Source organism: Pseudoalteromonas aurantia (genome assembly GCF_005886875.1).
Lineage (GTDB): Bacteria > Pseudomonadota > Gammaproteobacteria > Enterobacterales > Alteromonadaceae > Pseudoalteromonas > Pseudoalteromonas aurantia_A.
The window spans coordinates 57,672-99,931 of sequence record NZ_PNBY01000012.1; the positions used below are offsets into that span (position 1 = coordinate 57,672).

Annotated in this window: 38 protein-coding genes (1 of these 38 only partly in view); 21 read left to right on the plus strand and 17 right to left on the minus strand. The window is 39.4% G+C overall.

Translation table 11 applies throughout. The features are described from left to right. The 3 genes in view from CWC18_RS02695 to CWC18_RS02705 are tightly spaced (at most 60 nt apart) and all read right to left on the minus strand, a layout consistent with a single transcriptional unit that may run on beyond the window. A protein-coding gene (locus CWC18_RS02695) for an N-acyl-D-amino-acid deacylase family protein (protein ID WP_138674646.1) crosses the window boundary here: on the minus strand, positions 1-146 show its beginning. 1,417 nt of this gene lie to the left of the window's left edge; the window shows 146 of its 1,563 coding nt (coding positions 1-146); its start codon is at positions 144-146; the stop codon falls past the left edge of the window. 1 nt (position 147) lies between these two features. Further along, the gene (locus tag CWC18_RS02700) at positions 148-1,338 is read right to left on the minus strand and encodes a M14 family metallopeptidase (RefSeq protein WP_138674647.1); all 1,191 of its coding nucleotides are present in this window, start codon (positions 1,336-1,338) and stop codon (positions 148-150) included. A 60-nt stretch (positions 1,339-1,398) separates the two neighbouring features. Beyond that, complete coding sequence (locus CWC18_RS02705) at positions 1,399-4,236, minus strand: TonB-dependent receptor domain-containing protein (RefSeq protein ID WP_138674648.1); 2,838 nt, start codon at positions 4,234-4,236, stop codon at positions 1,399-1,401. 215 nt (positions 4,237-4,451) lie between these two features. Here CWC18_RS02705 and CWC18_RS02710 point away from each other — a divergent pair, with 215 nt between their 5' ends. The 6 genes from CWC18_RS02710 (at position 4,452) to CWC18_RS02735 (ending at position 11,012) form a co-directional block, all read left to right on the plus strand. Further along, positions 4,452-6,185 carry a Na+/H+ antiporter NhaC family protein gene (locus tag CWC18_RS02710; protein ID WP_138674649.1) on the plus strand — a complete coding sequence of 578 codons (1,734 nt, stop codon included), beginning with the start codon at positions 4,452-4,454 and terminating at the stop codon, positions 6,183-6,185. A 9-nt stretch (positions 6,186-6,194) separates the two neighbouring features. Then, entirely contained in the window at positions 6,195-7,079 is an 885-nt protein-coding gene (locus tag CWC18_RS02715; protein WP_138674650.1) for a LysR family transcriptional regulator, read from the plus strand. Between the two features lie 110 nt (positions 7,080-7,189). Next, complete coding sequence (gene dgcN, locus CWC18_RS02720; RefSeq protein ID WP_138674651.1) at positions 7,190-8,191, plus strand: N-acetyltransferase DgcN; 1,002 nt, start codon at positions 7,190-7,192, stop codon at positions 8,189-8,191. Then, positions 8,188-9,267, plus strand: a complete 1,080-nt coding sequence (gene dgcA / locus CWC18_RS02725) for an N-acetyl-D-Glu racemase DgcA (RefSeq protein WP_249930074.1) — start codon at positions 8,188-8,190, stop codon at positions 9,265-9,267. Before dgcN ends, dgcA begins: the two co-directional genes overlap by 4 nt. Positions 9,268-9,734: 467 nt before the next feature. Next, positions 9,735-10,715: an alpha/beta hydrolase family protein gene (locus tag CWC18_RS02730; RefSeq protein WP_249930075.1), complete on the plus strand. Its 981-nt coding sequence runs from the start codon at positions 9,735-9,737 to the stop codon at positions 10,713-10,715. An 81-nt stretch (positions 10,716-10,796) separates the two neighbouring features. Then, positions 10,797-11,012, plus strand: coding sequence for a TIGR02450 family Trp-rich protein (locus tag CWC18_RS02735; RefSeq protein ID WP_138674653.1), 216 nt, complete (start codon positions 10,797-10,799; stop codon positions 11,010-11,012). Positions 11,013-11,135: 123 nt separating this feature from the next. On the opposite strand, the gene CWC18_RS02740 is transcribed toward CWC18_RS02735, so the two are convergent. Then, complete coding sequence (locus CWC18_RS02740; RefSeq protein ID WP_138591292.1) at positions 11,136-11,759, minus strand: LysE family translocator; 624 nt, start codon at positions 11,757-11,759, stop codon at positions 11,136-11,138. Positions 11,760-12,650: 891 nt separating this feature from the next. Here CWC18_RS02740 and CWC18_RS02745 point away from each other — a divergent pair. Next, positions 12,651-13,382 carry an abortive infection system antitoxin AbiGi family protein gene (locus CWC18_RS02745; protein WP_138674654.1) on the plus strand — a complete coding sequence of 244 codons (732 nt, stop codon included), beginning with the start codon at positions 12,651-12,653 and terminating at the stop codon, positions 13,380-13,382. Between the two features lie 391 nt (positions 13,383-13,773). On the opposite strand, the gene CWC18_RS02750 is transcribed toward CWC18_RS02745, so the two are convergent. After that, positions 13,774-14,637 (minus strand): helix-turn-helix domain-containing protein, encoded by an 864-nt coding sequence (locus CWC18_RS02750; RefSeq protein WP_138674655.1) that lies wholly within the window; start codon positions 14,635-14,637, stop codon positions 13,774-13,776. Positions 14,638-14,848: 211 nt separating this feature from the next. Here CWC18_RS02750 and CWC18_RS02755 point away from each other — a divergent pair, with 211 nt between their 5' ends. From CWC18_RS02755 to CWC18_RS02765, 3 genes are all read left to right on the plus strand, one after another. Continuing rightward, the gene (locus tag CWC18_RS02755; protein WP_138674656.1) at positions 14,849-16,909 is read left to right on the plus strand and encodes a TonB-dependent receptor; all 2,061 of its coding nucleotides are present in this window, start codon (positions 14,849-14,851) and stop codon (positions 16,907-16,909) included. A 431-nt stretch (positions 16,910-17,340) separates the two neighbouring features. Beyond that, a complete protein-coding gene (locus CWC18_RS02760) occupies positions 17,341-17,646 on the plus strand; it encodes a hypothetical protein (RefSeq protein ID WP_138674657.1) in 306 nt (101 codons plus the stop codon). Further along, entirely contained in the window at positions 17,646-19,220 is a 1,575-nt protein-coding gene (locus CWC18_RS02765; protein WP_138674658.1) for a PepSY-associated TM helix domain-containing protein, read from the plus strand. The genes CWC18_RS02760 and CWC18_RS02765 overlap by 1 nt, the downstream gene beginning before the upstream one ends. Positions 19,221-19,578: 358 nt before the next feature. Here CWC18_RS02765 and CWC18_RS02770 read toward each other — a convergent pair whose 3' ends face one another. Continuing rightward, entirely contained in the window at positions 19,579-21,597 is a 2,019-nt protein-coding gene (locus CWC18_RS02770) for a CapA family protein (protein ID WP_138674659.1), read from the minus strand. Positions 21,598-22,187: 590 nt separating this feature from the next. Between CWC18_RS02770 and CWC18_RS20945 the strand changes: the two genes are divergently transcribed. Both CWC18_RS20945 and CWC18_RS02775 read left to right on the plus strand, forming a co-directional pair. After that, positions 22,188-22,358 (plus strand): hypothetical protein, encoded by a 171-nt coding sequence (locus tag CWC18_RS20945; protein WP_171041019.1) that lies wholly within the window; start codon positions 22,188-22,190, stop codon positions 22,356-22,358. 488 nt (positions 22,359-22,846) lie between these two features. Next, positions 22,847-23,602: a ribonuclease H1 domain-containing protein gene (locus CWC18_RS02775; RefSeq protein ID WP_138674660.1), complete on the plus strand. Its 756-nt coding sequence runs from the start codon at positions 22,847-22,849 to the stop codon at positions 23,600-23,602. A gap of 97 nt (positions 23,603-23,699) precedes the next feature. On the opposite strand, the gene CWC18_RS02780 is transcribed toward CWC18_RS02775, so the two are convergent. Then, a complete protein-coding gene (locus tag CWC18_RS02780) occupies positions 23,700-24,179 on the minus strand; it encodes an acyl-CoA thioesterase (RefSeq protein ID WP_119860235.1) in 480 nt (159 codons plus the stop codon). Positions 24,180-24,313: 134 nt separating this feature from the next. Next, complete coding sequence (locus CWC18_RS02785; RefSeq protein ID WP_138674661.1) at positions 24,314-25,963, minus strand: electron transfer flavoprotein-ubiquinone oxidoreductase; 1,650 nt, start codon at positions 25,961-25,963, stop codon at positions 24,314-24,316. Between the two features lie 175 nt (positions 25,964-26,138). On the opposite strand from CWC18_RS02785, the gene CWC18_RS02790 reads away from it, so the two are divergent. The 4 genes from CWC18_RS02790 to rmf all read left to right on the plus strand — a co-directional run bounded on the left by CWC18_RS02790 (position 26,139) and on the right by rmf (position 29,287). Beyond that, positions 26,139-26,891 carry an electron transfer flavoprotein subunit beta/FixA family protein gene (locus CWC18_RS02790; protein ID WP_138591298.1) on the plus strand — a complete coding sequence of 251 codons (753 nt, stop codon included), beginning with the start codon at positions 26,139-26,141 and terminating at the stop codon, positions 26,889-26,891. Continuing rightward, positions 26,888-27,814 (plus strand): electron transfer flavoprotein subunit alpha/FixB family protein, encoded by a 927-nt coding sequence (locus CWC18_RS02795; protein WP_138674662.1) that lies wholly within the window; start codon positions 26,888-26,890, stop codon positions 27,812-27,814. Before CWC18_RS02790 ends, CWC18_RS02795 begins: the two co-directional genes overlap by 4 nt. Positions 27,815-28,070: 256 nt before the next feature. Then, a complete protein-coding gene (locus tag CWC18_RS20950; protein ID WP_171041017.1) occupies positions 28,071-28,247 on the plus strand; it encodes a hypothetical protein in 177 nt (58 codons plus the stop codon). A gap of 869 nt (positions 28,248-29,116) precedes the next feature. Further along, positions 29,117-29,287, plus strand: a complete 171-nt coding sequence (gene rmf / locus CWC18_RS02800; RefSeq protein ID WP_119860230.1) for a ribosome modulation factor — start codon at positions 29,117-29,119, stop codon at positions 29,285-29,287. Between the two features lie 64 nt (positions 29,288-29,351). On the opposite strand, the gene fabA is transcribed toward rmf, so the two are convergent. Beyond that, a complete protein-coding gene (fabA, locus tag CWC18_RS02805) occupies positions 29,352-29,867 on the minus strand; it encodes a bifunctional 3-hydroxydecanoyl-ACP dehydratase/trans-2-decenoyl-ACP isomerase (RefSeq protein WP_119860229.1) in 516 nt (171 codons plus the stop codon). Positions 29,868-30,062: 195 nt separating this feature from the next. On the opposite strand from fabA, the gene CWC18_RS02810 reads away from it, so the two are divergent. The 4 genes from CWC18_RS02810 to CWC18_RS02825 all read left to right on the plus strand — a co-directional run bounded on the left by CWC18_RS02810 (position 30,063) and on the right by CWC18_RS02825 (position 32,902). Further along, positions 30,063-30,920 carry a 6-carboxytetrahydropterin synthase gene (locus CWC18_RS02810; RefSeq protein WP_138591300.1) on the plus strand — a complete coding sequence of 286 codons (858 nt, stop codon included), beginning with the start codon at positions 30,063-30,065 and terminating at the stop codon, positions 30,918-30,920. Next, positions 30,913-31,740, plus strand: a complete 828-nt coding sequence (locus CWC18_RS02815; protein WP_138674663.1) for a M23 family metallopeptidase — start codon at positions 30,913-30,915, stop codon at positions 31,738-31,740. Before CWC18_RS02810 ends, CWC18_RS02815 begins: the two co-directional genes overlap by 8 nt. Then, a complete protein-coding gene (locus CWC18_RS02820) occupies positions 31,737-32,168 on the plus strand; it encodes an acyl-CoA thioesterase (RefSeq protein ID WP_138674664.1) in 432 nt (143 codons plus the stop codon). The genes CWC18_RS02815 and CWC18_RS02820 overlap by 4 nt, the downstream gene beginning before the upstream one ends. A gap of 137 nt (positions 32,169-32,305) precedes the next feature. Then, positions 32,306-32,902: a hypothetical protein gene (locus CWC18_RS02825; RefSeq protein WP_138591303.1), complete on the plus strand. Its 597-nt coding sequence runs from the start codon at positions 32,306-32,308 to the stop codon at positions 32,900-32,902. Here the strand turns inward: CWC18_RS02825 and CWC18_RS02830 are convergent. Beyond that, the gene (locus CWC18_RS02830; RefSeq protein ID WP_138591304.1) at positions 32,891-33,298 is read right to left on the minus strand and encodes a response regulator; all 408 of its coding nucleotides are present in this window, start codon (positions 33,296-33,298) and stop codon (positions 32,891-32,893) included. The genes CWC18_RS02825 and CWC18_RS02830 overlap by 12 nt on opposite strands. A gap of 425 nt (positions 33,299-33,723) precedes the next feature. On the opposite strand from CWC18_RS02830, the gene CWC18_RS02835 reads away from it, so the two are divergent. Beyond that, entirely contained in the window at positions 33,724-34,014 is a 291-nt protein-coding gene (locus tag CWC18_RS02835; RefSeq protein WP_249348272.1) for a LysR substrate-binding domain-containing protein, read from the plus strand. Positions 34,015-34,037: 23 nt separating this feature from the next. Here the strand turns inward: CWC18_RS02835 and CWC18_RS02840 are convergent, their stop codons facing one another. The 7 genes from CWC18_RS02840 to CWC18_RS02870 form a co-directional block, all read right to left on the minus strand. Next, a complete protein-coding gene (locus tag CWC18_RS02840; RefSeq protein WP_138674665.1) occupies positions 34,038-35,192 on the minus strand; it encodes a nucleotide sugar dehydrogenase in 1,155 nt (384 codons plus the stop codon). A 186-nt stretch (positions 35,193-35,378) separates the two neighbouring features. Then, a complete protein-coding gene (locus CWC18_RS02845; protein WP_138674666.1) occupies positions 35,379-36,701 on the minus strand; it encodes a Na+/H+ antiporter family protein in 1,323 nt (440 codons plus the stop codon). Next, positions 36,698-38,635 carry a transglutaminaseTgpA domain-containing protein gene (locus tag CWC18_RS02850; protein ID WP_138591308.1) on the minus strand — a complete coding sequence of 646 codons (1,938 nt, stop codon included), beginning with the start codon at positions 38,633-38,635 and terminating at the stop codon, positions 36,698-36,700. The genes CWC18_RS02845 and CWC18_RS02850 overlap by 4 nt, the downstream gene beginning before the upstream one ends. Beyond that, positions 38,625-39,557: a DUF58 domain-containing protein gene (locus CWC18_RS02855; RefSeq protein ID WP_138591309.1), complete on the minus strand. Its 933-nt coding sequence runs from the start codon at positions 39,555-39,557 to the stop codon at positions 38,625-38,627. Before CWC18_RS02855 ends, CWC18_RS02850 begins: the two co-directional genes overlap by 11 nt. Further along, positions 39,557-40,462, minus strand: coding sequence for an AAA family ATPase (locus CWC18_RS02860; RefSeq protein WP_138591310.1), 906 nt, complete (start codon positions 40,460-40,462; stop codon positions 39,557-39,559). Before CWC18_RS02860 ends, CWC18_RS02855 begins: the two co-directional genes overlap by 1 nt. Then, complete coding sequence (locus CWC18_RS02865; RefSeq protein WP_138591311.1) at positions 40,459-40,842, minus strand: response regulator; 384 nt, start codon at positions 40,840-40,842, stop codon at positions 40,459-40,461. Before CWC18_RS02865 ends, CWC18_RS02860 begins: the two co-directional genes overlap by 4 nt. Before the next feature lie 452 nt (positions 40,843-41,294). Further along, positions 41,295-41,684: a hypothetical protein gene (locus CWC18_RS02870; protein ID WP_138674667.1), complete on the minus strand. Its 390-nt coding sequence runs from the start codon at positions 41,682-41,684 to the stop codon at positions 41,295-41,297. Between the last annotated feature and the right edge of the window lie 576 nt (positions 41,685-42,260).

Here is a 42,260-nt window from a genome sequence, read left to right on the forward strand (position 1 = left end):
TTTAGACGTTTCAGACTGCTATCATTCCCGGTAAATACCTGACCAGAGTGGATTAAAATATCAACTTCAGGCTGGACTTGATGTTCGATGTGCTTACAGCTACTGAGTAAGATCACACATACATAAACTAACAAGCGTGTTTTCATACTAAGGCGCCTCAGTTGTTTGTAGCAATGTATTCATCAATGTATTTGCAGCCGTATGGGCGATTGTTTTAATTTTTTCTCTATTCGTGTTGTCTCCCATCTCATAAGTGACGGCGTGAACTCGGTAGGTGTCAGATATGTATTGTTTAAATACCCCTTTGTTTGGGTTATTCCCTGGTTTTTGTATAACCTGGAATGAAGGCATTTGTTGGTCTAGCTGTTCAAGCCATAGTGTGGTGAGCATTGGGTTTTTGATAGGGTATGTATGTGGCATAGTGTAAAATATATCTTTACGTGTTGAGTGAAAGTCCACGGCATACGCAATACTATGGCCTTCCTTAACCAATTGGGTTAAATACTGATGTACAGCTTGTGTTTCAGGCTGTTTAAATGCCTTCCAATCCCTATTTAAATCAACACCATTGGCATTATGTCGCCAATTACCTAGCTGTACGCCATCAGGGTTTAAATTAGGGATCACTAACACATTATACTGTGTTCGAAAATGGCGCGCTTGCGGTGTATCGGCAAGCAAGGTTTCTGTAAATGGGAACAGTGCCAAAGCGCCTGTGATTTCTGGGGGATGCTGTCGACCAAGTACCACCAACCATTGCTTGGCATTATGACGTTGAATAATGGCTTTAATAGGGCGTTTATTGACAGATTGGCCTAAAGTAATGATATCAAGTTGGCCATTATTTTTTAGTGCTGTATACCAATTATCATAGTCATCATTAGTAATGATTTCTTGACCTGCAATTAAGGTAGGCTGTTGATTGATGTCTAAGTCGAATGTCATGACTTCACCATGACGTTTAAATGGGATTTTCTGCCAATTTGATTGCTTACTCTCTTGATCGACACGTATTTTAGGATGGTAGCGATTGCTACCTCCCTCAACATGCATATCAATATGAATGGTATGAGAAAACTTACCCGACACACTAAATGCATACCAAGGACTGTCATTGATCGGCATGTTTTCGGGTTGTAGGGTTAATTTGTAGCGATTTTTACCAGTTTGTTCGCACTTATCCAACCGCGCCGCGGGGAACTGCGTGTCAAAGTTTACGTCATTAAAGTGGCATGTGGACGATACAGCGTCTGTTTGGGTACTTTTGGCATAATGTTGGCAGCCAACTATAGAGAGAGTGGTTATTAGTAATGTGCTGAGCAGAAATGTGTTTTTCATGAGAAACCTGTTGCTGTTCGGTGGGCGGCTATTATTTAGCCGCCGGGGAATTAAAACTAATTAAAATGATGTGCTTACGCTTGCATAGATGTATCTACCTCGGTTGGAATGAAGACTACCAAAATAACCATGTGCGAGTTCGTCAGCAATAGGTGGGTGTGCTTCAAAAATATTTCTAATACCCACCTGGATTTTTGTGCCATCGAGCTGAGAATCTTCAGCGAACTGATAGCTTGCATGCGTATTCCAAGTTTTAAAGCTACTAACAGGCAGCGTTAACATTTGTTCATTCACTTCGGCTGTTGTACTTGTGTCCGTTACTGGGCCTGTATAGTTATAATTTATTCCGGCACTAAACTGTTCCTTCTGCCAGTTTAATTGTACCTTAGCTCTGAGTTTGGGTCGGCCATTTTGCTCAATCAGGTCACCAGCACCAGTGACATTTCTATCACTTGGGACTGCGCTATTACCAGCCTGTTGTGCTGCGATAATTTGCGCTGAAATTGGATCTGGTACTTGCTCAAACTTAAGCAGCTTTGCAGTATTACCTAATAGCTCCCATTTACCCCATTTAGTATCTAGGGTATAAACAAATGAAAGGTCGACGCCCTCTATTTGTCGAATATTCAGGTTCATGTAGGTATTATTTATATGTATGACTTCTTGAGTTTGCGGATCACGTATTACCGCATCGTTTTTACTGCCTTGACTACGCAGTAAGCCGTCATACAGTAAGTGTGAAGAACCGGGTAAAATACCGACCAAATTTTCTTGCTTGATGCGCCAGATATCCGCAGTGAATGTGAGTGAATCCGTGGGCTCTAATACAAAACCGAATGAAGTATTGGTTGATTCTTCTGGTTTTAGATCACTTGAACCGCTGCGGATGTCGCTGATCCCATAGCTGTCATCAAGAATGGGGTCGTAAATTGAGTTACTACGCGGTACCGCTTCGGCTGTGACCTGAGGTAATCCGGGTGCTCTAAAACCGCCAGCATACGACGCGCGTACACTGATCCAATCTGCTGGCTCCCAAAATAACGCCACCTTTGGCTTGAGTGCATCTCCGACATCTGAAAAGTGTTCATACCTGGCTGCAATCTGTAATTCCAACATTTGATCAGCGGTGTCAATTAAAGGTAATAATAGTTCACCGTATGCTGAAAAGACTTTTCTTGACCCATTTGAATCGGGCGTTGGACTACTGCCTAATACATCACTACCAGATAGTTCTTTACCAGTAATTTGGTCGATAAATGGTACGCTGCCATCAAGTAATTGATCTCTATCATCAGCAAATGTTTCACGTCTATACTCAATGCCCATCGCAATGCCGGCGTCTCCGTCAGGCAGAGAAAAAAGTTGGCCATTACTTATTTTAAAATCAAATGACGTCAAACTGGTTTTTGAATCACGCGATACGTCGGTCATAAAAGACGAAATAACAGATGCACTATTCAGTGTATTGTCTGCTGTATTTGGGTTACTTGGATCTGCGCCTGTAAATAAGTTATACGCTTGTTCTTCGTTGAGACTATTGATTGCCTGTTGAAATTTACTCGCTTGGACTCTGTTTGCCATATCATTCGTTTCAGCTTCACTATAGAAAACAGCCGTTTCCCAATCCCAATCAGTCATTTGCCCTTGTAAGCCAACAAGGATCCGATAGCTTGTATCATCGACTGTAATATGCCTGGGCCCTGCGTCTAACGGGCGGTATCTATTTAATTTAATCTCTTCATTGAACGGGTTAAATGCCGCATCTTTACTAATCACAAAACGTTGTGCTGTAAGGTTATGAGTTTGTTCTCTTGTACGTTTAGCTTGTGCTTTGTAATAGATGGCTTCTGAAAATAGAGAAAGCTCATCAGAAAATTCATGCGTTAGGTGGCCATAAAGGTTTAAGCGTTCTACATCTGACACCAAAGATCGATGAGGAGCTCTATCAAAACGAAGCGATCTAGGTGTTCCCCCAGAGTTGGCGCAAACGGATTCAGTTATTTTTTGCTCGCAGTCTTGGCCGTTAGCAGGGCTTAAGTGAAATAAACCCAAAGAGTCAGAACGAAAATCTCCCCAAGGTGTCGAAGTTGTACGGTTATCTAATTGAGTGTCACCAATAAATGCCTCGGGTAACGTTGAGAAATTACGTAGATCATGGCTTTTTGAATAATCACGTTCACTTGCCATCATACCTTCTCGGTCATACAACGTCATTGACCCTGTAAAGTGAGAGGCGTTATCGTTAAAATTAAATCCAGTGAGGAGGTTCACTGTTGATTCATTCAATGTGGTTCCTTGCGAGCTACCATGCTTTACTGTGATTTTGTTACCTTCAAAGTCACTTTTAAGCTGGTAGTTAACCACGCCCGCGACCGCGTCAGAGCCATAGATAGCGGCCGCGCCATCACGAAGTATTTGTAATGATCTGAGTCCGGCGACAGGTAAGGTGTTGGAGTTGACGGTGCTGACAGGTACAAAGTTTTCAGACTGTGTGCCGGGGTGGGTTACAAGCCTACGCCCATTGAGTAAAGTCAATGTATTACCGGTTCCCAAGCCACGTAAATTAATAGAAGAAACATCACCTCTAGCATCGTTTACACCACCATTACCCGTTGATGCTCCAAAGTTGACCTGTCCCATTTGCGGAATAGACCGGATCAAATCATCACCTGTCATTGCGCCACTATTTTGTATATCGACATCGGTCAAGGTGGTCACAGGCAGCGCGCCCACATCTGCGGTACGCTTGATGTTTGATCCAATCACCGAGATTTTCTCAATGTCCGCTTCGTTATTGTTATTAGCGAAAGAAGTGTGTGGCAAAATAGCTGTTAGAAGACAGATACTCATATAGCTTAAGCGAGGTGTCGAGTTTTGCTGGGTTTTGTTTCTTATCATGATAGCCCCTGTGCGCTTTATGTCATTGTTGTTGTTTCTTGACTACTAACATTGGCGAATTAATTAAGAACTTACAATTGACACTTAGTTTACATGTCATAACCTTTGGTTATGACCTCAAATAATAATATAAGAACAAGTGTACGTATCGGCGTGTTAACTTAATTTTAGACAACATTGACAGTATCGATCGTAACAACCATAAGGCAAAACTTATGAATAAAATAATAAATAAGGGGATGCTTTCGGGCTTGGTGTTTTTGATGGCTATTATCGTGGGCCTTTACATTAATGCATGGGTGCCTAAACAGTGGGTAGAGCAAATTTATCATTACGATGTATCAAAAAATGAACATGGACAATTGAGCTATGTATTTAAAGGAGAAACTCAAATTATTGAACACGTTACCGATTATGCTAACTCTGTATTAAACCAAACGCATCTTGATCAGCTAGGAGATGTGGATCCAGCAATAAAAAGCCAATGGGTTAGGTTAAATAATGGCGATATTGCACAGCTTAAACCTGCTTTTCATTTTGGTTTTTGGTCATTAATGCCAGCCATCGTAACCATATCGCTTTGTTTATTGACGAGAGAACCGTTGAGTGCGTTATTCTCAGGCATTATTACTGGCGCATTTAGTTTGGGTTTATTTGATATTACAGATGGGGTGATCATCCCTTATTTGGCTAATCAAAGTAGTGTGGGTTTATTAATATTGTATTTATGGTTACTTGGTGGGCTGTTAGGAGTATGGTCAAAAACGGGGGCGGCACAAGCTTTTGCCGATTTTATGACACACCATTGTGTGAAGGGACCTCGCTCAGCGAAAGTCATTACTTGGTTGCTCGGCGTTCTCTTTTTTCAGGGCGGTACAATGAGTACAGTGCTCGTTGGGACAACGGTAAAGCCTTTTGCAGATAAAGCAAAAGTTAGTCATGAAGAAATGAGCTATATTGTTGATTCAACTGCCTCGCCAATTGCTGCCGTACTGGCTTTTAACGCTTGGCCTGCTTATGTTCAGGCTTTGATTTTTGTGCCTGGAGTGGCGTTTTTAGCCACCGAATCACAGCGAATTGAGTTTTTCTTTTCCAGCATACCCTTTAGTTTTTATGGGGTGTTAGCGGTGTTAGGGACCTTGCTCTTGAGTCTAAATATTACACGGTTTTCTGGGGAACGGATAAGGCAAGCTCAACAGCGTGCCGCGAAGACAGGTAAACTGGATGCTGATGGTGCAACACCTCTGAGTGCAAAAGAACTACATACCACGGATGTACCAAAAGGTTATTTACCCAATGCGATGGAGTTTTTATGCCCATTATTGGTTTTAGTCACTATCGCAGTAGGTACTTTTATTGTGCTTGGAACACCGGAAGTTAACTGGGCCTTTTCGGCGGCTTTATTATTGAGTATTGCGGTGGCGCTTGGCAAAGGGATGGCGCTAGTGGATGTGATAGATGGATTAGGAAATGGTCTTAAAGGGGTTGTTTTGGCCTCGGTTATTCTCATGTTGGCAGTGGTTGTTGGAACATTAAGTAAAGAGCTTGGAGGTGGCTTATACTTAGTTAATTTACTTGGCGATAGCATTGCATATTGGTTGTTGCCGCTGTTGTTATTGTTACTGAGTATGGTGATTGCTTTTTCGACCGGAACCAGTTGGGGAACGTATGCGATTGCTTTTCCGCTCGCTATGCCATTGGCTTGGTCGATCGGTCATATCCACGAATTACAAAACATAGAACTGTATATGATGATCTGCTTTACGACAGTACTTAATGGGAGCATATACGGTGATCAATGTTCGCCGATCTCAGATACCACCATTTTAAGTGCTATGACTACTGGGTGCGATTTAATGGACCATGTTAAGTCACAAATTGTGCCCGCCACATGGGCTATGGCTGCGGCCGCATCAATGTGGACTGCCAGTGTCATTATTTTTACTTAGGGAGATGAAATGCGCTTACGTCATATAGAGGTATTTTATGCTGTTTATACGACAGGCTCGATTACGAACGCGGCGAAGATATTACATGTATCTCAGCCGTCTGTCAGTAAGGTTTTGGGCCATGCAGAAATGCAACTAGGTTTTCAGCTTTTTAAGCGTTTAAAAGGGCGGCTGTTACCAACCAAAGAAGCAGATATGCTCTTTTCAGAAGTAGATAAAATTTACCATCAGTTACGCTCAGTAAAAAATACGTCTGAAAATATTAAAAAACACGAATATGGAAACATTAACCTTGGGATCACACCTGCACTTGGTTTCCAATATGTGCCTAAAGCGATTGCCGCATTTGGGCAAGAAAGTCCGCATGTCAATTTTCAATTACAAACGGTACATAATGAGGCCATTTTACAAACTTTGCTTGAGAGAAAGTGTGATTTGGCCTGTTTATTCTCTCCAGATATTAGACCTGGGCTTTCGTCGATCACGCTAACAGACTCTGAGCTGATGATTGTTTACCCAAAATCAATGTTTGAGGATGAGCCCGATGTGATGTCGCTTGAACAACTTATTGGAAAACCGTTTATTGATATTGCTGATAGTGGGCCATTAGGAGACCTATTGTGGGCACGTTTAATGGAAGAGAACGTGTCTTTGAGTTCGACGATCCGTGTTCAAACCTATTTTTTTGCAGTTCGGCTGGTGGCACAAGGGGTAGGCTTATGTGTCGTCGATAAATTTACCGCACTTGGCAACATGGATGACACAATGGGGATGGCATCTTTTTACCCTCCATTAACGTTCAATGTAGACGCAGTTTATTTAGAAAACCATACAATATCTAATGTGGCTAGGCAATTTATAGACTTATTAAGTTCAACACTTTCAGATGGTTAATACTTGGTATGCGTTAAGGTTATGACCTGTTTAAACCTTCTAACTTCAAAAAGTTAACAGATTGGATATGCTCAATGAGTGATTAGTTTTAAACCATTGGGAAGAGAATAATGATAATTCAAGCACCATATCTGGTCTTTTTAGGTGACGCAACCGACAAACTGTCAATCAAAATGGCACAGGGAGTTGCAGACTGGCGTGCACAACTGTGTATTGGTGAAATGTCGGTTCCAGGGTGTACTGTGACAACAGGGTTAGAACAGATGGATATTCCCAGGGCAGCCAAACTCGGGGCAAAAACATTTGTTCTCGGATTTGCCAACAGTGGCGGTTATTTAGAAGCGAAATGGGTCCCCTACATTCAAGAGGCATTGAAACATGGCATGGATGTCGTCAGCGGTCTACATGATAAATTGACGGATGTAAGCGATATTCGTCAGATGGCGCAATCACTGGGTCGACAATTAATAGACATTCGACATCCGAGCGAAAAATTTAAAACAGGCACGGGGAAAGAGCGTGTCGGTAAACGCCTTCTTACAGTGGGAACAGATTGCTCCGTCGGTAAAATGTATACATCTCTTGCCATTGAAAAGCATTTAAAAGCGCAGGGCGTCTCTGCATCAATAAAAGCGACCGGCCAATGCGGTATATTAATTGCCGGTGGTGGTGTGGCAATAGATTGTGTCGCTGCTGATTTTATTTCTGGGGCTGTTGAGCAATTGTCTCCTGATGCCGACAGCACGCATTGGGATATTATTGAAGGTCAAGGTTCTTTGTCACACCCTGCTTTCGCTGGCGTGAGTTTAGGTCTATTACATGGCGCTCAGCCAGACGCGTTAGTGGTTTGTCATGCCATGAGTCGCTATCATATGAGGGGGTTACCGCACCAAAGTTTGCCAACAATTATAGATACGATTAGGCTCAATGAGCAGGCGGCAAGGCTGACTAATCCAAATGCAAAGGTCATTGGTATTTCGGTAAATACATCGAGTGTCAGTGAAGAAGATGGGATCGCTTTTTGCCAAGCGTTAAGTCAAGAATTAAATATGCCGTGTGTAGATCCACTTAGAATGGGTGTAGCAACATTACTTGAGAGTTTGGCATTATGATCACCACGCAACTCTATCACCACCAAAATGAAGCGTACACGTTATGTATGTATGCTCAAAAAGTGCCATTAAAAACGGCTTTTCGTATCGCTAGGGGGGCAAAAACTGAAGCCGAAGTGATGATTATTACCATCTCTTCTGGCAAGCATACGGGGTGGGCCGAATCGGTTCCTTATAAAAGGTATGCCGAGTCATATCAAAAATCAGTAGAGCAAGTTCATAATGTAGTGATGCAAAGCCAATGTCTATTCACTTTAAAGCATGCGATTACTCAAGCAGTACCAGGCGCCGCAAAGAATGCCCTAGACTGCGCATTATGGGACCTGCAAGCAAAGCTACATAATGATAAGGTTTTGAATTTATTGCCTGGCTCTAAAGACAATAAATTTGAAGTTAAACCGGTTCTAACGGCACAAACGTTAAGTATTGGTAGCCCAACAGATATGGCAAAGGCTGCTCTAGCATTGGACAATGCACCACTAATCAAAGTCAAATTAGATGATGAAAATGTTTTACCTCGAATGCGAGCGATTTATCATGCGTCGCCGAATAGCCAGTTTATTATTGACGCAAATGAAGCTTGGTCATTTGAGCAGCTTGAAAATTATGTTGAAGAATTAGCGCAAATGAATGTTGTTTTGATTGAACAACCGCTACCTGAATCTGACGATGCAGCATTAGCGGGGTTTAAATCTCCCATTGCACTGTGTGCTGATGAATCATGTCATACAACTGAAGGGTTAGAGAGCTTAGTTGGCAAATATAGTGTGATTAACATCAAACTTGATAAATCGGGCGGCTTAACAGAAGCTTTACTAATGGTAGAGAAAGCTCGATCTTTAGGTCTCGATATTATGGTTGGTTGTATGGTTGGCAGTTCTTTGGCAATGGCACCTGCCACCATTGTGGCTCAACAAGCGCAATATGTAGATTTAGATGGGCCGATACTCGTTAGCCAAGACAGACAACATCCGTTTGTTATTCATGGTGGTCAGATGTCAGAGATAGACTGGTCTTTATGGGGGGGACCTGCTGAAAGTGCCGAACTACACTCGCTGTCTGAGCAAAGCACCTAGGCATGTTTCTATTGTTAAGCAAGTATAAAGCCCCTAGAGGGCTTTTTTATCAGCATCAAAAACACCCCAACATTTTAAAATTGTTTTAGTATGGATTAAAACAGCATACTAAAACGAGTATCTAGTTTACCGTTATTATTCAACACACTTATATCACGCCTTAAATGAGTTGTATGAAGAGCGTCTTTTATTGAAATGAGATAGCGATTGAACGCTTGATTACTCCAATTTAGGCTCATATGGCTGTAGTAGACAATTGCTGAGCGCAATAAAAAATGATAGGTATATATTATGCGATGGTTTTGTGTTCTCTGAACTAATCTAGATGGAACGCTCGTTGGGACTTTCGCTATTAGTCAGGCCTTAAAATAGGATTTCAAACAGATCGTTTTACAAAATTTCGTTTTATCTTTTGAAAACGAGTACTCTGCATTTAATACCGTGCTCTTTTTTATATGGGAGTTGATTTGGAAATAGAAGTTACTTTTCAATCGGATAAATTATTACTATCTGGTACGTTGATTGTGCCTGAAAATGACATCCCACCACCATGTGTGATCCTGATTCATGGTAGTGGAGCGCAAGATCGAGATGGTAATATTTCAGGTTTTAATACGCAAATTTTCAAATACATAGCTGAAGATTTAGCTCAAAGGGGAATTGCTTCATTTCGTTATGACAAAAGAGGATGTGGACAAAGTAAAGGGAATTTTAAAATCGCTGGGTTGTCTGAGATGGTTGATGATGCATGTGCTGCGGTTGATTTTATAAACAATCAAATAAGTCAAATCGATCCCAATAAAATCTATGTGCTTGGCCATAGTGAAGGGGCTGTATTAGCACCAGAGATAGCCGCGAGGAGAAAACAGCTTGCCGGTATTGTCATGTTATGTGCAAGTTTAAGAAGCTTTGAAGAAGATGGTATTAAAAACGCTGAAGTACTGAATCGAGACTTAGATAACATGTCGGGGTTAAAAGGGAAATTGGCGCGATTTTTCTTTTATACTCATGATCCATTAAAGACGATGACAACGCTTAGGAAAAAAGTCGAAAAAACCAATGCTAAGAGAATGTGGGTTTCTTTCACACGAGTGAGCACTAAGTTTTATAGAGAAACGTTTAATTACGATGTTAAATCTTTTTTAAAAGACAATAGGCACCCTATATTGGCGATTGGGGGACAAAAAGATTTCCAATGTCACCCAGATGATACACTTTTAATTTTAGACTTGTCATCAAGTCCAACAGAAGCTTATGTTATAGAAGGGATGGATCATACTCTCAGGTATCAACATGAAGCGCCTTCAATATTGAGTTATGCTGCTTCATGCAGTGCCCCAATACTTAAAGAGGTTCATGATAGAATCTATATATGGCTGAGTGATCAGGAAACCAATAAGTTAAGTCGTACAGAACCAGCAACTAGCTCCATATATATGTTGTCATAGCGATTAATTGAACTTTCGGTACATTAGACTCGCAATAAACAAGTAATTTATATCTTACAAGCGCTTACCTAGGGAATGATGATGAATCGAATTAACCCTGCTAAATTACACAACAGCAAATGGACAGCGATAAGAGAGCTGAATAGAGAGAAACACTTTTTGATAACAGAGATTGAATTTGAGGAAGAGGGTAAAGTGCTTTCATGTACGTTAGAGTCGGTATTATCTAAAAAAGAATACCTAATTGACTGGGTTGAGTTAAAAAATGATGCTAAATGGCTTCATGGTTGGAAATAATACAGAGAGTTAAGCCAGACTCAATAAGAACTTCAAACCGATAGTTTATGTGCGATGCAATGGTATATAAAAAGGCTGTATAAACAGCCTTTTTATTGTTTATTTTTATGAAACTATAAATAGCTATATTTTAGATGATGCGAGCTTTGCACCAAAAGCGATAAACACCGAACCTGAAACGTAATGCAATATTTTTGCATATCTTACGTTTGTCAAAAGTGCTCGAATAGCTTGTGCCATAATGATAATCATACAAAACCAAGTGGATACTACCAAAGCTTGAGTTACCCCTAATATTAAGCTGTCTGAAATTGCGGAATCTTGCCTAACAAACTGCGGAAAGATTGAGAGGTAAAATAAAACGATTTTAGGGTTAAGCATGTTGGTTAAAAGCCCTTTTAAAAAGCTGTCTTTAAAACTCGATTGATTTCGTTTTTCCGGTAGTGATAGGGCCGTTAAATTCCTTGCAGATTTTATGTGTGTATAGCCGAGCCATAACAGATAAAGCACGCCCAACCACTTCAGCAGTGTAAAAGCTAAAGCGGATTGTGCAATGATTAAGCTTAAACCTAGGGCAGATATAAAGGCGTGAAATATAAACCCAAGTGCAACGCCAGCGATGTTGGCAATAGCCATAGACTTCTTATCAGAAAGGGCAGTAAAGAGCACCAATAGTGCGTTTGGGCCAGGAATTACGGCGATCACAAATACGATGGCAGTAAAAGCCAATATCGATTCAATGTTCATAATTGTTCCATTTTTTTCAAGCGCAATGAGGCGCTATTTACAACTAAGATGTATGCGATGTGCTATTTAGTATATGAAATAGCGAGGGATCAGAATTTTGGCGGGCAACGATTACAACATGAAACAAAACACATAACTTAATTCCTCAAAGAAACGTAGGCTATCAAAATAACAGTGCTACTGAACAGTTGCAATAAAAAGCACAATATGAACCTAAAAAACACAAAATACCATTTATCTATATTGCTCAAAGTAAAGCCGTAGAATCGGTTGCCCTTTAATGATAATCGGCGAGCAAGTTGGGTATGTTTATTGAATAGGTGCGAATCATTATGAGTGGTTTGCCTATTACGTTTAATGTGGCGTGAATGCGTCATTTTCTGAACTGTATCTAAATTTTGTTTGATAAAAGTGACACAATCAACTCAATAAGACTCGGCTTTTATTTAATAGAGTATGGTCTTGTTGTTTTTGATAAATAGTAGTGAGTTATTAATATATATCAATTTATCATTGGGTGTAGTCGTATTCTGAACCTACCAAGTGCAGTGTGTAGAACTGAATCCTTTCTGAGAACTTATTAGAAAGCGATTGGTAATGGATTTACCTCTTATATCAACTCGCCTAACAATTTTAGGCTAAGTACTGGCTAACCTATCACTTAAATTGGCTGTACAGTGAAGTGGCATTTTCGCCAGTTCATGTAAAAGGGATAAAAAGACCCAAAGGAAGCAGGGCTCAACACATTGGCTATTTTTGCTCTTTGAGGTTAAGTTGGCCTGCATTTACTTGGTCATATATGAGTACCCATTTTAAAATTAATTTAGACCCGAGCGTTGATGATTTTATGTCGATTATCCATGTTTTATGTTTGTTTAATATTAGGTGCAAATGAAGTTACGTAAATATATATGCAATGAGCTAGTTCATTGGACAGGAAGAGGTCAAGATGACGAGAGTGCGGTTAAAGCATTAACATCGATATGTGAGGATCAAATTCTTCGCCTGAGTTATTGTCCCAATTATGTGCATGATGATTATAAACCCGAAGAAGCGATGGTTTGCTTTACGGATATTCCTCTAAAGTATGCAAGAGAACACTGCTCAAAATTTGGAAAATTTGGGATTGGGTTCAATAAGAACAAAATGATTCAATACGGAGCAAACCCAGCATTATATACAACTGGGCAGCATTTCGATCGTATCAAGAAGCTTGGCGAATTGTTGGCTAGAATGGAAGACTTAGAAAAAGATAGAGAATGGAAAGAAGATCTAGAGCCATATTCATTCACAGAAGATGAAACATTAGCTTTTCAAGAAGTAACAGATTTACTTCAAGAGTACTCATATAAAAATAAAGATCAGTCAGACTATGTAACCTATTATCAGCGTGAGTGGAGACTTACCTTTAGATCTTTACCTTTCGCTGGAGGTTCAAAGCCGCATGAGGCTGGAATGAGTTGCTTTTACGTCAGAGATAATAAACGTTACAGCATATTCAAATTCAACAATGAAGACGTTGAATTTATAGTCGTCCCCGTTCGGTATTGGCTATGTGGATGGAAGTTGGCCAAACAGATGAAATGCAAATTAAAAATATATGAGATGTCTGTGCTTATTTAAAGTAATGCACTTACTCTGTTATGTAGAGCTCTATGTATACTTTGTTTGTAAGATTGCTGTAATTAAACTGATTTTAATAACTTATTTATACCTTTATACGTAAAAGGCATCAGAGCTTTAAACGGTAAAATTTTATCCATGGGTTCATAACGCTTATTATTGAGCGTGAATATCATCAATGGACGACGGAGCGGATTGTTATTGATACAGCCGGTAAAAATATAGCGCAAAGTAGAGATGAGTTAATGCATGCACTGGGTTTGTTGAGGCAAACAAAGTTCTAACAAACGGTTAAATCATGACATAGAACAGTTGTTTGTATAGTGACTTGAGAATACGTTCTATCAAGACGTGATATTCTAAAGCAAGGTTTTTTTATTGGCTCTATTTGTCAATTTGAAGTACGCCATTTAGAGGGCGATATGCCCACCCAACGGCGAAATGCCGCAGAAAATTTAGCTGGATTACTATAGCCTACATTTAAAGCAATATCAGTGACGGAATAGTCTTGTTTCAACATGTCTTTAGCCCGTTCTATACGTCTTCTAGTTAGGTACATGAAAGGCGTGTAGCCAGTTTCTTTCTTGAAGAAACGTGTGAGCGTTTGTTCGCTGACACCGATGATACCAGCAAGTTCGGTGACCCTTAGATCTTTATCAAGCCGTTCTTCTATAATAGAAAATAAGTGTTTAAACTTCTGTTCGGGTAGGTTTATTAGGCTACTCTTAGCAACTTGGCAATGTTTCTTAAGTCGATTTAAAATTAGTGATAAGCCATGTTCAAAAAACATGGTTGCAGCGCCATGGGCTTCGGCATCTTTTAATAACGCGATCATCACGGAAGAAATCAATTCGTCGTCTATGAGTTGGGTTGTGGCAGGCGACAGATCAGATAAATCAAAAGGAGTGCTATGACAAAACGGTAAATCTTCGGGTTTAAACGCTATCATAAGTAGCTCCATACTCGGTGTAAAACCTTTAGCACTCATAGTTGGAAGAGCAAAGCCAACTCGACCGGGACGCCAAACATCATCCAGCACCAAGCCATCGTATTCTTTTCTTGTCCTTCCTCCTCCAGAGGTACATAGCACCAAAGCCGCATAATTAGGCTCTTTTCCTTCCCCTTTGAAAGGTTGAGCCTGTGTATGAGCAACGATGACGGAACCAGATGAACTCGAAGTTAAAAATTCTGAATCAGTTTTTAATTCAGGCCAGCGCTGATAAAGCTCGTTACGATGTGATTTCCAAATATCCATAAATGTGTCGTTTTTGGGTGGTTGGGTTGACTGTTTTGGAGTAGTGCGTTCCTTCGAATAGTTTAATATTAATAAGAATTATAATCAATCAAATAACAGCTGTGTAGTTAGCTGATGATGTTACGCCACTGATAGCATGAGTTACGCTCAATATGACGTTGGTCGCCACTGCATTTAAGATATCAATCACTGTACTAATTAAGAGGTATAAATGAACACCAACCGCTTTAAACGAAATGCGATTACTTTAGCACTGATCACCACACCAATTGTTTCTCATGCTTTTGAAGATAATATTGGTCAGGCGGATAAGTCACTTGAAGTAATCACTGTTGTTGGCGAAAAAGTGGAGCGAACTCTAAAAGAAACGTTGTCTTCAACATCCGTGATTACCGATGAAGAGCTTAAAAGTGGTCAATTTCTAGCTTTGGGAGATGCGTTAGATGATATTCCCAATGTGGTGGTTTTATCGGGCGCAGTGCCTGATATTCGCGGGGTGACAGGTAATGGTTCAGCGACAGGATTCAGCTCATTCACAGGGGGTGCTCGAGCCAGAGTATCGACCTTAGTAGATGGCGTAGAGCAACCCTTTGTCGCCGATCGCACCGGTGATACAGGCCTTTGGGATATAGAACAGATCGAAGTATTTCGTGGTCCTCAGTCCACTAATAATGGTCGTAATAGCATTGGTGGTGCTGTCTATGTAAAAACCAAGGATGCTAGCTTTGATTTTGGTGGCGCAGCGCGACTAGGTTATCGTAACCAAGCAAATTATACAGATGCGGCAATTTCAATCACGGGTGGGCTAATAGAAGATACGCTTGCAGCCAGGGTGAGTGCTCAATTGATTGATGGTGACACGAATAGTAACATAGTTGAGCATGAGGCGAATTCAAGCCGTTATGATTTTAATGAAGTAAAGGTTAAAAACGTTCGTACCAAGTTTTTATTACAACCAACCCAGAAAGAAGACTTTCAGGTTAGGCTGAATTACTCACATAATAGTGAGAAGGGCAATGTAGGTCGAAAATACTTCGCAGTGGATGATCCTTGGCAGTTTATTTCTATTTTTCCTCGCTATATTACAACCGAATCAGACACACTCTCTTTAAGTGCTGATTATCAAATTTCAGATGCTTATTCAGTTGATGTCATGCTTTCCACACAAGACTATGATTGGAGTATGGACACATACGAACCGGTTGCAGCATTAGAGCAATATGTAGAGATGTTTAACGGTGCTGAAAGCTTTGATACTAGGTTTAACTTTGACCTTGCGGCTAATGAATTGAAAGGTTTTGTTGGTCTTCAACTTGAACAAAGGGAACAGAGATTTGTATCTGTTGGCGGCTTCCCATATAAAGGCTTCGACGACAGTGAGTATCGTGCCATCTATGGTGAAATTGATATTGCTTTATCTGAGAAAGTACACCTGATCACAGGTGGTCGGTACCAAACAGAATCCCAAAAGCGTAATTTCATTGCCAACTTCTTCAATAAAGCAGTAGACGAACTACTTGATAAAGACTACAGTATTTTGCTCCCTAAGTTAGCGATTAGATATGATATGTCTGACGATACATCTATGTTTGTTAGCGCAAGAAAGGGCTATAACGCTGGTGGTGGTGCTTTGCAGTTTACGACGCTTGAGTACTATTACTACGATGAAGAAACAGTAAATACCTTTGAGTATGGAATTCGCAGTAGCTTTGACAAAGGGAATACAAATGTAAGCGCGAACATTTTTTATAATGACTTTAGCGGTTATCAAGGTACAGATTCTACAATGAAAATTACCAATATTGATGCAGCTGTAACCCAAGGTCTCGAACTCGAGTTTAATACCATGTTATCGCAAACGGTCCAGTTAAATGGTGGGCTTGGGTTACTGAAGTCTAAAATAAAAAAAGCGGGTGAAACATTCACTTCAATTATTTGTAATGAACTTAACTCAACACCAGGGATCAGCGCTAATTTAGGAGTTAAATATTGGCTAAAAGATGCGTTTACAGTGTCAGCATCGGCCAATTATGTTGATGAATATTATGGTGACGTTGCGAATACCAAAGGAAGGGTAGCTGGTGGATACACAGTTGCGCGGGTTGTGCTCGACTACAACATTCAAGACTTTACTATTAGTGCTTTTATAAATAACGCTTTTAACGAAAAAGAAGCAATATTAAATGAGCCTGCAGGGAGCTTTCATCCTGATGGCTACACGGCCATTGTGGAGCCTCGAAGTGTAGGTGCGAGCATGACCTATCGTTTTTAATTACAAAACAGGGCTATATCTATAGGTTGAAAAAGACACAATTATAGTCCGCATCTTGTAGTTATAGCATTGCTATGGTGGCAATAAGTTTACTGAGATACGATTTCCAGTATTTACACTCCTCAAGTTCTTATTGTCATCGTTTCCTTAAGATTAAAGGTCATGTGATTTATATATGTTACTTACAGTTTCTGTGTGCTTAATCATGTCTTCAATATTATTACTTTACGCTATCAATAGACATCAAGTTTTATTGTCAAAACCCCTACCAAAAATATGGCGGTATTTAAGCTATGTAATGATTACGTTGGCTTTGATTGTTTTGCAATACATTTTTACGGTCAGTACCAGTATTTTTCTAACGATCATACTGGTTATGACACTGTGTGTATTACTGCCGGTATGTTCAGTATTAATAAGAAGAATAAAAGATGACTGAAAAACGTATTCCCCCTGATTGGTGGTCGAAATCTCTTGCAGCTGTCTTATTGGGTTTATTACTCACCTATGGAATTATTGGACTATTTGCATGGTTTGGACCCGATAATTTAAACCAAACTTTATCAAGCGAAAGAACGTTATGGCGAACACAATTTAATATGTGGATGCTGCCTCCAATTTGGCTACTGATCATCTCTTTCAGTTTTATGTTTCAAACGGGTCTACGTGCCTGGGTAAGTTTAGGTACAGTCAACCTCATTATTTATTCAATACTAATGATACATTGGGTGCTTTAATGAAAATTAGTTCTTATATTTTAAGACACTATCAAGCCATCCATACATGGACTGGCATCACTTCCGGTCTCTTGTTATTTATCGGCTTTTTCGCTGGTGCACTTGTTATGTTTAAGCCGGTGATCAGTGACTGGGCGACGCCACCCAGTGATAAACTGGCGCAGATTAACATAAAACAGCTTGATACACTGACTCAACAAATCTTAAGGCAATTTCCCCAAGCGCAAAAACATCTTGTGGTCAGCTTTGATGAAGATGTTTCTCCGTTAACCTGGCTTGAAAAAGGCAATGATAATGAAACTTTTATGGCGGACACGCAATGGCACGCATCGTTAGATCACCAAGGGCATATTGAAACATATAGGCGCGCTAATAATGAGCTTGGCTACTTATTAGATATGCTGCATCGAACCGCAGGCATTGCTGGTGAAGTAGGTCATGATCACGTTGGGGGGTATGTTCTTGGTATAGCTAGTTTTTTATATTTTATTGCTTTGGTATCGGGGGTTATTATTTTAATGCCTACTTTAGTAAAACGTTTCTTTGCATTAAGAACTAAAGCTGGGGCCAATCGTTTTTGGCTTGATAGTCACAATTTAGTGGGGATTGCCAGTTTGCCTTTTCATATTGTGATTGCACTCACGGTGGTGGTGTTTTCATTTCATGATTTTTTATATGGCGGGTTGGCGAAGGTATACAATGATAAACCGCTTTTCGCGATGCCAACACCAAGTACAGTTGAATATCAGTTAGATGCGTTGCCTAAAATGTCTGTATTGTTAAAAACAATAGAAGAGTATGCGCCAGAACATAAAGTACATAAAATTAAATTGAGTGGGTTAGATAGTGTGACCCCATTTGCAATTGTGCTACTTAAAAATGACAGCAATATGATGGTGGGTCCTGTTGCTGATTTTGTGTTTATGAACCCGTATACACTCAGAATTCAAACAAGCAGTATTGCAGTGGGCGATCAGGGTATATGGGGGCAACTAGTTACTGGCTTTTTTGCACTGCATTTTGGCAGTTATGGCGGAGAGCTTGGTCGTTGGGCGTATTTTACACTGGGTATGATGGGCGCTTTTTTATTTTACTCAGGAAATTTACTGTGGCTCGAAAAACGTCGACAAAAAAATAAAGCGCAAACGCGTTCCGTTTCGGTGATGGCAAGTTTAACCGTCGGTGTGTGTTTGGGATCATTGCTTGGTGTGGCCATGTGCTTTGCAGCCACTAAATGGTTAACCGCATTCACTGATTGTGTCAATCAATTGTACTTAACGCTATATTATGTAACGTTTTTTAGTGTATTATTTGTAAGCTTTAAAAAAGGTGCAGCTGAAGCCGCTATGTTGTTTTTACGTCTATTAGCTTGGATCTGTTTGAGTATTCCGTTTACGTCTATATTTGGGTTCTTTATGCCAAATATTGGGGTATGGCCTGCCAGTGGCTTTTCGCAAATCTGTTTAGAGTTATTATTTATCGTTTTTGCAGGTGTTTTTTATTGCGCCTATAAAGCCAATAAACGCAGGGCATACAATGGAGATAAAAACAGTGTGTGGGCAATGACTGCATAAAAATGTGTTACTTATTATTTTTACCTTTTTAGTGTTAATAGACTTTATATCTGAGCTGAACCATAAATAAGTCATATTATGGTGCTAAGCGCAGGTAGTTTTAAAAGTTTATTTTGGGGTACTCGTTTTCTTAATGTTAAGCGCCAAGACCCAATCGAAGTGGCTGAAGACAAATCATAGTCCAAATTAAGCATGGGCATGGTGTGATAGAGCTCATCACATTGCTTGTTGTTTTTAGATACATTTACGCTTTTTGGTAAACCACTTCTAAGTAAGAGAGTTTAACTTGTTGTCAGGTATGATAGTTGATTAAAAAAACCATACCTGACTGAAAAGACATAGAATAGCTCAAGGTATCTTATCTATTCTTTACCTCTATGTGTGTCGTCTCTATCAAGGCATCTGTTTTGGTCATGACATCAGAAAATGCAGTATGCCACTCAATAAGCTCAACGTCATCGATTGCAATATTTTTTGGCTGACTAAAGCTTTTATCAGCTTCAATAACAAATTTGATGCGGTAACTCTTATATCCCACACGTGGAGAATCAAAATCAAACCTTAACTGTTGCCATTGGGTGTTTGGTGAGACAATGTGTGTGCCGATTAACTCTGACGTTGGATTGATGAAGGCGTCTTGTAATCTTTGTTTAGATTGTCGACCTTCCCAATACGCAGATACCTTTAGGTTAATGTTTGCTCGTAACTTTAATTGTAGTAACGTGGGGGCATCTGGCTTATAGACACGATTGAAGTGTTTCGTACCAAAAGTAATTTGACCACTTTGATATTCCAAATTTAAGTATTGGTTAAGGTCACTATCTTTTATCAAAGTTGGTTCGGTATTTGTAAATAGCCAAGTTCGATCTATTGCGTCCCAAGTAAAGTAACTTTCATAGTTGCTTGAATTAATTAAATTTTTTCCGTAGCGTATCGACGTATTTGGTGCGGGAAACTGAGGCATTGATTCAGTCCAATTACTGATTAGATACAAATTTTTGACGCCGCTTGTTTGAGTGAATGGCTGTTGTTCTCGCGTTGCGCTTTTTGTCATCGTGTTTTGTGTTGTTCTTTTATTGATTACTGCGTGACCACCCGAACGCTCTGTATTGGTTCTCTTCATGGCAGAGAGCTGCTTGATTCGTTTGAGTATTGTGTGACGCTGCTGACCGACGGCTGCGGTTGGTTGATAATTTTGAATAAAAATTGGCACTATCTCAGCCCTGAAAAATTGTCCTTCATCTAACCAGACATAGAGTAAAGTACTGTTGTGGGTTGCGGGGAAATTTTGATCAAAAATAAAATTACCAAGAGAGTAGGCTATCAACTTATTTTTATAGAGTTCAAAGCCCTGAGATACATGAGGGTGGTGAGCAATTGCCATGACAGCACCTTGATCAATGGCATGTTTTAATCGCTGCTCGGTTACGAGAGATGGCGTTGCACTATACTCTAGACCCCCATGGTATTGAATAATAGGCAACACATTGTTTTTAATAGATCTATCTATCACAGCCCTTAGATTAGACATCGTTCCAAGTGCGGCACCGCCCTGTAGTTCATTTGCTGATTGCCAAGGCGCTTTTTTACCTTTCCAACCTACGAACCCATACAGATCATAACTGTTACCATTTAATTGAGTAGTATGTGGCTTAAGTGCATCAGCTTCGCTTAGTCCTGCGCCAGAAAAACCGAGAGGTGAATTTTTTAAATAGGTTAATGTTTTCTCGAGGCCCCCTTGTAAGTAGTCGTACGTATGGTTATTTCCCAAAGAAACGTAGTCTACCCCCGCCCAAGCTAAACTTTTTAACGTATCGGGGTGAGAGTAAAATGTGACTGACTTATCAGCTTTAGAATTCAGTGCTGACTCTAGAATGGGCGATTCAAGGTTGATAGACGTGTAATCGGCGATGGTTAGATATTGCTTTATATTGCGTAATATATTGACACTATTGTGAAGTCGATCTTTTGGAGTGATTAAACTGGGCTCATTAAAATAAGGGTCATAGTAGCGTCTGCCCATCATCGTATCACCTCCAAAGGCAAACATGACACGCCTCAGTTTTTTTTGAACCAGCTCAATGGGTGGAATCTGAAAATTATTATTGGCAAGTTCAAGGTGCTCAAAGGTGTGCGTCATGTCATAGTAACCGGGCTTACTCACGGTGATCCGATAGTATTTATCTGAGTGAACGGACAGCTTAAACCGACCTGCTTGATCGCTGTTTACTTTATTACCATTAAAGAAAATAGATGTGTTTGGTAAAGGTGAGGATTGGGCATTAAGTGTTTGGCCACTTAACTCTATCGCTTTAAGCAAAGAAGAGAAGGAGCACAGTGTAAGTAATAAAACTATTGTCTTTATTTTTGTTTTCATATGTCACCTTTTATTAATAGTATGATTGTACTCCCTATTTTAATAAAAAGAGCTATTTCACTCATTCCATCCTGTTTAACTCGTATAACTAAAGGCTATATGTCTCATTACAGAGCGAGTAACTAAGGAATTCAGAAAAATGCCGATTTGATATTTACGATGCTTTTTGGTTTCTATAGCCAGTAGCTCTAAAACAATTGATCTATTTCTCGTCAAATGTCAGTTCTAATCACTTTAATATTAAAAATAATGCTAAGTATTTACACCATGATTTAATTCAAAGGTAAGGGCAAGAACACCCACTTTACCTTGACTTAAAAGTATGAGTTTAAATGTCTGGTCTTTTTCTAGAATACTCTGAATCAATTGATGACCCTCGCCAATGAAGTAAAGTTGTTCTCTAACTGATTGTCGAATTATGCGTGAAGGAGCAGAATCAGTGTTCGTAGGACTTAGGCATATGGCTTTTAATCACCTAAAAGCAGAAACGAGATTTAAGAAAGGTATGCCCGCAAAGCAATGCGTAGTAAAGTTTACTTTGAAATGGTATTGAAATTATAATTTTTCATGCTCTTGCCCTGAGTGATATAGTGATAGTGTATTATTTTAGTATGCAAACCGCCAATAGCATAGAAGGTAATTCTGATGCTGTTAATGTATCTGAAACGCCAGACAGTAAGCCTTCAAAATTTGAAACGGATCCCAGCGTTCAGAGTGATGACCCTAAGACGATATCTGAATCAGAGGGGTCGACTAATTAGGCAGTGAATCGCGTTGTAAGTAATGAAGTCAGCGCCTCACAAGTGCCAGTATTGTTCGAAAGTGAAGAAGTTCTAGCAGGGCGAGCTCATTACTTTGACTTTAAAATTTATAAAACTTTTTTTGCGGATAAAAACTCAGACATCGATGTATCTAGGATTGAATGTAGAACATCATTATGAAAGATTACCATAAATACCGCTGGCAAGGATAAAACTAAAGTATCGGCTGTATTATCTGAAACACTGTGTGGTAAAGGGGTGTCAGCTTACATACACTATGGCGAGTCTGGTAATAGCATTGTAGTCATGCTTACAGTAAACGGCGATATTTCGGATAAAATATGACAGCTTTTGTTCGATAAGGCCGCATCGTTTACGGCAAGTACATAGAACGTTTCTATACTGTCAGAGTTGATTGTGTAAAACTAGATATACGAGTGACATGCTGACTCCCTGTATTATCAATTACGTATGAAGAGATTAGAACATTGGCGAAAAAATACTATGTCGTTTGGAAAGGGCATCAAAGTGGAATATTTACAACATGGCTTGCCTGTAAAGCTCAAGTTGACGGCTTTTCGGGTGCTAAATATAAGTCTTTTCCGACCTTAGCGGAGGCAGAGCAGGCATTTAGCGCTAAGCAGACGTCAAATAGCAGTGATAAAGTGCATAGCGGACCTAAGAAAAAGGTGGTGCCGCTGTCTCAGTCAGACATTGCAAACATGCCATTTGACATTAAAGTGTTCACTGATGGGGGCTGTGAGCCTAACCCCGGTGAAGCTGGGACTGGGGTTGCGGTATATGAAAATAATAAACTGAGTGCGCTTTGGTATGGGCTATATCACCCAAAAGGCACTAATAATACGGCTGAGCTTCAAGGCCTCATGCAAGCATTATTGTTGGCTAAAGCATATTTATCTAAAGGTCAGTCGGTGGCGATTTATTGTGACTCTAAATATTCGATTGATTGTATTACTAAATGGGCTGTAGGTTGGGAGAAAAAAGGCTGGGTTAAACCAAGTGGTGAAATTAAAAACTTAGGTCTTATTAAGCCAGCCTATTCGCTATACCAAACGTTATCGTCAGCTATAAAAATTTACCATGTTAATGGTCATGTGGGTATTGAAGGAAATGAGCTTGCAGATAGGATGTCTATCTTAGCCATTGATTCTAAGAATCCAGACTTTGTACCATACTCCGAGGGCTTTGATATTCCAGCAATATTGGCATTGAGAACCGGATGAATTAATGTATGTAACATGACACTGAAGCCAGATTAAACAGCGTCTTAAAGAACAAACTGGGTTAACCCAGTTTGTTTATTTATTAAAGTTAATAGCCTTATTCATCTTCAATAGTACGGTGTAATAAAGACTCTGTTTCAATGGCTATTTCCTTCATTTTAATCGCGTAAAGTTGTAGCTTTTTTTCATCTTCAGTGGATGGCTCAAATAGTGGCACGGGGATTGGGTAACCAGCTTGATCCATCGCGATAAAGCTTATAACGCAATGGTTACTTTCAGTTAAGACCTGCTTTTGGGGATCACCACATTTAACACTTACAAAAATCTGCATACTTGTTTTACCTGTATGAGCAATTTGTGCTGATACTTCAACAATTTGACCGACGAGAATAGGGCGCTTGAACCTTACCCCAGCAACTGATACCGTTACTGAGTAGCTACCACTCCACCCGGCAGCACAAGCGTAACCTGCTTGGTCAATCCACTTCATGACAATACCGCCATGTACTTTACCGCCAAAGTTTACATCGGTAGGCTCAGCCAAAAAACGAAATACCACTTCTGAATTACGTGCCATATTTTGCCCCTAATACTTATCGTATTATTTAAGTATATGCAAAATTTGGTTTTTTGCGTTTTTCTTTGTATTCATTAAAAAGGGCCATTTGGCCCCTGCAGATTGGAATTGAAATAAATGGTTGGCGTTTATTGCTACATGTTGGGATAGTTTGGCCCGCCAGCACCTTCTGGGGTTATCCAAGTAATATTTTGGCTAGGATCTTTGATATCGCATGTTTTACAGTGCACGCAGTTTTGGGCATTGATCACAAACTGCGGTTGCTGATTGTCATCTTGTGTCACTTCATAAACCCCGGCAGGGCAGTAACGTTGAGCTGGCTCTGCAAATTTAGCAAGATTAACGTCAATTGGAATAGATATATCAGCAAGCTGTAAGTGACATGGTTGAGATTCTTCATGATTAGTATTCGATAAGAATACAGACGATAGTTTATCAAAACTCAGCTTACCATCGGGTTTTGGGTAATCAATCACCAGTGAGCTACTGGCAGGCTTTAATACGGCGTGATCATGGTCATTATCTTTAAATGTAAAAGGCAAAGCACCATTAAACAGATTTTGATCGACTGTATTATATGCGCCTCCTAGGATCTTACCGAATTTATGAATAACAGGGCCAAAATTACGAGATTGATAGAGTTCGTCGTATACCCAGCTAGATTTAAATCTGTGTGTAAAATCTGTTAAGTCAGTTGAGGGGGAGTCACAGGAGAGTGCATTTACAATACTATCCGCTGCAAGCATACCTGATTTCATCGCGGTGTGATTTCCCTTGATTTTAGCAAAATTCAGAGTGCCTGCATCACAGCCAATCAACAAGCCACCAGGGAAGTGCATTTTAGGTAATGAATGAAACCCACCTTTGGCAATTGCACGCGCGCCATATGAAACACGTTCTGCACCTTCTAATGTCGCTTTAAACACTGGATGATGTTTCATACGTTGAAACTCGTCGAAGGGGCTGAGGTATGGATTGGTATAATTTAGGTCAATAATCAACCCGACAACAACTTGGTTATTTTCCGCGTGATACATAAATGAACCACCCGATGTCCCTTTATCAAGTGGCCAACCTGTTCCGTGCACAACGGTGCCCTCCTTGTGCTGCTCTGAAGGTACTTGCCATATTTCCTTGAAGCCCAGCCCATAATGTTGCGGTGTCGCATCTTGATCAAGATTAAATTTTTTGATTAGTTGCTTGCCCAAATGCCCGCGGCAACCTTCAGCAAAAACGGTGTATTTAGCACGTAATTCCATTCCGGGCATATAACTGTCTTTGGGTTGGCCGTCATTTGCAACGCCCATATCACCGGTGATAATACCTTTGACTTCATCGTTTTCTAAAATGAGTGAATGGGCACTAAATCCCGGAAAAATTTCCACGCCTAAATTTTCGGCTTGTTCGGCTAACCATCTGCACACATTACCCATTGAAACGATAAAGTTTCCGTGATTTTTAAATGTTTTTGGGACAGCTATGTTCGGGATTGAGATGGATTTTTCTTGAGTTTGGAATAGGTAAATATCATCTTGAGTGACTTCAGTTGTGACAGGTGCGCCTAATTCCTTCCAATTTGGAAGGAGTTCATCGAGTGCTTTTGTTTCAAAAACGGCTCCAGACAAAATGTGCGCGCCAACTTCTGATCCTTTCTCAACGACACAAATCATGAGCTCTTGTTGCTTTTCTTGTGCTTGTTGAGCAAGTCTAATGGCGCAAGAAAGCCCTGCTGGCCCCGCTCCAACTATGACTACGTCGAATTCCATGGTTTCACGTTCAACCATAATTACCTCATTATCTTTGACGGTATATTAACTAAAGAACGACTTTAGTTTTTATTAAGTTAAACTAAGGTTATTTTAGGTTGACGTTTACGTCAACAGGAAGTAGTCTGAATCCATAAAATAAATATGTTGACGTTGGCGTCAGCGTTATGAATAACCATATAACGGAGTAACTATGAAAGTACTTGTGCCAATCAAGCGTGTGATTGACTACAACGTAAAGGCAAGAGTCAAGCCTGATAACACTGATGTTGATTTAACCAATGTTAAAATGGCAATGAACCCTTTTTGTGAGATTGCAGTAGAAGAAGCGATCCGTTTAAAAGAAGCTGGTAGCGCTTCTGAAGTAATAGCGGTTTCTATTGGTGATAAAGCATGTCAAGAGCAATTACGCACGGCATTAGCTCTTGGCGCTGATAAGGCAATACATGTTCAGACGGATGTAAAACTTGAGTCTTTACATGTCGCAAAATTGCTCGCTAAACTTGTTGATCAGCAGCAACCTGAACTGGTTATTTTAGGTAAGCAGTCGATTGATTCTGACAACAATCAGACAGGGCAAATGCTCGCAGCGCTTACCAAGCGAAGTCAAGGTACGTTCGCGTCGAAGGTCGTAATAGAAGATGGCAAAGCACAAGTGACCCGGGAAGTTGATGGTGGGTTACAAACCGTGTCACTAACCCTTCCTGCGATCGTGACAACTGATTTAAGACTTAACGAACCTCGTTATGCGTCATTACCAAATATAATGAAAGCAAAACGCAAGCCATTAGAGATCATTGAAGCCCAGTCGCTTGATGTTGACTTATCACCACGTATTGAATTAGTAAAAGTCGAAGAGCCTAGCAAGAGAGAAGCGGGCGTTATAGTTGAAAGTGTAAGTGAATTAGTAACAAAGTTGAAAACTGAAGCGAAGGTGATTTCATGAACGTATTAGTTATTGCTGAACATGATAACGGTCAACTTAAGTCTGAAACGTCAAAAGTTGTTAATGCAGCAACAAAAGTGGCCACAAATATAGACGTTTTAATAGCAGGGCATAATGTAGGTGAGGTCGCTAAGTCTGCGAGTGAAATCAGTGGTGTCACCAGAGTTCGTGTTGTTGATAATGCCGGCTTTGAGCACCAACTTGCTGAAAATACTGCTGATTTGGTTGTTGAAATGGCTGGCAGTTACTCACATATTCTTGCCAGTGCCTCAACAACAGGAAAAAACATTTTACCCCGTGTATCTGCATTATTGGATAAATCGCAAATTTCTGAAATTATTGAAGTTGTTGATGGTAATACATTTAAAAGACCCATTTATGCTGGCAACGCAATTGCTACCGTCAAGTCTTTAGATGAGACTAAAGTGATCACGGTTCGTGCCAGTGCATTTGACAGTCAGGGAAACCAAAGTCCTTGTGAAGTAGACTCATTGGCAATAGAGATTAAAAATGGGCTAAGTGAGTTTGTCAGCATAGAACAAACAGAATCTGAGCGACCTGAATTGAATGCTGCGCCAGTTGTTATCTCTGGTGGTAGAGGAATGCAAAATGGCGAAAACTTTACGTTATTAAACGGTATTGCAGATAAGTTGGGCGCAGCGATAGGCGCTTCTCGTGCAGCTGTTGATGCTGGTTTTGTGCCTAATGATATGCAAGTCGGGCAAACAGGTAAAATTGTAGCGCCAGATCTATATATCGCTGTAGGCATAAGTGGTGCTATTCAGCATCTTGCCGGTATGAAAGATTCCAAAGTCATTGTTGCAATAAATAAAGATCCCGATGCACCTATTTTTCAGGTTGCCGATTATGGATTGGTCGCAGATTTATTTGATGTACTTCCAGAGCTTGAAAGTGCATTGTAAACGATGAAAATCTATAATTCTGATTGTTAAGCCGCTGTGCCTTTGAGCCACGGCTTTTTTATCTACACTCTCTCGTTATTTCTATATAGCCCCCCTTCAAAACCCTTCAGTTACTTGGTCCTTACATTTTTGTAAACAGTGTTTATTATTGGCCAATTACCAACTTGTAAGTAATGCTTTTGTTTGAGTTGAGGCGCTGGGAATGCTCGCTAGACCATGGAGTGGATCATCGTAAGATTATACAAGGGTAAATACCATGAAGCTTAGTAAAAAGTTGTTTCTATCGTTTGGCTTGCTCATAGCCATAATGGTCATATCAAGTACAACTGTGTGGTTCAAAGCCTCTACGGAAACAGTGCGTGCTCTAGAAGTAAAAGGCGATGACCTGCCTGCTCGTTTAGCCGAGCTGGTGCAAAGGTTAAAACTACGCTAGACTATTTATTGAGCGAATATGGAGTGAATTCCAAGGATGATGCGTTTCATGAAATAAAGCAGTAAGGCACTAACGTAAATCAGTGCCTTTTTCGTTTTTACCAATCCGACGTTAAGCACGAAATAAAATGTATGGTGTAGTTACCTTACCTAAATTAGAACATCTTTATTAAGTGTTATCCCCTTATTTTAGCGGCTGACTCAGGCGCTCGTATTTTTTTAATGAACCTCGTACTTATCTATGAGCTGCTGTACCTTAAATCTTTACAATTCTTGCGCTATTTTATCTTGCAAAGCGCAGCTACATTTCTGCTGGAGTGGCTTAAAAAAATATTTTTAAGCAGTCATTATTATTAAAATTAAGAATTGAAACTTAATCTACTGTAATAATTAGACATTTTATAGCATGTTTATATGTCAGAAATATGAATGTTTTTTTTATGAATTTTGGATTGCAATAAGTCCCAATCTGCTTTATTAGAGTTATTTTATAGGTTTTTTTTATTTTTATTGAATTATTTATTCTTTGTGTGGGTTGCTTGTTTTACATTTTAAAAATTGGTATTGCACCGCTTTGCCTTATGTGATTTATTGAAGGTCTGGGTTTGGCCAATCCTTTCAATGGTAGTTACACACGTTACGTGTAAAAGGCTTTCATTGCTTATTATTCTGAAATTTTCAATAGCTGTTTGGCGCAAGGTGACTTCGCTGACAGAAATTTTTAACTTCATACAAACAGACAGTTAGTTAAATTCGGTTGGTATCCGATGTCTGTGAATTTGATATTTATGACGTTATTAACTATTCATTTAATGTTGATGCAAATTTAGTTGAAGCATTATTGAACATATTATGGTGAGGAATTTACCTATGAAGAGACAGAAAAGAGACCGTTTAGAAAGAGCACATTCTCAAGGGTTTAAAGCCGGTCTAACCGGGCGGTCTAAAGATTTATGCCCGTATCAACAAATAGAATCAAGATCAGAGTGGTTAGGCGGGTGGCGAGAAGCAATCGAAAATAGAAATATGTTTAAAACATAATTTACAGAATTTAGAGACAACAAAGCCCCTTTTTTAAGGGGCTTTGTTGTTTAAACGGGTAACATTAAAATGCGCTGGTATCTTGGAAAAGACCAACTTTTAGATCTTTTGCTTCATAGATTACACGGCCGTCAACTTCAACTGTACCATCGGCCATACCCATAAACAGTTTACGCTTAATAACACGCTTCATGTCTAAACGATAAGTTACTTTCTTTGCATTTGGTAAGATTTGACCTGTGAACTTTACTTCACCCACACCAAGTGCACGACCAAGACCGGGTCCACCAGACCAACCTAAGAAAAAGCCAACTAATTGCCACATAGCATCAAGGCCAAGACAGCCCGGCATTACTGGATCGCCTTTAAAATGGCAGTCAAAGAACCAAAGGTCAGGGTTAATATCAAGCTCTGCGATAATAAGCCCTTTACCATGCTCACCACCGTCATCATTTATTTCAATGATACGATCCATCATCAGCATGTTGTCGCTTGGTAAGCGGCAGTTGCCTTCGCCAAACATCTCGCCTTGACCACACAGTACTAATTCTTCTTTTGTATAGCTATTTTTCGGTTCCATAGTTCACAATCTTTGCTTTAAAATCCACGCTACTCTAGCGTACACTTGTACGCTAGACAACTCCGAACAGTTAAATTTCAACCTTTTATAAGAATAATTCGCATTTAAATTGAATTCTACCTGCATATATAGGCGATTTTTATCTTAAAAATCTTTATAATATCGCCAGAATTTAAACTAATTTATCGGAAGTTTATGATCCTTTTTGTAGATGCTCTCACTGTTATCGATTTTTCTTACCTATGCAATCAGCGAGGAGCTGTGGGAGAAAGTTGGATTGTTGATTTAACGCTCCACGGCCAATTAAATGATGAGTCGATGGTTTTAGATTTTGCATTGGTAAAAAAACAAATAAAAAAAATTATTGATGAAACAATAGATCATAAACTTGCGATAGCCAAGGGTGTAAACGGTAACGCTGAGATTAGGAATGATCGAATTGAATTAGATTGTCAATTTGGAGATAACTATCATTTAGCAATGAGCGCTCCAAGCGAAGCAGTTTGTTTATTACCGAGTGAAAAAGTAGATGAACCTGCTGTTATCGCGTTTTTAAAGTCAGTCATTATGCCTGAAATGCCGAGTAATGTTAAAGACATAGGCATAGAGCTTCGTCCAGAGCCTACTACAAGCTTTTATTATCATTATAGCCATGGCTTAAAGAAACATGATGGTAACTGCCAGAGGATAGTGCATGGCCATCGGTCATTAATTGGTATCGCATTAGATGGTATTAGTATGCCAAGGTTGCAAAAAGAGTGGGCAATGAAATGGCAGGATATCTACTTAGGAACTCGAGAAGATCAGGTATCGGCTGCTGAATTAAAACATGTGACTGCACTATCAACAGATGATTGTTTTGCTTATGAAGCAACACAGGGCTATTTTGAACTCGCAATTAGTCAGGCGCGATGCGATATATTACCGTGCGATACAACAGTAGAGTGTATTGCGGAGTATTTGGCTTATGAAATTAAAAAGTTACATCCTTCTCAGCAAGTAACAGTTAAGGCGTACGAAGGAGTCGGCAAAGGAGCCGTTGCGAATGCTTAAATACGTGGGATTATGTGTTGGAGTACTACTTGGGGTTTGTTCAGCTCAGGCGCTAGAATTGTCTGGAAACTTGACTCAAGGGGGGATGGTTATCGGCAAAATTGCAGATGCTAAATCGGTTAAATTCAATGATAAACCATTAAAGCTAACGAAAGATGGTCAATTTGTATTTGGGTTTGGCAGAGATGCTCAATTACAGCATTCTTTAACTTGGGTGACGATCGCTGGGAAGTCTGAGTCTGCTGATTTCATGATCACAAAAAGAACGTTTAATATTGACCGGATAACAGGTGTTGCAAAAAAATATGTGTCACCACCCGATTCAGTGCTTAAGCGGATCAGAACCGAAGCCAAAGCGGTGAAATTGGCAAGAGCCACAAGTTCTAATTTAACGTACTTTTTAGACCCAGTACTTAAACCTGCCAAAGGGCGGATCTCAGGGGTGTACGGTAGCCAGCGCTTTTTTAATGGAAAACCTCGTAATCCGCATTATGGCTTAGATATTGCGAATAAAACGGGCACGCCGGTATGGGCACCATTAAGAGGTATAGTCACCTTTGCAGAAGATGACCTGTATTACAGTGGTGGCACTGTAATCATAGATCATGGATATGGCATTTCTTCTACGTATATTCATCTTGATAAAATTCACGTTAATGTCGGTGACTTGGTTTCAGTAGGAAAGCACTTTGCTGATATAGGTGCAACAGGGCGTGTAACCGGGCCTCACTTAGATTGGCGTTTTAACTGGTTTGGCGAGCGGTTAGATCCACAATTATTAATGAATGATACATTGGCTAATAAAAGTAGTAAAAAATGACCGATATAAATAAAGAAGATGTAATTGCAAAACGAATAGATGAGTCTATCACCTCTATTACGAAGACGGTATTCCCGGGTAGGACTAATCATCATAACACCTTGTTTGGCGGTGATGCACTAGCATGGATGGATGAGGCGGCTTTTATTGCTGCGACTCGCTTCTGCAGGAAGCCACTTGTTACAATTTCGTCAGATCGTGTAGATTTTAAAGAGGCTATACCTGCCGGCACATTTGCTGAGCTAGTCTCAAAGGTGGTTCATGTTGGTAACACGAGCTTAAAAGTAGAAGTGAGAATCTATTTAGAAAGGATGCACAAAGATGATAAACATTTAGCAATTTCAGGTAGTTTTACCTTTGTTGCAGTTGATGACAATCATCGACCGACGCCTGTTGTCTGTGACAAAATGCTCCATGGCTTTAAATAAAGCTTATAGTTAAGCAAATAAATTTGTTTAACTATAAGCCAAAAAAGAACACATCATACAGTTGGTCTTTCAATATTAGTCCTTAACCATATGCGCAGCTTTGATTTTAACGCTAATCATTAAAGAGGAGGGACTTTATGATTTACATTCTCGGGGTTAGTTACTTAATAGTATTCACTTTAGCATATGGTGTGTTTGATTACGGGTATATTACTGACATCATACACGGCCTAAGAGGTCAGCTTTTACTTGGGACTCTTGGCTTTGCTGTGTTGCTATTGATAAAAAGCAGAGTCTTTGGGTTAATAACGCTCGCCATAAGTATGATTGCGGTCTCTATTCATTTTACCCCAACCTTTTTTGATGTTGATAAGAAAATAAATACATTACTTACCAATCAAGTTAATTTGCGGTATTCAAATCAGCACGTAGCACAACACTTAATACGTCTCAATCAAGATACTTGCGATTTATTAGTGTTATTTGAATTTTCAGACCACCACAGAGAGCTGTTTTCAAGTGTAAAGCCTGAATATACGCGATTTGGTTATAAGGAGATTGAAGGCTTTCCAATGGAAATTGGTGTGGTATCCAAGTATCCAATTATTTATCGGCAGGTAGTTCATATTGACAGTCCTAAATCTGGTAATACTCATTTAAAGCTTTTAGTGGACGAGAAAATATTGAATAGTGCGCTAATGGGTTTACCAATAGATCATTCTTTAAGTTTTTGACTTGGCCAGGAGTTCACGATTATTTTTCTTGAGCTCACTATTTTCTAAAACAAGTTTAACGATTGATTTTAGCTCAAAATTATTCCAAGGTTTAGACACTATCATATGGGCGAGGCCATCTGTAACCGCTTTTTGACAATCTTCTATGTCTGCATATCCACTGACTAAAATACGGCCCGCATCTGGCTGCAGAGATTGAAAGTGCTTCAAAACGGCAAACCCATCCATATTTGGCAAACGTATATCTGAGATAACAAGGTCAAAACTTTTTTGCTCCATGCTTGATACCGCTGTTAGTGGATCGTTATGTTGCTCTACCTGATATTCTCTATTAAACAAACGTCCAAGTGCTCTTAGTACAGCTTCCTCGTCGTCTATTATCATAATTGAATGCATAGCCAATTCCTATTTATGCGGTTAATTTGTTTAGGTCATGCAACAAATGCCGTAAGTTACGTTTTTGAGGATAAAGCATTAAAGCCTTGGTTGCATTTACCAAAGCTGGTATGTTTTGTCCCATTTTTCTGTTGTACTCACCATAGCATTCGTTCAAGCGTGCACCCACTTTTAACTGGGTTAGTCAACTAACTTTATTATTGTTTATAAAGCGGTTTAAAATCAACTTCATGGCATCTATTCGTTTTATTATATTAGATGTTATAGAGTCGGACCGCATTAAATAATTCATTGTATATTGATATGTGTACGCAAATTCGCCCGTAGATGCTAATTTTAGCCAGCAATCCCAATCACTTGCGATTTTCAATCTTCCGTCAAAACAGTTAATGTTGATAATTGCTTTTTGTGAAATTCAGGACAATATGAAAAACAATCTACAATCTGTTATCAGCGAAAATACAATATATACGTCTGTTAGCAGCACGGATATGGCGCTGACTGCTATCCTAAATAGCAACAGCATTGCGCTGATTGTTGATTATTTATGTCAAAATTATATTGAGTCAGGCGCACTTAGTATTGCATTGCCATTACCACACCCGAATAAAGTAGAGAGTTATTTTGTATACGATAAGCGCTCTCCTAAGCATGAAAGAGTTCAGGTTTTTATTGAATGGGTTAAATCACAAATAAGAAACGAGGCAGGCCAATAATCACATTGACCTGCTAGAAAATATTAATCTTTGTGAAACAAGTCACGAGTATATAATTTATCAGTAATATCACTTAGCTCATCGGCGTCACGATTAGTGATAATTAAATCACAGCCTGACTTAAACATGTCTAAGTTATTACATAAAGAAAAGTCATCGGAAAACGGCTTTTCGAGCTTTGGCTCATAAACAGTTACGTCAGCACCGGCTTTGCGCAAATGCGAGATCACATCTAAAATAGCAGACTCTCTAAAGTTGTCAGAGTCAGCTTTCATGATCAGCCGATAAACCCCAATTTTTTTAGGCGCCCTGGCCATAATTGACTCTGCAATATATTTTTTACGTGTATCATTCGCCGATACAACCGCAGAGATCATATCATTTGGCACACCATCGAAGTTGGCAAGTAATTGCTTGGTATCTTTCGGTAAACAATACCCACCATAACCGAAAGAAGGGTTGTTGTAGTGTCCACCAATACGTGGATCTAAACTTACTCCGTCAATAATTTCCGTGGTGTTCAATGATTTTGCTTCGCAATAAGTGTCAAGTTCGTTAAAAAAGGCCACTCGCATGGCAAGATAAGTATTCGAAAACAGTTTAATTGCTTCAGCCTCTGTTGAATGCGTTAGGAGTATTTCAACGTCGTCTGTGTGTGCCCCTTGTTTAAGCAAGTTGGCAAAAGTTTGTGCTTGTTCAGTTAAAGCTCCCAGGATTATCCGCGATGGGTATAAATTATCATACAAGGCTTTCCCTTCTCTTAAAAATTCAGGGGAGAATACAATGTTGTTAGTTTTATACCGCTGTTTCATTTGCTCAGTAAATCCAACTGGGACGGTAGATTTAACGATAATGGTCGCCTGTGGTGAAATCTCTAGAGCCTGCGCTATCACGCTAAAGTAATTAGTTTGGGGGTCATAGTCAGTGGACGTCGCAATAACTATATAATCTGCGTTCTCTAGTGCTAGGAATGGATCACTGGTGGCAAAAATCTCAGTACTATTTTTTGATAAAAAGTGCGCTATCTCTGAGTCTTGAATTGGCGACTTTTTTTGGTTAATCAAGTTTACTCTATCTAGGTTTGTCTCTAACGCACAGACATTATTATGTTGCGACAAAAGTAACGCATTTGCTAAACCAACATACCCTAAACCCACAACCGAAATATTAAAAGCCATAATTAAATCCTATCAAGAATATTATTTTATCTAAGAGTAATAGAGCAATATTTAGGCTAAGTTTTGTTGACGTATTTGTGAAACTTTAATGATATTTAAATCAATAAATTACGTAAAAAGAAACGACATCTAGTAAGAAAAACCTCATTTCTTTTTTGCATTTTGAGACGCATTTAGTAGCGTATTTTATAAAACCATAGCTGCTATCCAACCAAAAATGACCAGTGGAATGTTGAAATGTATAAAAGTAGGGACTACTGAATCCCAGATATGATCATGTTGTCCATCTGCATTAAGACCAGATGTAGGCCCTAATGTAGAATCTGAAGCGGGGGAACCTGCATCACCCAAAGCACCAGCTGTACCAACTAATGCGGCAGTGGCCATGGCAGAAAACCCAACCTCTAAACACAAAGGCACAAACAGCGTTGCTATGATAGGCACTGTAGAGAAAGAACTGCCTATACCCATAGTGATAAGGAGTCCGACTATGAGTATCATAGCGGCGGCCAGTGGCTTATTGTCACCTATAAACTCTGCACAGGCTGATACTAAGCTCGCTACATCCCCGGTAGATTTCATCACGGCAGCAAAGCCTTGAGCTGATATCATAATAAAGCCAATCATTGCCATCATTGCAACGCCGCGACTAAACACATCAGAGCTTTGTTCCCATTTTACAATACCAAATACACTGAACATCATTACACCAACAAGGCCTCCAAGGATCATTGAGCCGCTAATGTTTTGTGCTAACAGTGAACACACAACCGCGATACTGCCGATAATAATAACTTTTTTAGGATTATCTATTTCTTTTAAAGTAGTATTATCGTCATGCACAACAAAGTTATATGTCCGTTTTTTACGATATGTAACGAGTAATGCAATAAAAAGTCCAACAAGCATACCGATAGCTGGAATGATCATCGCCGTCGGGACATCTGTATTAACAATACTCAAACCATTATCAGCAAGATTTTTATGTAATATTGAGTATAAATATATACCACCAAAACCATACGGTAATACCATGTAGGATGTTGCTAGCCCAAAGGTTAAGATACAGGCAACAGCGCGCCTGTCTAACGCAAGCTTATTTAAAATAACAAGCAGAGGAGGGATCAAAATTGGGATAAACGCGATGTGCACAGGCACTAGGTTTTGTGATGCAATAGCACAGCATAAAATAATGGTCATAATCAAAAGACTGAGCAAGTGAATATGGCTGTCTCGTGACCCCTCTACTGTTTTCAGTAAGCGTTGTGCTAAAATTTGGGTTAATCCAGACTTGGAAATAGCGACTGCGAACCCTCCGAGCATGGCATAACTTAAGGCTATTTCGGCCCCACCTGACAATCCATCATTAAATGAATTTAAGGTGGTAGACAGGTCCAGCCCAGCACATAACCCTGCTATCATGGCGCTTACAGTCATAGCAACAATGACATTTACCCGCATTAATGAAAGTGTAAGCATGAGGAGTACGCCGACAATTACTGCATTCATAATTTTCTCTTTGTTTTTGTTTTTATGGATTTTATTAGTTTCATAGTCAATTTTCTGTGATGGCCAGAAAATGTTTTACCCTGGTACCTAGCTGCACTAAAGCGGCTGTAGAACATATCTAAGTCACTTTTATGTTCAGGAAATTGCTCGGAGACCTGTGAAATAAATTGCAAGGGCGTAAGGTTGCTCTCATGATAAGAGCTAACAGATTTTAGTTGCTCATACAAATCAACAGCGAGAGGGCGCTTTATGGAAATTTTCCTTTGCATAAACCAAAACACCGATAAACACAGAAGAGCCAATGTAAACAATGTAATAGCCCCTGACCAAAGCTGTGCATTATCGCCAAGTAAATTGCGTAAAAATGACTGTTGCTTGCTTTTATCAAAGTTTAGTACCCAACGAGTCCATTTGTAGTCATATTCTTCAAGCTTTAGTCTTAACCACTCCATGCCCGGAACACCTGACAGTGCAACTAAACTGATCCCAAGGTTTGACTTAAACTGCTCTGACAAAGATGTGTGTTGTGAAAGCGATCCTATCAATCGTTCAGGCGATATCCACGCTGTCGGATCAAGCCTTTGCCACCCTGAATTAGGTATAAAAAACTCGACCCATGCATGGGCATCATATTGATAAATACTATAGTAATTATTGGCTTCATTGTATTCAGCACCCAGGTAACCCGAGACAAGGCGAGATGGGATCCCAACGCTGCGCATCATCATGGCTACAGAAGACGCATAGTGACCACAAAATCCTGACTTTGTCTCAAATACAAACTCATCAATTGTATTAGCACCCTCAATAACTTCAGGTGTTAGTGTGTATTCGAAACCTTGTGAAATAAAATATGCGCGCATCTGTGCAATAAATTCTTGTGTGGATTGCGTGTTGTTATCCCATTGACGAGCAAGCTCAGTCGATTTGGGGTTTAACTTTTGTGGTAATTGCGTATAACGTTGGTATTCCCAACGTGTTAAAGACATTTTAGATGAATCGGTAGCGGTGTGAACATTATATTCAAAATTACGGCTTCTGATTTTCGAACTAAACAGCGTACCAAACTGGTTAGTTGATACTTCATTAGAGTTACTGATTGCATTGCCTAGTGCAAATAGCCATGGCAAATTACTTGGCTCTGCGATCACTTTATAATCAGATGAAATGTTACTATTTTCAACATATACAGGAATATTTTGCCCACGCGCCATATGCCAAGATGTGCCATCAAATTTATCATGTATCAATGCTCGCCAATAAAAAGGCGGAGAATACGATGTTGATTCTTCTATTATTGCCCGAAATGCCAAATCGTCTGACTGAGATAACTCTGAAATACTAAATGGGTCTACATTCTCAGATAAACCGGTCCTTGCGATCTGAGCCCCAGGTAGTTGCCAAAAAGAAGGGATCTTAGGTAAAAATACCACAAGTAACATACTCACAGGGATGAGAAAAAATATATTTTTGGCCGCCGTTTTCGTTGCAGGAAGCAGCTGCTGTTTATGAGAAGTAGCAGCTAACACCCCTAAGTTTATGACCAACATTATCACGACTACTATGGTCGTAAACAGGTCTTGCGAAAAAAGAAATACACAGGGTATGGTAAAAAAATTGAGTACCATGATCTGTCTATTTTGCTTCTCATTGTTCGCTTGGATAACTTTTAATTGGCATGCTAAAACCATTAATGACACAAACAGTGACACTGAATTACTAAACCCGATAGAAATACCAAGCACAGTCATCCCAATCAGCGCGACGATATTGAGGAGTGTATTAGAAGGCGCAGATTTAATATATTTCCATTGCATAACGTGCCATACAATGAGTACAGAAATTAAAGTGGCGAAGGGGATCCCTAGTTCAGCAAACAACATTACCGTCATAACCAAATAGATGGAAGAGATCACTAGTAGCTTAGTATTCACTTAATATCTCCAAACACTTAACTCGATGACTTTGACCCGACCCTATCGCTACAGTTTCATTTGGGAGTTTAAGGGCAAATGGCTGCTGATTGTTACTCGCTTCAACCACTAAAAAGCAGAGTTTACTCAACCGCTCTTCTACATTACCAGTCATCAGATCAAAATCAAAACCGACACTTACAGACTGCTCAGATGTATAACCTTTAACTAGTAGTTGCTGGTTTTTAGCAAAATGACGCCATGATACTTTATTTAGGCTCATCCCTTGCTGGTAAGGTTTTAACTCATTAAATTCATCAATGGCTTGCACATCATTCACATTACTGTCTCCGTCAGTCCCTGTGATAATATGATTTATTTGTGCTTTTTCCTCTTTTGGGAGCGGGTAAACATGTAATGTTTTATTTGAATGTAAGTAGCTCCAAACGGTGACTAAGCCAAATGGAAAATGACTGGTAATTTTAAATTTTTCTATTGTATAAACACCTCGTTTATAAGGTAAAGTGACATGCGCTATGGTATTTTTAAATACCTCATTAATGGTCACTTCACTACCTGTATTTATATGTCTTATAATGATGTTATATCGTTCTTTGGTGGATTCTAACTCAACTATCGCGTCGGTTAATGCCCCTTCGTAGTTATCATTAACTGAGAGTAACTTAAGGCCTAAACGATTGAAGTTAATATAACCCGATAATAATGAGACGATGAGAAGTACGGCCATAATATACGACACAGCCAGTATCAAATTATTCTGATAATTAATTCCAAGAATGAAATTCAACACCATTATACCAATAAATAGTAGCCCTGACTGGGAGGGTAAAACATAAATGGAATCATGCTTAAATATCATGTGATCAGCAGTGTGTTTTCGGTCTACGTGTTTCGCAAACCAATATTTAATACGTGAACGCATTAAACAGGAACCAATACTTGATCTAATATGTCAGATACTACTTTATCTTGCTCTTTCACCGATAGGTTCAATCTATGACCTGCAACAGGTAAAAATATCGCTTGTACATCTTCTGGAGTAGCGTAGTTTCTGCCCGCCATTAATGCCCACGCTTTAGTTGCTGAACCCAGCGCAATGCTCGCCCGGGGTGACAATGGATCATGAAACAAACCGCTATTGCGTGTAAATTGAACTAAAGAAACAATGTAATCGATTACAGGGGGAGGAAGCTTAACATTGGTAACCTGATCCTGCAGTTCAAGTAATTGCTGATCTGCCAATGCAGGTCGCACCTCGGTTTTTTGTTTTGGACTGAACCCCAGAATCAATTTTCTTTCAGCCGTTTCATCAGGATATCCAATGCTTATGCGCATAAAAAAGCGATCTAATTGAGACTCGGGTAGGGGATGCGTGCCTGATTGATGTAACGGATTTTGCGTAGCAATAACAAAAAAAGGATTAGGCAGTAGGTGACTTGTGCCGTCAATTGTCACTTGGCGTTCTTCCATAGCCTCTAATAAAGCACTTTGTGTTTTTGGACTTGCTCTATTTATTTCATCAGCCAGTAGAACTTGACTGAATATTGGCCCAGGATGGAAAGTAAATGTGTGGTCTGTGGTGTTAAATATAGCTGAGCCAGTAATATCTGCCGGTAATAAATCGCTGGTAAATTGAACGCGTTGGTAGCTTAAACCGAGAGTATCCGCCAAGCCATGAGATAATGTGGTTTTCCCCATACCTGGCAAATCTTCAATAAGGAGGTGTCCTTTGCACAATAAACTGCACACAGCCAGTTTTATCTGTTGGTCTTTACCAAAAATGATATCCGCAAGCGCATCAATAACTGGGGTAACAAGTTGATTCATGTAATTAATTCTAACCGTTTTAATACTGTATCGACTTTTTTAGCATTAAATGGCTTAGCAATAAATCCTTTCGCGCCGAGTTCCCAAGTATTTTGTACATTTTCAAGACTATTGTGCCCAGAACACATAATAACATGGGTGTTTGGGTGGTTATCATTAACGAATTCTAAAATTTGAGTACCATCGGTATCAGGGAGTTCGATGTCTAAAAATACAACACCGGGTTTTTTGGATGCTAATAGTGGCTTTGCTGAGTCAAAGTCATTTGACTCTAATATTTCTTCAAAACCTAAGTTAGTTAAAATATCTATCAAATATTCACGTATTTCTTTTACGTCATCAACAATTAATATTGGCTCGAGAGGTTTTACAAATTCCATATAAGAGACTTCTTTTTTACATCTAATCTAATATTAAGCGATGGTTTTACCAAGCTCAATAGCTTTCATATGATTACACTAAATTACATAGCAAAATATATGAAATGTACGTGCAATGTCCGATACCGTCTAGTATTGGACATTTCAACGGCCTGATAACGAATGATAAAGAATAGGCCATTGAATATAATTTACCTCCTATAATTTATATTATGTTAAATTAAATATATTACTGAATTTAAATTTGACTGCTCTGAAGCCCCTATTAAATAAAGACTTCACTTAGCCTAACTCTAAAAAACCATAAATCAAATTACGTTTATTTTTAGACAAAACCCGCTCATTTTGACTCATTCTACGATCATTCCTGCTCATTATACGATTAGAATTAGATCACAATCGTTCACTTTAAAACGGGTTTAAATCGTGTTTAAAGTCAGTTTTAACGCCGTTTAAATTTTCTCTATGGCAACTACACGATTAAAATCAGCCATCACTTGAATTGTGATCAGCGCACTGTCAGTTGTTAGTTTTAGCACGCTTTGATTATAGGCTGCTGAACTTGCTTGCTGAATTAACTGCATCAAGTTCGCAGTTTGTTCAAATCCAATTGCCGCCAACGACACACTGATCATCGCGTCATCAATGACCACCAAAGTACTGTGTTCCAAAGCTGACTTGGCAATAACTTTATCAACCGAATTGTTATTCAAGTGCCCGACTATCAATTTTGCTCCATCATCTAACTGTCGACCTAAAGCTTGTTTGGCTGCTGTTGTTGCTATGTGTTTTTTAAACTGTGACTCACCAGCATTTACTGCATCATTGAATTTTGGGATCAATACATTTCTTATACCTGCCAAATGTTATAATTATTCAAGTTTTTAACCGCGACCTAGCTGTCGTTCTCTGTGCTAGACAGCGTTAAAGAAAACATTAACTCGATTTAACATAATAACTGTTCAGTGATGAAATACGTAAATAGCTAATAAAATTATGGAAGTAACGTTATGGTTGAGCATTATTAAAAATAAAATAAGGCCAGATTTAAGCTTTGTTCAAAACCTAAAATTGCCTATTTTAAAACCACATTAAGAGATAATTTAAGACCACAATTAAGAAATAGAATAATAATTGTTCTAAGTATGAGGCTTACTCATTTAATTCATTGGAGAATGATACAAATTTTGAACACTGAGTGCATAAATCAATCAGTTTTATTATGTTCAGTTGCGTGTTTTTTTGTTTTTACTCCCCTACTCTATTGATTTATTGATTTATTGATTTATTGATTTATTGATTTATTGATTTATTGATTTATAGGCGGATGATCTGATTTTCACATTTACTCCTATTTTGTAATACCCTCTGATGAACCTTATATAAATTAGTTGATTGGCTTGTTGAACGAAGCCGCT

Bases quoted from the DNA above. Each gene is read 5' to 3' on its own strand.
- CWC18_RS02765 (WP_138674658.1), top strand. From the start codon at position 17,646: ATGAAAATTAGTTCTTATATTTTAAGACACTATCAAGCCATCCATACA.
- CWC18_RS02745 (WP_138674654.1), top strand. From the start codon at position 12,651: ATGAAGTTACGTAAATATATATGCAATGAGCTAGTTCATTGGACAGGA.
- fabA (WP_119860229.1), bottom strand. From the start codon at position 29,867: ATGGAACCGAAAAATAGCTATACAAAAGAAGAATTAGTACTGTGTGGT.
- CWC18_RS02770 (WP_138674659.1), bottom strand. From the start codon at position 21,597: ATGAAAACAAAAATAAAGACAATAGTTTTATTACTTACACTGTGCTCC.
- CWC18_RS02740 (WP_138591292.1), bottom strand. From the start codon at position 11,759: ATGAACATTGAATCGATATTGGCTTTTACTGCCATCGTATTTGTGATC.
- CWC18_RS02780 (WP_119860235.1), bottom strand. From the start codon at position 24,179: ATGGCACGTAATTCAGAAGTGGTATTTCGTTTTTTGGCTGAGCCTACC.
- CWC18_RS02820 (WP_138674664.1), top strand. From the start codon at position 31,737: ATGACCGATATAAATAAAGAAGATGTAATTGCAAAACGAATAGATGAG.
- CWC18_RS02795 (WP_138674662.1), top strand. From the start codon at position 26,888: ATGAACGTATTAGTTATTGCTGAACATGATAACGGTCAACTTAAGTCT.
- CWC18_RS02755 (WP_138674656.1), top strand. From the start codon at position 14,849: ATGAACACCAACCGCTTTAAACGAAATGCGATTACTTTAGCACTGATC.
- CWC18_RS02830 (WP_138591304.1), bottom strand. From the start codon at position 33,298: ATGCATTCAATTATGATAATAGACGACGAGGAAGCTGTACTAAGAGCA.
- CWC18_RS02710 (WP_138674649.1), top strand. From the start codon at position 4,452: ATGAATAAAATAATAAATAAGGGGATGCTTTCGGGCTTGGTGTTTTTG.
- dgcN (WP_138674651.1), top strand. From the start codon at position 7,190: ATGATAATTCAAGCACCATATCTGGTCTTTTTAGGTGACGCAACCGAC.
- CWC18_RS02810 (WP_138591300.1), top strand. From the start codon at position 30,063: ATGATCCTTTTTGTAGATGCTCTCACTGTTATCGATTTTTCTTACCTA.
- CWC18_RS02735 (WP_138674653.1), top strand. From the start codon at position 10,797: ATGAATCGAATTAACCCTGCTAAATTACACAACAGCAAATGGACAGCG.
- dgcA (WP_249930074.1), top strand. From the start codon at position 8,188: ATGATCACCACGCAACTCTATCACCACCAAAATGAAGCGTACACGTTA.
- CWC18_RS02835 (WP_249348272.1), top strand. From the start codon at position 33,724: ATGAAAAACAATCTACAATCTGTTATCAGCGAAAATACAATATATACG.
- CWC18_RS02845 (WP_138674666.1), bottom strand. From the start codon at position 36,701: ATGAATGCAGTAATTGTCGGCGTACTCCTCATGCTTACACTTTCATTA.
- CWC18_RS02785 (WP_138674661.1), bottom strand. From the start codon at position 25,963: ATGGTTGAACGTGAAACCATGGAATTCGACGTAGTCATAGTTGGAGCG.
- rmf (WP_119860230.1), top strand. From the start codon at position 29,117: ATGAAGAGACAGAAAAGAGACCGTTTAGAAAGAGCACATTCTCAAGGG.
- CWC18_RS02715 (WP_138674650.1), top strand. From the start codon at position 6,195: ATGCGCTTACGTCATATAGAGGTATTTTATGCTGTTTATACGACAGGC.
- CWC18_RS02760 (WP_138674657.1), top strand. From the start codon at position 17,341: ATGACTGAAAAACGTATTCCCCCTGATTGGTGGTCGAAATCTCTTGCA.
- CWC18_RS02855 (WP_138591309.1), bottom strand. From the start codon at position 39,557: ATGCGTTCACGTATTAAATATTGGTTTGCGAAACACGTAGACCGAAAA.
- CWC18_RS02865 (WP_138591311.1), bottom strand. From the start codon at position 40,842: ATGGAATTTGTAAAACCTCTCGAGCCAATATTAATTGTTGATGACGTA.
- CWC18_RS02825 (WP_138591303.1), top strand. From the start codon at position 32,306: ATGATTTACATTCTCGGGGTTAGTTACTTAATAGTATTCACTTTAGCA.
- CWC18_RS02790 (WP_138591298.1), top strand. From the start codon at position 26,139: ATGAAAGTACTTGTGCCAATCAAGCGTGTGATTGACTACAACGTAAAG.
- CWC18_RS20950 (WP_171041017.1), top strand. From the start codon at position 28,071: ATGAAGCTTAGTAAAAAGTTGTTTCTATCGTTTGGCTTGCTCATAGCC.
- CWC18_RS02700 (WP_138674647.1), bottom strand. From the start codon at position 1,338: ATGAAAAACACATTTCTGCTCAGCACATTACTAATAACCACTCTCTCT.
- CWC18_RS02860 (WP_138591310.1), bottom strand. From the start codon at position 40,462: ATGAATCAACTTGTTACCCCAGTTATTGATGCGCTTGCGGATATCATT.
- CWC18_RS02840 (WP_138674665.1), bottom strand. From the start codon at position 35,192: ATGGCTTTTAATATTTCGGTTGTGGGTTTAGGGTATGTTGGTTTAGCA.
- CWC18_RS02815 (WP_138674663.1), top strand. From the start codon at position 30,913: ATGCTTAAATACGTGGGATTATGTGTTGGAGTACTACTTGGGGTTTGT.
- CWC18_RS02705 (WP_138674648.1), bottom strand. From the start codon at position 4,236: ATGATAAGAAACAAAACCCAGCAAAACTCGACACCTCGCTTAAGCTAT.
- CWC18_RS02750 (WP_138674655.1), bottom strand. From the start codon at position 14,637: ATGGATATTTGGAAATCACATCGTAACGAGCTTTATCAGCGCTGGCCT.